General features: G+C 62.0%; 54 protein-coding genes (1 of these 54 only partly in view). 28 read left to right on the top strand and 26 right to left on the bottom strand.

Features of this window, described 5'->3' with window-relative positions; genetic code table 11:
• The 3 genes in view from glgX to ligD (ATY77_RS27760) are tightly spaced (at most 15 nt apart) and all read left to right on the top strand, a layout consistent with a single transcriptional unit that may run on beyond the window.
• Positions 1-1,973: the 3' portion of a glycogen debranching protein GlgX gene (gene glgX / locus ATY77_RS27770; RefSeq protein ID WP_088689722.1), read on the top strand. It extends 184 nt beyond the left edge of the window; 1,973 of the gene's 2,157 nt are visible here — the last part of the coding sequence; its start codon lies off the left edge, out of view; the stop codon is at positions 1,971-1,973.
• 15 nt (positions 1,974-1,988) lie between these two features.
• On the top strand, positions 1,989-2,996 hold the full coding sequence (locus tag ATY77_RS27765; RefSeq protein WP_088689721.1) for a DNA topoisomerase IB: 1,008 nt from the start codon (positions 1,989-1,991) through the stop codon (positions 2,994-2,996).
• Positions 2,993-3,871, top strand: coding sequence for a non-homologous end-joining DNA ligase (gene ligD, locus ATY77_RS27760; protein WP_088689720.1), 879 nt, complete (start codon positions 2,993-2,995; stop codon positions 3,869-3,871). The genes ATY77_RS27765 and ligD (ATY77_RS27760) overlap by 4 nt, the downstream gene beginning before the upstream one ends.
• Positions 3,872-3,880: 9 nt before the next feature.
• On the opposite strand, the gene ATY77_RS27755 is transcribed toward ligD (ATY77_RS27760), so the two are convergent.
• The 6 genes from ATY77_RS27755 to ATY77_RS27730 form a co-directional block, all read right to left on the bottom strand.
• Complete coding sequence (locus tag ATY77_RS27755; RefSeq protein ID WP_088689719.1) at positions 3,881-4,606, bottom strand: glutathione S-transferase; 726 nt, start codon at positions 4,604-4,606, stop codon at positions 3,881-3,883.
• A 7-nt stretch (positions 4,607-4,613) separates the two neighbouring features.
• A complete protein-coding gene (locus ATY77_RS27750; RefSeq protein ID WP_088689718.1) occupies positions 4,614-4,904 on the bottom strand; it encodes a DUF3175 domain-containing protein in 291 nt (96 codons plus the stop codon).
• A 28-nt stretch (positions 4,905-4,932) separates the two neighbouring features.
• Positions 4,933-5,247, bottom strand: a complete 315-nt coding sequence (locus ATY77_RS27745) for a plasmid stabilization protein (RefSeq protein WP_088689717.1) — start codon at positions 5,245-5,247, stop codon at positions 4,933-4,935.
• A 207-nt stretch (positions 5,248-5,454) separates the two neighbouring features.
• Positions 5,455-5,628, bottom strand: a complete 174-nt coding sequence (locus ATY77_RS33000; RefSeq protein ID WP_190237705.1) for a hypothetical protein — start codon at positions 5,626-5,628, stop codon at positions 5,455-5,457.
• A gap of 328 nt (positions 5,629-5,956) precedes the next feature.
• Positions 5,957-6,214 (bottom strand): DUF2934 domain-containing protein, encoded by a 258-nt coding sequence (locus ATY77_RS27735; protein WP_088689716.1) that lies wholly within the window; start codon positions 6,212-6,214, stop codon positions 5,957-5,959.
• A 142-nt stretch (positions 6,215-6,356) separates the two neighbouring features.
• Positions 6,357-6,998, bottom strand: a complete 642-nt coding sequence (locus tag ATY77_RS27730; RefSeq protein ID WP_088689715.1) for a UdgX family uracil-DNA binding protein — start codon at positions 6,996-6,998, stop codon at positions 6,357-6,359.
• Between the two features lie 160 nt (positions 6,999-7,158).
• On the opposite strand from ATY77_RS27730, the gene ATY77_RS27725 reads away from it, so the two are divergent.
• Positions 7,159-8,622, top strand: coding sequence for a phosphatidylserine/phosphatidylglycerophosphate/cardiolipin synthase family protein (locus tag ATY77_RS27725; RefSeq protein WP_088689975.1), 1,464 nt, complete (start codon positions 7,159-7,161; stop codon positions 8,620-8,622).
• Positions 8,623-8,717: 95 nt separating this feature from the next.
• The gene (locus tag ATY77_RS27720; RefSeq protein ID WP_088689714.1) at positions 8,718-9,536 is read left to right on the top strand and encodes an endonuclease/exonuclease/phosphatase family protein; all 819 of its coding nucleotides are present in this window, start codon (positions 8,718-8,720) and stop codon (positions 9,534-9,536) included.
• A gap of 105 nt (positions 9,537-9,641) precedes the next feature.
• On the opposite strand, the gene ATY77_RS27715 is transcribed toward ATY77_RS27720, so the two are convergent.
• Positions 9,642-10,217, bottom strand: a complete 576-nt coding sequence (locus ATY77_RS27715; protein ID WP_088689713.1) for a hypothetical protein — start codon at positions 10,215-10,217, stop codon at positions 9,642-9,644.
• 256 nt (positions 10,218-10,473) lie between these two features.
• On the opposite strand from ATY77_RS27715, the gene ATY77_RS27710 reads away from it, so the two are divergent.
• From ATY77_RS27710 to ligD (ATY77_RS27655), 12 genes are all read left to right on the top strand, one after another.
• Entirely contained in the window at positions 10,474-11,505 is a 1,032-nt protein-coding gene (locus ATY77_RS27710) for an ABC transporter ATP-binding protein (RefSeq protein WP_088689712.1), read from the top strand.
• Between the two features lie 163 nt (positions 11,506-11,668).
• Positions 11,669-12,664, top strand: a complete 996-nt coding sequence (locus ATY77_RS27705) for a Fe(3+) ABC transporter substrate-binding protein (protein ID WP_088689711.1) — start codon at positions 11,669-11,671, stop codon at positions 12,662-12,664.
• Between the two features lie 54 nt (positions 12,665-12,718).
• Positions 12,719-14,377, top strand: a complete 1,659-nt coding sequence (locus ATY77_RS27700; RefSeq protein WP_088689710.1) for an iron ABC transporter permease — start codon at positions 12,719-12,721, stop codon at positions 14,375-14,377.
• Positions 14,378-14,653: 276 nt separating this feature from the next.
• Positions 14,654-15,376 (top strand): FadR/GntR family transcriptional regulator, encoded by a 723-nt coding sequence (locus ATY77_RS27695; protein WP_088689709.1) that lies wholly within the window; start codon positions 14,654-14,656, stop codon positions 15,374-15,376.
• Positions 15,373-16,545, top strand: coding sequence for a PLP-dependent transferase (locus ATY77_RS27690; protein ID WP_088689708.1), 1,173 nt, complete (start codon positions 15,373-15,375; stop codon positions 16,543-16,545). The genes ATY77_RS27695 and ATY77_RS27690 overlap by 4 nt, the downstream gene beginning before the upstream one ends.
• Positions 16,546-16,578: 33 nt before the next feature.
• Complete coding sequence (locus ATY77_RS27685) at positions 16,579-17,838, top strand: sugar ABC transporter substrate-binding protein (RefSeq protein WP_088689707.1); 1,260 nt, start codon at positions 16,579-16,581, stop codon at positions 17,836-17,838.
• A gap of 173 nt (positions 17,839-18,011) precedes the next feature.
• Complete coding sequence (locus tag ATY77_RS27680) at positions 18,012-18,947, top strand: sugar ABC transporter permease (protein ID WP_088689706.1); 936 nt, start codon at positions 18,012-18,014, stop codon at positions 18,945-18,947.
• Between the two features lie 4 nt (positions 18,948-18,951).
• Positions 18,952-19,782, top strand: coding sequence for a carbohydrate ABC transporter permease (locus ATY77_RS27675; protein WP_011428101.1), 831 nt, complete (start codon positions 18,952-18,954; stop codon positions 19,780-19,782).
• Between the two features lie 5 nt (positions 19,783-19,787).
• A complete protein-coding gene (gene ugpC / locus ATY77_RS27670) occupies positions 19,788-20,846 on the top strand; it encodes a sn-glycerol-3-phosphate ABC transporter ATP-binding protein UgpC (protein WP_088689705.1) in 1,059 nt (352 codons plus the stop codon).
• 225 nt (positions 20,847-21,071) lie between these two features.
• Positions 21,072-21,971: a Ku protein gene (locus tag ATY77_RS27665; RefSeq protein WP_088674665.1), complete on the top strand. Its 900-nt coding sequence runs from the start codon at positions 21,072-21,074 to the stop codon at positions 21,969-21,971.
• A gap of 12 nt (positions 21,972-21,983) precedes the next feature.
• Positions 21,984-22,802 (top strand): Ku protein, encoded by an 819-nt coding sequence (locus ATY77_RS27660; protein ID WP_088689704.1) that lies wholly within the window; start codon positions 21,984-21,986, stop codon positions 22,800-22,802.
• 3 nt (positions 22,803-22,805) lie between these two features.
• Positions 22,806-23,867 carry a non-homologous end-joining DNA ligase gene (gene ligD / locus ATY77_RS27655; RefSeq protein WP_088689703.1) on the top strand — a complete coding sequence of 354 codons (1,062 nt, stop codon included), beginning with the start codon at positions 22,806-22,808 and terminating at the stop codon, positions 23,865-23,867.
• A 62-nt stretch (positions 23,868-23,929) separates the two neighbouring features.
• Here the strand turns inward: ligD (ATY77_RS27655) and ligD (ATY77_RS27650) are convergent, their stop codons facing one another.
• Positions 23,930-26,575, bottom strand: coding sequence for a DNA ligase D (ligD, locus tag ATY77_RS27650; RefSeq protein ID WP_088689702.1), 2,646 nt, complete (start codon positions 26,573-26,575; stop codon positions 23,930-23,932).
• Between the two features lie 245 nt (positions 26,576-26,820).
• Between ligD (ATY77_RS27650) and pepT the strand changes: the two genes are divergently transcribed.
• Positions 26,821-28,053, top strand: coding sequence for a peptidase T (gene pepT, locus ATY77_RS27645; protein WP_088689701.1), 1,233 nt, complete (start codon positions 26,821-26,823; stop codon positions 28,051-28,053).
• A gap of 28 nt (positions 28,054-28,081) precedes the next feature.
• Here pepT and ATY77_RS27640 read toward each other — a convergent pair whose 3' ends face one another.
• The 5 genes from ATY77_RS27640 to ATY77_RS27620 all read right to left on the bottom strand — a co-directional run bounded on the left by ATY77_RS27640 (position 28,082) and on the right by ATY77_RS27620 (position 32,855).
• Positions 28,082-28,900, bottom strand: a complete 819-nt coding sequence (locus ATY77_RS27640; RefSeq protein WP_088689700.1) for a cell wall hydrolase — start codon at positions 28,898-28,900, stop codon at positions 28,082-28,084.
• A gap of 150 nt (positions 28,901-29,050) precedes the next feature.
• Positions 29,051-30,091, bottom strand: coding sequence for a sulfate/molybdate ABC transporter ATP-binding protein (locus tag ATY77_RS27635; RefSeq protein WP_088674659.1), 1,041 nt, complete (start codon positions 30,089-30,091; stop codon positions 29,051-29,053).
• 10 nt (positions 30,092-30,101) lie between these two features.
• Entirely contained in the window at positions 30,102-30,974 is an 873-nt protein-coding gene (gene cysW / locus ATY77_RS27630; protein WP_088689699.1) for a sulfate ABC transporter permease subunit CysW, read from the bottom strand.
• Positions 30,964-31,821: a sulfate ABC transporter permease subunit CysT gene (gene cysT, locus ATY77_RS27625; RefSeq protein ID WP_088689698.1), complete on the bottom strand. Its 858-nt coding sequence runs from the start codon at positions 31,819-31,821 to the stop codon at positions 30,964-30,966. Before cysT ends, cysW begins: the two co-directional genes overlap by 11 nt.
• An 8-nt stretch (positions 31,822-31,829) precedes the next feature.
• Positions 31,830-32,855: a sulfate ABC transporter substrate-binding protein gene (locus ATY77_RS27620; RefSeq protein WP_088689697.1), complete on the bottom strand. Its 1,026-nt coding sequence runs from the start codon at positions 32,853-32,855 to the stop codon at positions 31,830-31,832.
• A 357-nt stretch (positions 32,856-33,212) separates the two neighbouring features.
• Between ATY77_RS27620 and ATY77_RS27615 the strand changes: the two genes are divergently transcribed.
• Positions 33,213-34,229 (top strand): porin, encoded by a 1,017-nt coding sequence (locus ATY77_RS27615; protein WP_088674655.1) that lies wholly within the window; start codon positions 33,213-33,215, stop codon positions 34,227-34,229.
• Between the two features lie 49 nt (positions 34,230-34,278).
• On the opposite strand, the gene ATY77_RS27610 is transcribed toward ATY77_RS27615, so the two are convergent.
• From ATY77_RS27610 to ATY77_RS27570, 8 genes are all read right to left on the bottom strand, one after another.
• A complete protein-coding gene (locus ATY77_RS27610; protein ID WP_088689696.1) occupies positions 34,279-34,734 on the bottom strand; it encodes a PTS sugar transporter subunit IIA in 456 nt (151 codons plus the stop codon).
• 57 nt (positions 34,735-34,791) lie between these two features.
• The gene (locus ATY77_RS27605) at positions 34,792-35,484 is read right to left on the bottom strand and encodes a response regulator transcription factor (protein WP_088689695.1); all 693 of its coding nucleotides are present in this window, start codon (positions 35,482-35,484) and stop codon (positions 34,792-34,794) included.
• Entirely contained in the window at positions 35,481-38,189 is a 2,709-nt protein-coding gene (locus ATY77_RS27600; RefSeq protein WP_088689694.1) for a sensor histidine kinase KdpD, read from the bottom strand. Before ATY77_RS27600 ends, ATY77_RS27605 begins: the two co-directional genes overlap by 4 nt.
• Positions 38,190-38,392: 203 nt before the next feature.
• A complete protein-coding gene (gene kdpC / locus ATY77_RS27595) occupies positions 38,393-38,962 on the bottom strand; it encodes a potassium-transporting ATPase subunit KdpC (RefSeq protein WP_088689693.1) in 570 nt (189 codons plus the stop codon).
• A 13-nt stretch (positions 38,963-38,975) separates the two neighbouring features.
• Positions 38,976-41,036, bottom strand: coding sequence for a potassium-transporting ATPase subunit KdpB (gene kdpB / locus ATY77_RS27590; protein ID WP_088689692.1), 2,061 nt, complete (start codon positions 41,034-41,036; stop codon positions 38,976-38,978).
• A 63-nt stretch (positions 41,037-41,099) separates the two neighbouring features.
• Entirely contained in the window at positions 41,100-42,803 is a 1,704-nt protein-coding gene (gene kdpA / locus ATY77_RS27585; RefSeq protein ID WP_088689691.1) for a potassium-transporting ATPase subunit KdpA, read from the bottom strand.
• A 34-nt stretch (positions 42,804-42,837) separates the two neighbouring features.
• Positions 42,838-42,927 carry a K(+)-transporting ATPase subunit F gene (locus tag ATY77_RS27580; protein ID WP_003547774.1) on the bottom strand — a complete coding sequence of 30 codons (90 nt, stop codon included), beginning with the start codon at positions 42,925-42,927 and terminating at the stop codon, positions 42,838-42,840.
• A gap of 297 nt (positions 42,928-43,224) precedes the next feature.
• Positions 43,225-43,587 (bottom strand): copper resistance protein CopC, encoded by a 363-nt coding sequence (locus ATY77_RS27570; protein WP_088689974.1) that lies wholly within the window; start codon positions 43,585-43,587, stop codon positions 43,225-43,227.
• Positions 43,588-44,087: 500 nt separating this feature from the next.
• On the opposite strand from ATY77_RS27570, the gene ATY77_RS27560 reads away from it, so the two are divergent.
• On the top strand, positions 44,088-45,131 hold the full coding sequence (locus tag ATY77_RS27560) for an NAD(P)-dependent alcohol dehydrogenase (RefSeq protein WP_088689689.1): 1,044 nt from the start codon (positions 44,088-44,090) through the stop codon (positions 45,129-45,131).
• A gap of 12 nt (positions 45,132-45,143) precedes the next feature.
• On the opposite strand, the gene ATY77_RS27555 is transcribed toward ATY77_RS27560, so the two are convergent.
• The 4 genes from ATY77_RS27555 to ATY77_RS27540 all read right to left on the bottom strand — a co-directional run bounded on the left by ATY77_RS27555 (position 45,144) and on the right by ATY77_RS27540 (position 48,847).
• A complete protein-coding gene (locus ATY77_RS27555) occupies positions 45,144-45,713 on the bottom strand; it encodes a DedA family protein (protein ID WP_088689688.1) in 570 nt (189 codons plus the stop codon).
• 29 nt (positions 45,714-45,742) lie between these two features.
• A complete protein-coding gene (locus ATY77_RS27550; protein WP_088689687.1) occupies positions 45,743-47,110 on the bottom strand; it encodes an FAD-containing oxidoreductase in 1,368 nt (455 codons plus the stop codon).
• Complete coding sequence (locus tag ATY77_RS27545; protein ID WP_088674644.1) at positions 47,107-47,568, bottom strand: DUF4126 family protein; 462 nt, start codon at positions 47,566-47,568, stop codon at positions 47,107-47,109. Before ATY77_RS27545 ends, ATY77_RS27550 begins: the two co-directional genes overlap by 4 nt.
• A gap of 91 nt (positions 47,569-47,659) precedes the next feature.
• Positions 47,660-48,847: an acyl-CoA dehydrogenase gene (locus ATY77_RS27540; RefSeq protein ID WP_088689686.1), complete on the bottom strand. Its 1,188-nt coding sequence runs from the start codon at positions 48,845-48,847 to the stop codon at positions 47,660-47,662.
• 173 nt (positions 48,848-49,020) lie between these two features.
• On the opposite strand from ATY77_RS27540, the gene ATY77_RS27535 reads away from it, so the two are divergent.
• Positions 49,021-49,359 carry a cupin domain-containing protein gene (locus tag ATY77_RS27535; protein WP_088689973.1) on the top strand — a complete coding sequence of 113 codons (339 nt, stop codon included), beginning with the start codon at positions 49,021-49,023 and terminating at the stop codon, positions 49,357-49,359.
• Here ATY77_RS27535 and ATY77_RS27530 read toward each other — a convergent pair.
• Entirely contained in the window at positions 49,352-50,308 is a 957-nt protein-coding gene (locus ATY77_RS27530) for a LysR family transcriptional regulator (protein WP_088689685.1), read from the bottom strand. The genes ATY77_RS27535 and ATY77_RS27530 overlap by 8 nt on opposite strands.
• Before the next feature lie 175 nt (positions 50,309-50,483).
• Here ATY77_RS27530 and ATY77_RS27525 point away from each other — a divergent pair, with 175 nt between their 5' ends.
• The 7 genes from ATY77_RS27525 to ATY77_RS27500 all read left to right on the top strand — a co-directional run.
• A complete protein-coding gene (locus ATY77_RS27525; protein WP_088689684.1) occupies positions 50,484-51,689 on the top strand; it encodes an ABC transporter substrate-binding protein in 1,206 nt (401 codons plus the stop codon).
• Between the two features lie 4 nt (positions 51,690-51,693).
• Entirely contained in the window at positions 51,694-52,476 is a 783-nt protein-coding gene (locus ATY77_RS27520) for an ABC transporter ATP-binding protein (RefSeq protein WP_088689683.1), read from the top strand.
• On the top strand, positions 52,476-53,177 hold the full coding sequence (locus ATY77_RS27515; RefSeq protein ID WP_088689682.1) for an ABC transporter ATP-binding protein: 702 nt from the start codon (positions 52,476-52,478) through the stop codon (positions 53,175-53,177). The genes ATY77_RS27520 and ATY77_RS27515 overlap by 1 nt, the downstream gene beginning before the upstream one ends.
• 2 nt (positions 53,178-53,179) lie before the next feature.
• Positions 53,180-53,407 (top strand): hypothetical protein, encoded by a 228-nt coding sequence (locus tag ATY77_RS32995; protein ID WP_190237704.1) that lies wholly within the window; start codon positions 53,180-53,182, stop codon positions 53,405-53,407.
• Positions 53,404-54,291, top strand: coding sequence for a branched-chain amino acid ABC transporter permease (locus ATY77_RS27510; protein ID WP_088689681.1), 888 nt, complete (start codon positions 53,404-53,406; stop codon positions 54,289-54,291). The genes ATY77_RS32995 and ATY77_RS27510 overlap by 4 nt, the downstream gene beginning before the upstream one ends.
• 1 nt (position 54,292) lies before the next feature.
• The gene (locus ATY77_RS27505) at positions 54,293-55,282 is read left to right on the top strand and encodes a branched-chain amino acid ABC transporter permease (RefSeq protein WP_088689680.1); all 990 of its coding nucleotides are present in this window, start codon (positions 54,293-54,295) and stop codon (positions 55,280-55,282) included.
• Positions 55,283-55,413: 131 nt separating this feature from the next.
• The coding region (locus ATY77_RS27500; protein ID WP_141103971.1) for a GMC family oxidoreductase N-terminal domain-containing protein at positions 55,414-56,220 on the top strand (807 nt) is incomplete at its 3' end.

Below are 56,220 nucleotides of genomic sequence, written 5' to 3'. Positions count from 1 at the left end.
GGTCGGGTTATATCGCCGGCGTCGGTCCTGGCACGGTCTACGGCTATCGCGCCCATGGCCCCTACGATCCGCAGGCCGGCCATCGCTTCAATCCGAACAAGCTGCTGCTCGACCCTTACGCCAAACAGGTGACGGGCGATCTGAAATGGCACGACGCGCTTTTCGGCTATCGGATCGGCGAGGACGATCTCTCTTTCGATGAGCGAGACAGCGCCCCCTTCATGGTCAAGAGCGTCGTCCAGGATCCGGATTTCGACTGGGCGGGTGAAGAGGCGATCCGCCGTCCCTGGCCTGATACCATCATTTACGAGGCGCATGTCCGCGGCCTGACGATGACGCATCCGAAAGTGCCTGACCGGCTGCGCGGCACCTTTCTCGGCATGTGCAGCGACCCTATCATCGATCATCTCCTGAAGCTCGGCATCTCGGCGATCGAGCTTCTGCCGATCCAGTATTTCCTTGACGATCGTTATCTCCTGGAAAAGAACCTGAGCAACTATTGGGGCTATCAGACGCTCGGCTTCTTCGCCCCGCAATCGCGCTACATGTCCAGCGACAAGATCACCGAGATCAAGACCATGGTGAAGCGGTTCCATGCCGCCGGCATCGAGGTCATCATGGACGTTGTCTATAATCACACCGCCGAAGGCAGCGAGAAGGGGCCGACGCTGTCGTTCCGCGGGCTCGATAATGCGAGCTATTACATTCTTTCCCCCGACGATCCCCGCCACACCTTCGATACGACGGGCACCGGCAATACGCTGAACGTCGCAAATCCCATGGTCATGCGCATGGTGCTCGACAGCCTGCGTTACTGGGTCGGCGTCATGCATATTGACGGTTTCCGCTTCGATCTCGCCAGCACGCTCGGACGGCAGGATCTCGAGTTCGACCGCCAGGGTCTGTTTTTCGGCGCCATTCGCCAGGATCCGATCCTTGCCGGCGTCAAGCTGATCGCCGAACCCTGGGATATCGGCGAGGGCGGCTATCAGGTCGGTGGTTTCCCGCATCCTTTCCGCGAGTGGAACGATAAGTTCCGGGACGACGTGCGGCGTTTCTGGAAGGGCGATGGCGGCATGGTGTCGGAGCTGGCGGCGCGCGTCACCGGCTCGGCGCTGCAATTCAACCATTCGGATCGAGGAGCGACCTCCTCGATCAATCTCCTCTCGGCCCATGACGGCTTCACGCTGATGGACACCGTGTCTTTCAACGACAAGCACAACGAAGCGAATGGCGAGGACAACAGGGACGGCCATTCGGACAATCATTCCGACAATATGGGCGCTGAAGGCGCGACGGATAATGACGATATCAATGCGGCGCGGGCACGGCGGCGGCGCAACATGATGGCGACGCTGATGCTTTCGCAGGGCGTGCCGATGATCCTTGCCGGCGACGAACTCGGCAACAGCCAGGGCGGTAACAACAATGCCTATTGCCAGGACAACGAGATCGGCTGGACGGGCTGGGAAGGGCTCGATGATCCATTCCTAGAATTCTGCCGGCAAGCCGTCGCCTTCCGCAAGGCTCATCCGGTTCTCAGGCAGGAGCGGTTCCTGACGGGCGAGACCAGCGATGACGGCCGCATCGAGATTGCCTGGTACAAGCCGGACGGCAGTTTCATGGATGACGGCGCCTGGAACGACGACGAATTGCGCGTGATCGGTGTCTACGTCTCGAAGAGCGCGCAGGCGCCGGATACCGAGGCGATGGATGACCTCTTTCTCGTCTTCAATGCCGGCGGCGACTGCGAGGTCCACCTGCCGGAGGTGAACGGCCTGACGCAGTGGTCACGGGTTCTCGACACCGGTGCGGAAACCGGCGCTTTCGACGTGCACGATCACGATAACCCCGTGATGGTCTATACCCAGAGCGTGGCGGTCTTTGCGCCGACAGGCCAGACCCAGCCGCCGGAGGGCGCGACCAAGGCCCAGCGCCGCCGGTGGTTCCAATTCGGTCGTCGCAGCAAGTAGCAGGTCGCGTAGAGCATGAATGCCGAAACCATCACCGAACTTGGTCTTGTTTACGTCAGCGATACCGAGCCTGGCATTCGAAGGCGAAGGAAGGGCAAGGGGTTCAGCTATGTGATGCCTGACGGCACGACGATCACCGACGAATTGCAGCGCGCGCGCATCCGTTCTCTTGGACTGCCGCCGGCCTATGAGAATGTCTGGATCTGCCTTTACGAAAACGGGCACCTTCAGGCGACCGGTTTCGACGCGCGCGGACGCAAGCAGTATCGCTATCACAAGGAATGGCAGTCCTTCCGCAGTGCCGGAAAATTTCACCAGCTGATCGAGTTCGGCCGGGCTTTGCCGAAGATACGCCGCACGGTGCTGCGTCACCTCGACACCGGCACGGAGGATATAAACGGCGTGCTCGCGGCGTTGACGACGCTGCTTGACGAAGCGCATTTACGCGTCGGCAACCAGGCCTATGTCAGGGAAAACGGCACCTATGGCGCGACGACGCTGCTCAAGCGGCATCTGAAGATCGTCGACGGGCAGATCGAGCTGAAATTCCGGGCCAAGGGGGGCAAGCGCGTCCAGCGCAGCCTCAGGCATCCGAGGCTGCAGAAGATCCTCGAGGAGATAGCGGATCTGCCCGGCCGCCAGCTCTTCGTCTGGAAGGATGAAAGCGGCACGCTGAAGCCGGTCGATTCCGGCCGATTGAATGCCTACCTTGCTGAGATATCGGGAATTCCCATTTCGGCAAAGACCTTCCGCACATGGGCCGGATCTCTCGCGGCCTTCGGCGTGGCGCGCGAGAGGATCATCGGCGGCGGCCGTCCGACGGTCAAGGAAATGTCGGAGGCGGCGGCTGAAGCGCTACACAACACGCCGGCGATCTCGCGATCGAGTTACATCCATCCATCGATCATTGCGCTGGCCGGCAACGATCATTCGATGCTCGAGAGCGACAATGAACCATTGCGCGGCTTGCGTGCCGAGGAAAACAGGCTACTTGATTTCCTGACACGCGAGATCGAAGGATGAGCCCGAGCAATTCGCCTAGATCAGATGTATCGCTGACCCATCCCGACCGGCTTTATTGGCCGGACGAGGGCGTGACCAAGCAGGGGCTGGCGGATTATTACGCAGCGGCCTGGCGCTTCATGGCGCCCTATGTCGTCAATCGGCCCCTGGCGCTGCTGCGCCTGCCGGACGGGATAAAGGGTCATCAGCGATTTTTTCAGAAACATGCGTGGAAGGGCATGAACCCGCATATCGAGGAGATCGCCGATCCGCAGGATGCCGACGGCGAAAAGCTGCTGCGCATTGGCGATTTCGATGGCCTTGTGGCGCTGGTGCAATCGGCCGTGCTCGAAATCCATCCCTGGGGTACGACAACAGGCAATTGGGAACAGCCGGACATGATCACCATGGACCTCGACCCCGGCGAGGACGTCGCCTGGAACGCGGTGATATCTGCGGCGCTCGAAGTGAAGGCGCGACTGGAAACTCGCGGCCTCGCAGCTTTCGTCAAGACGTCAGGCGGCAAGGGCCTGCATGTGGTGGCGCCGCTTGCGCCGAAGGCCGGCTGGAGCGAGGTGAAGGATTTCGCCCATTCGCTTGCCGAGAGCATGTCGGCCGACGCGCCGGACAAATATCTGGCGACCGCCACCAAAGCAAAACGCGGCGGGCATATCTATATCGATTATCTCCGCAACGGCCGCGGCAACACCGCCGTCGCTGCCTATTCGACGCGGGCGCGGCCCGGGGCACCAGTCTCGATGCCGCTCGATTGGGAGGAGTTGAGCGATGTGAGCGGTCCGGCCGCTTTCACGCTCGCCAACGTGCCGCAGCGATTGGAGACGCGGCCGAAGGACCCCTGGGGCGATTTCTTCGAGGCGGCCGTGCCGCTCGAATGAGGCTTCACCTCATTCCGCGCTGTCGAGTTCGGGGTAATGCCGAAAGATCCCTTGTTCGTTGAAGGCGAGGCGGCGAGGGGAGGCGAGATAGCGGGCGATGTTCGGACGCTGCGCTACCGCATCATGGAGGGCAACGAGCCCGGGATACTCCGCTTCGCGTTTTGCCATGGCTTTCGGAAAGGCATAGCGCAGACCCGCGATCACCTGAAAGAGCGAAAGATCGACATAGGTCAGCGCGCCGCCGACCATATGGTTCGAACCTTTCGGGTTCTGCTGCAGCACGCGCTCGAAATAGCCAAGGAATTTCGGAATGCGGTCGCGGATGAAGGCAGCGGAGCGGGCTTTCGCCTCCGGCTTCTGGTCTTCGTAATAAAGCGACAGATCGATCGGGTGGTGCGTGTCGTGTGCTTCGGCGACGAAATCGGTGATGGTCAGCTGCAGACCGTTGGCGACGTGGCGAAGGCCTTCATCCTCCGGCGCAAGACCAAGCTTCGGGCCGAGATAAAACAGGATGTTGGCGACATGCGGGATGATAAGGTCGCCGTCCTTGAGGAAGGGCGGCGCAAAGGGGATATGCGGCTTGCTGTCGCTTTCCATGATCTCGACCATGGCGCCTGTGCCGCGCCTCTGATCGCGGACGACGTCGATGTAGTCGGCGCCGGCTTCCTCCAGCGCAAGGCGAACGAATTCCCCACGGCCCTGGATGCCGTCCCAGTAATAAAGCTCATATGCCATCTACGCCCTAACCTTTCGGTTTCCGACCAAAATCTTTTCGCAATTCGTCCTTGGCTTTTTCAAGAGTGTCCCGGCGCTTTTTCGTCAACTGCTCCCCCGCGCGGTTGATGTAGAATGTCAGCATCGACATGGCGGCGCGGAAGGGGCTCGATTTGCGGCGATGGCTCTCCTCGGCGGAGTGCTTGACGGAACGGGCGATCTTTTTCGGATCGTCCGATTTGAAAACACCTTCCTTCAGATCCATCGCGTCGCTGTTTTCGGTAACGTCCTGCGACCATTTCTTCTTCGATTTGGCCATGGCTGAATCCTTTGCCGGATCTCCCTCGTTAATGGTGGCTGTGGTGCTCGTTGCGCTTGCGGGTCGCGGCTGCCTTCTTCGCGGAGGCCGACTTCTCCTCCTTCGAGCGGGCGGCGGATGCAGCGCCGCCGGCGCGGCCACCCTTCCTGGAGGATTCATGGGTGTCCTTCTCGCCGCGGCCGGAGCCGGATTTGTTGCCGCCGCCGCTTTCCTTATTGACGGTCGCCCAGGCGCGCCGTTCGGCCTCCTTCTCGGAAACGCCGCGGTCCTCGTAGCTCTCTTCGATGTGCTCGGCCTTGCGTTTCTGCTTGTCCGTGTAGTCGGACTTGTCACCTCTCGGCATCTTCGCCTCCTCTTGCGGGTAAAAGAGTCGAACCGGCACGTCTTCCAAAAGTTCCGGCCCCATGGCTGTCGGACGCAGGGGGCAGGAAATTCGGAACAAAAGCCGTCAACATAGAGGCTTGCAGAGAGAGGGAAAGGGCGGGGTGGAAATATCCTTAACTCAAGGCGTTCAACAGTTTAATCGGTCTGGAGACGCCGCCTTAAGCTCTTACTTCCGATAGAGCTTTTGCGATGCAGCAAAAGCGCGGGCAATATTGAACAGCGGCGGTTGTATCGGCGCGCGCGGGTCGCGGAAGATAAATCCGACAAGATTGTCGACGACCAGGATGAAGCCGAGTGCGAGACCGAAATAAAGCAGCGCGGCGATGAGGAGGAGCGACATCTCCATTCCTCACATGACCGCGGTGAAAACGCGGGCGCCGATGGAGAAGCGCGGGACGGAAAGGATGTCGATACGAGCATCATTCATGGCAGCTTCCCCTGTTTGCCCATAAACAGACATTGCCTGTTCTTGTTCCAAGGGTAGGGGTGCAGGCTCAATTTTTTTGGAAGCGTCAGAACTTGCAGCGTCATCCGGCCTCTGTTTACCCCCGTGTAGAAGCCAACCCCACAAATTTAATAAAGCGCAACTAATTCAGACATATGACAAAAGGGATCGAAGGGCGCCGCCGCGACGCCCTTTTTTGTTGATGTGGCTTGGTATTCCGGTCTCAGGATGCCGTCTTGCGGCTCGCAGTCCGTTTTGGCGCCGGCGTAACAACGCCGTTCGTCGTCTTGGTGCCGGTCACGGTGCGTTTTGCCCTGGGCTTGGCTGCCTTGCCGTCGGAAGCCGCGGTAGACCCATCGAGCGCTTCGCGCTCCTGGCGTGCCTGTTCCCAATGGATTGAATCTCGCCCTGTCGGATAACCCTCTTCTTCCCAGAGGGCGTATGCACGTTTTTTGATCCACTCTTCCCGAGTTTCTGCCATCGCTGATCTCCAGTCACATGATGCCGTCGTTCGAACGCGATACTGGTTAGATGGTTCCAGAGGAGCGGGACCGATTCAAGTGAAATCACGCTGCAACCGCAAATATTTCGCGTTGCAGCATATCAGGGTTATGAATCGGCGTTCATTGCTGCCGAAACTCCGCCGCCTTGTGCAGATCTGAGACGAAATCCCGGCGCTGCCGGTGCCGGTCCGCCTCGTCGCGGATGCGCAGGAGGTAGGAGGGGTGGATGGTGACGAGAACGGGCGGATGGTTCGCGGGATACAGGATATGCCCGCGTTCCGGCGTCAGCTTCGCCTTCGGTCCGAGCAGGGCGTAAAGCGCGGTCGCGCCGAGCGCCACGACGAGTTTCGGCCGCAGGATGTTGAGCTCGGCGCCGAGCCACCAGGCGCAACGCCTGATTTCGCCGGCATTCGGCTTTGCGTGCAGCCGCCGCTTGCCGCGCGGCGTGAACTTGAAGTGCTTGACCGCATTGGTGACGTAGCAGCGCTGGCGATCGAGACCGGCCTCTTCGAGGCAATGATCGAGCAGCCGTCCGGCGGGGCCGACGAAAGGCCTGCCGGCCAGGTCTTCCTGGTCGCCCGGCTGCTCGCCGACAAGGACGATCTCGGCCTTCCCGGGGCCTTCGCCAAAGACGATCTGCGTGGCGTTTTTGTAGAGATCGCAACGGGTACAGCCTTCGGCCTGGCGCCGGAGTTCGGCTATGCTTTCCGCATCCGCGACGTCGAGCGCCAAGGCGGGACCGACATTGGCTGCGATGTTCATGGGCGATCCTCATCTCTTCGGGGTCAATCGATCCGCGCCGCGATTGTTCCCGCCATCGAACGCGCTGCGGCCGGCAAAATGATCACGGCGAAAAATTTCGCGTCATGGGAGAAGGGCGGCGTGATTGAACGCGGCCGTTTCCCAGCTATATTTGCCGGCGATGTTCTATCTCCTGTCGACCTACTGGCCGCATATCCTCTTTGTCGTCTCGATCGCCATGGGGGCCGCGGCGGCGATCCATGCCGCCATGACCAAGGAAGAGGTGCGCGCCGCGATCGGCTGGGTCGGCGTCATCATCCTTTCCCCGATCATCGGCGCGGTGCTCTATGCGATCGCCGGCATCAACCGCATTCGCCGGAAATCGCTAAGCATTCGCCGCGACGCGCTGCTGCGCGCAGCCGAGATCGATGAACTGGAAACCTTCGACGCCGAGGCCGAGACGGTGATCAGCCAGTTCGGCCGCCGCTTTGCAGCGCTGCAGACGCTCGGCGACCGGGTGACGCGCAATCCGCTGACATCAGGCAACACGATCGATGTGCTGGAGACGGGCGACGAAGCCTATGCGGCGATGAAATCAGCCATCGACGAGGCGCAGCGCAGCATCCTGCTCGAAACCTATATTTTCGACCGCGATGTCATCGGCCTTCGCATCGCCGATGCGCTGATCGCGGCGGTCAAACGCGGCGTGGAGGTTCGGGTGCTGATCGATGCGGTCGGCGCGCGGTATTCGGTGCCGAGCATTCTCGGCCATCTCAAGGAAGGCGGCGTCACCGTCGCCGTCTTCAACGGCAATGTCATCATGGGCTTGAGGCTGCCCTATGCCAATCTTCGCACCCACCGCAAGATCCTGATCGTCGACGGACGCATTGCGCTGACAGGCGGGATGAACATCAGGGCCGGGTTCAGTGAAGAGGCGATAGGAGAGAGCTTCGCCCATGACACGCATTTCAGCGTTACCGGTCCTGTCGTCGCCGATCTCTTCGATCTTGCCGCCGAAGACTGGCGCTTCACCACCGACGAGCTGTTGAACGACGAGGCCTGGCGCATCGAACCGCCGCAGCGCAGCCCCGGCGATCCCATCCTGATGCGCGTCGTCGCCTCGGGGCCCGACCGCAGCCTGGAAACCAACCATAAGATGCTGATGGGCGCCTTTTCCGTGGCGCGCCAGTCGATCCGCATCATGTCGCCCTATTTCCTGCCGGACCGCGAACTCATCAGCGCCCTGGTGACGGCGGCACGGCGCGGCGTCGAAGTCGATATCGTCGTGCCAGCGGTCAACAACCTGCTGCTGGTCGACCGGGCGATGACGGCGCAGTTCGACCAGATCCTCAAGAATTACTGCCGCATCTGGCGCTCGACCGGCAGCTTCAGCCATTCGAAGCTGCTGACGATCGATGGCACCTGGGCCTATGTCGGCTCCTCCAATCTCGACCCGCGTTCGCTGAGGCTGAATTTCGAGGTCGACCTCGAAGTGCTGAACGAAGGCTTCGTCGCCGAGATCGACGAGCATATCGAGGAAACCCTGAAATCGGCGACACCGGTGACGCTCGAGGGCTTGCGCGCGCGACCCTTTCCGGTGCGGCTCTTGGAGAAGGTGCTGTGGCTGGGCTCGCCCTATCTCTGAGCGGATTTTTCTGCGATGGGACATGGCAAGTTCCGCCGCCTTGCCTATACTCCCCGCAAGAAGCTTTTTGATCAACGGAACAAGTGCGCCGTCCGATGCACGCCAGAAAAGACAATCTTCCCGCCAGCATTCTCGCCTCGATCAGGAACAGGAAAAAGCGGCTCGATCCGGCCTATACGGAGGCAAGGCCGCGCAGCGCGGGAACGCTGATCGCGTCCTACAACGTGCACAAATGCGTCGGCACTGACCGGCGTTTCGATCCGGAGCGCACCAGCCGGGTGATCCATGAAATCGGCGCGGACGTGATCGCGCTGCAGGAGGCCGACACGCGTTTCGGCGAACGCACGGGTATTCTCGATCTCGGCCGGCTGGAGCGCGAGACGGGGCTGATCCCGGTGCCGGTTGCCGGCATGGCCAAGGCACATGGCTGGCACGGCAATGTCGTGCTCTTCAAGAAGGGGCTGGTGCACGACGTGCACCAGGTCAAGCTGCCGGGGCTGGAGCCGCGCGGCGCCCTCGTCGCCGAGATCGAGCTGGAGCAGGGCGGGGTGCTGCGCATCATCGCCGCCCATTTCGGCCTGCTGCGCCATAACAGAGCCCAGCAGGCTCATACGCTGGTCGAGCTCATCAAGGACAGGCACGAGATGCCGACCATCCTGCTCGGCGACCTCAACGAATGGCGGCTCGGCGACCGCTCCTCGCTCAACACCTTCCAATCCGCCTTCGGAGAGTTGCCGCCCGCCGTGCCAAGCTTTCCCGCCGGCTTGCCGCTGCTCGCCCTCGACCGCATCATCGCCAACCGCAAGGGGATTATCTCGACCGTCGAGGCCCATGATACGCCGCTGGCGCGCATTGCCTCGGATCATCTGCCGATCAAGGCGTTGGTCGATCTGAAGCCTGTGGTGGGTGGGTGACCAAGAGTTCTCGTTCCTGCATGATGGAAGGTGCCGACGTCAGCGGGTACGAGATCGGCAAAGGGTCTTCTCAAGGTGCCTGATGTTGATCAGGTCGGCGAAGGTTCACTTCGAGCGAAATAAGCCGGTGAACCGGCGAAGCCGCTGAGCCCACAGGGATGGATCGGTGGCTTCGGGCGACGAAGGCGCGACCAGCCGGTCGAGGCGAGGCAGAAGAAAGGCGGCCCAATCGTCGAGATCGGATCTGCTGAAGTAAGGCAGCCAGACGTCGGCGGGGCCATCCCATTGTCTCGGATTTGCCTTCGCCAGGTCACCGAGTTTGACCAGGACGGTTTCACCGTGGTCACCGACGACTTCAACGTCCGGATCGGGATCCGGCCGGGGAAGACGCGAGATGATGAGTTCTTCCAAAGCTTTGCCGGCGGCTCGATCCGAGTCGTCGAGCTGACGCAAGATGCGTGTGTCGCTGGCGGCCCCGGCGCCCTCGGTCATGTTGATGGTAAATTTGGCGCCGGTCACGCTGTTCGAATATTGGGATATTTGTAACCAGAAAACCCTTCTGCCAAGGACAAAGCTGCATTTGCCGGTTGCTTGCGATTCCCAGCCCAATTCCTGAAATCGCGAGGCCAGCAGCGACCGCATATGGCGGTGAAAGTCTTTGCTTTTCACATAGTCGCGCATGCTTCAGAGCCTATGTTTTGGCTGCAACTTCCGGAGGATGTCATGACCTGACCAAAGGGACAATGCCTGGCCTTCTGCAAATGCCCGGGACAATATCGAGATCGGTACAGTTGATCGCGCCCACGCCCTCAAGGGTGAACGTGACCGCAGATTGGCGTCCTGAGGGGACAGATTGCGCTTGTCCCCATTCGCCTCGGTGTGTTCTAGGAGTGTTCCAGGACTTGCACTGGAACCGCTGGCGAGCATGAAAGCTGAAATGAGCGAAATCGCAGTACGACTGGAAAATGTTACCCGCCGCTTCGGCATCACGCCAGCCGTGCGCGATCTTTCTCTTCATATTCGGCGCGGAGATGCGGTTTCGCTCGTGGGCCATTCCGGTTGCGGCAAGTCTACGCTCTTGCGCATGATTGCCGGTGTCGAGGTACCGGAATCCGGTCGCATCTTTCTCGAAGGTCGCGAGGTGGCAGGTTCGGCCGCTTTTGTCGAGCCGGAGGCGCGTGGCGTCGGCTTCGTCTTCCAGGACTATGCGCTCTTTCCGCATCTGACCGTACGGGACAATATCCTCTTTGGTCTCAAGCGACATCCGAAGGGTGAAGCAACTGCGCGGGCAGAGGAGATGATCAGCAAGGTCGGGATCGAACATCTGGCTCATCGCTATCCGCACACCCTTTCCGGCGGCGAACAGCAGCGTGTCGCACTCGCCCGCGCTCTGGCGCCCCGGCCGAGCATCGTTCTGATGGACGAGCCCTTTTCCAATCTGGATCAGGGTCTGCGCGGGAAGGTACGCAGCGACACCTTGAACCTGTTGCGGGCACTTGGCACGACCGTGATCATCGTGACGCATGATCCGCAGGAGGCACTTTCCGTCGGCGACCAGGTGGTCCTGATGCGCGCAGGTGAAATCGTCCAGTCCGGCTCCGCCTATGATCTGCACGACCGTCCAGCGAATGCCTATGCGGCAGAGTTTTTTTGCGCGTCCAGCAAAGTTCCCGGCGTTTACCGTGGCGGATGGATCGAGACCGCGATCGGTAACTTCGCCCATACGCTCGATCGTCCGCCGGCAAGCGCGGTGACCGTTTATGTCAGGCCGCATGCTATCGCGCTGTCCTCCACCTCGGGGATCCCCGCTCGTATCGAGAATCGTGTTTTGCATGGCGAATTCGAGCAGATCACGGTGAAGGTCGACGGCCTCGACGCGCCGCTTAAGGCGAGAGCCTTGGAGCGTCTGCCCGCTGATGCCGAGAATATCCAGATCTCGATCCTTCCTGAGCGTCTGCTGGCTTTTTGACAGCTGACGTGTGAGCGCATTCTGCTGACCTTCTCATCAAGTTTCCGTGATATCCGGGTTCAGCTTCCCGGGAAAACTTGACTCTGACGGTCATGAACTGCTGCAAGCAATGCGCATTCATTCGCGGAGGGACATAATGAATTCGCGCTCTATCCTTACACCCATGCTGCTTGCTGCCTCGGCGCTGATGTCGCCGTGCATCGCTGCCGCCGCAGAAATCAACCTTTACACGACGAGAGAACCGGCTCTGATCGCACCTCTTCTGGAGGCGTTCACCAAATCGACCGGTACGAAGGTGAATACCATTTTCCTGAAGGATGGCCTGGCAGAGCGTGTCAGCTCCGAAGGCGCCAGCTCGCCGGCTGACATCCTGATGGCCGTCGATGCCGGCAACCTCGTCGATCTGGTCGATAAAGGCGTAACGCAACCGGTGGAATCATCTGTTCTGAACTCGGCTATCCCGGAACAGCTGCGTGATGCCAAGGGCAATTGGTTTGCACTCTCGATGCGCGCCCGCGTGCTTTACGCGGCCAAGGATCTTGATATCAGCACGTTCAATTACGAGGAGCTTGCCGATCCCAAGTGGAAGGGCAAGATCTGCATTCGCTCGGGCCAGCACCCCTATAATACGGCCCTGTTTGCTGATTACATCGCCCATTATGGCGCGGAAGAAGCCGAGAAATGGCTGAAGGGTGTCAAGGACAACCTCGGCCGCAAGGCAGCCGGCGGCGATCGCGATGCGGCCAAGGATATCCTCGGCGGCATTTGCGATATCGGTATCGCCAACTCCTATTATGTTGGCCTGATGCGATCCGGCAAGGGTGGCGAAGAGCAGGTCAAATGGGGCGATGCCATCAAGGTCGTCCTGCCGACCTTCAAGAACGGCGGGACGCAGGTGAATATCAGCGGCGCGGCAATCGCCAAGCATTCACCAAACAAGGCTGAAGCCGTGAAGCTTCTCGAATATCTCGTCTCTGACGAAGCGCAGAAGATCTATGCCGAGGCTAATTACGAATATCCTGTGAAGGCGGGTGTCGCGGCCGATCCGATCATCGCATCCTTTGGCGAACTAAAGATCGACAGCAAGCCCTTGTCCGAGATCGTCAGCCATCGCAAGCAGGCGAGCGAGCTCGTGGACAAGGTCGGCTTCGATAACTAAAGAACAGGGAAGGCGCCTCTCAGCGGCGCCTTCCTCCCGAGAATGGATCGAGTGATGTTTCCCAGCCAGGCGCCCGCCCGCTCTGCAAAGCGCACTGGCAGCGCATGGCTGGCGGTTGCCGCTGCTATCGCCCTCATTGCCATTCTGCCGATCGCGGGATTGCTTCTCGAAGCTTCGAAGGGCTCGGCCGGTCTTTGGGGGCATCTTTTCTCGACCATCCTTCCGGTCGCGCTTCTCGACACCGTCATCCTCCTTGCGGGGGTCGGGGTCATCACTGCTGTGGTCGGCACGACGACGGCATGGCTGGTGACGGCCTATGATTTTCCCGGCAGGCGTGCTCTGGAATGGATGCTGCTTCTGCCGCTTGCCGTTCCGACCTACATCGTCGCCTATGCCTATCTGGATATTCTGCATCCGATCGGTCCGGTGCAGGATGCCGTCCGCTGGCTGCTCGGCTACGAGAGCCCGCGCCAGTTTCGCCTTCCGGACGTCCGCTCCATGGCCGGCTGCATCCTGCTTCTCGGGATCGTGCTCTACCCCTATGTCTACATTCCGACCCGCGCGATGTTCCTCACCCAATCCGGTAATCTCGTCGACGCGGCACGCACGCTCGGCACATCTCGCCGCGCGGTCTTCTGGCGGGTCGCCCTGCCGCTCGCGCGGCCGGCTGTCGCCGTGGGTATCAGCCTTGCTCTAATGGAGACGTTGAACGATATCGGCGCCGCCGAATTCCTCGGTGTCCGGACGATCACCGTCTCAATCTACACGACCTGGATCACCCGCTCCGATTTATCGGGAGCGTCGCAGATCGCCCTTGCCCTTCTTCTCATCGTCGTTGCGATCGTTGCGGTGGAGCGATGGGCGCGACGCAAGCAGCGCTACTCGATCGATGTACGCCGGATGCGGCATTTCCAGCCGCGGCGGGTGTCCTTGGGAAAAGGCATGCTGCTGTTTCTCGGCGGTCTTCTGCCGGTCATCCTCGGCTTCGCCGCGCCCGCGCTCTATCTCTTGATCGAAGCGGCAAAACGCTATCGGTTCGCCGGAATATCCCCTCGCATCATCGATGAGGCCGTGAATACGCTTGTCATCGCCACCCTGGCGACAGCGGCGACCGTCATCCTTGGGCTTCTCGCTGCCTACGCGACCCGCCTGCGCCCGGGCCAGCCGTCCTCCTGGCTCCTGCGCTGTTCGACAATGGGCTATGCTGCTCCCGGAACCGTGGTCGCCATCGGTGTGCTGATCGTCCTTGCCGGACTCGATCAGTTTATCGATCGCGCCGCGCTTTCCTTGTTTGGTGTGTCGACTGGCCTGCTCCTCATGGGATCGGGTGCTGCCGTCTTATATGCGCTCATCGTGCGGTTTCTGGCGATCTCCGCCGGCGGCATAGAAGCCGGTCTCTCGCGCATTTCCCTGTCGCTTGATCATGCTTCGCGTTCGTTGGGGCAATCCACCGCCGGCACCCTGCGATACGTGCATCTGCCGCTCTCGAAAGCGGCAATCTCGGCTGCAGCCCTCCTGGTCTTCGTCGATTGCGTGAAGGAGCTGCCGGCGACGCTCCTCCTGCGGCCACTCAATGTCGAGACTTTCGCGACTCATCTCTATGGAGAGGCTGCGAGAGGCACTTACGAGGAAGCCTCGATTGCCGCGCTCGCCATCGTGTTGATCGGCATTCTACCGGCCATTCTGCTGTCGCGGATCGGGCGTATCCGCTAACCGGCCGACCTCGACCGTCAGGCAAAGCTTAGACGGACGATTGCTCACCCTGCTCCAGCGCTCATTGATGTAACGGCTGAGCTAAACGGCATTTCGGAACGACAGTCGGTTCCGGGATCGAAGATACCTGCGCGCTTTCTGAGAGACGAAAGGGACATTCTGAAGGGGCGAGATCAGAAATTGACGTCGCCGACTTGACGGCTCCCGCTGTTTGAGAAATGCTAAGATGTCAGACCAATTTTTAGGGCTGGCTGCCTGACAAGAAAATGGGGAACCATGAAGGCAAATCGCAGCGACAGGCCGGTCATCCGGCCGCTTCCCACGATCGACCGCGCGCGTCAGGTGACTGATGCGCTGGCGGATTATGTCGAGCAAGCCAGCTTGCAGGCGGGGGACCGGCTGCCGGCCGAGCGGGAGCTGATGGCCGCACTTGCCGTCGGACGTTCGACCATCCGCGAGGCGATCCGTCATTTCCAGGCGCTCGGCGTCATCGAGACGCGCAAGGGCAGCGGCACCTATCTTCTGAAGCCGGTTTCCAGGGCGACGATCCATATGCCGCTGTCGTTCGACGCGGTGCATCTGCGCGACGCGTTGCTGCAGACGCTGGAGGTTCGCCGCGGCATCGAATGCGAGGCGGGCATGGTTGCGGCGCGGCGGCGTACCGAGAAGGATCTTGTCGTCATCGAGGAAAAGCTTGATGAAATGGAGCGGGTGCACCTGGAGAAGGGCACGTCAGGGCCGGAAGATCTGGCCTTCCATCTCGCCGTCTACGACGCAGCCCACAATCCGCTGTTTCGCCAGCTTCTCGAGCAGATGCGCGAGACCTTCGAGCGCTTCTGGGAGCATCCGTTCGACCGGCAGGATTTCGCCCGGCGGTCCTTTCCCTTTCACCGAACGCTTTTCAACGCGATCGCTGCCCAGGACCCGGAGGCGGCGCGCGCGGAAACATTGAAGATTCTCGAAATCGTCGAGGAAGACATCAAGGAAATGTCCAAATGAGCAGCGGCGCAGAACCGTTCGATCTTGCTTCCCTCATCACCGCCCACGACGAAGGCAACTTCGCCGAGGCCGTCGTGCCGCCGATCTTTCAGACATCGCTTTTCACCTTTTCCGATTATGACGAGATGATTGCCTCCTATCGCGGCGAGAAGGTGCGGCCGATCTATACGCGCGGGCTGAACCCAACGGTGCGCGCCTTTGAGGAAATGCTGGCAAAGCTCGAAGGCGCCGAGGATGCGCTCGGTTTTGCGAGCGGAATGGCGGCAATCTCTTCGGCGGTCTTAAGCTTCGTCGAGCCGGGCGACCGCATCGTCGCTGTCAAGCATGTCTATCCCGATGCCTTCCGGCTGTTCGGCACCATTCTGAAGCGGATGAAGGTCGAGGTGACCTATGTCGACGGGCGCGACGAGGAGGCGGTCGCCAAGGCGCTTCCCGGCGCCAAGGTTCTGTACCTGGAAAGCCCGACGAGCTGGGTGATGGAAGCCCATGATGTCGGCGCGCTGGCAGCGCTTGCGAGACGGCACGGCGCCGTCTCGATGATCGACAACAGCTGGGCAAGCCCGTTCTTCCAGCGGCCGCTGACGCTCGGCGTCGATCTCGTCATCCATTCGGCCTCGAAATATCTGGGCGGCCACAGCGATGTCGTGGCGGGCATCGTCGCCGGTTCGAAGGACATGATCGCGCGCATCAAGGCCGAGGCCTATCCCTATCTCGGCGGCAAGCTTTCGCCCTTCGATGCATGGCTGCTGATCCGCGGCCTGCGCACGCTGCCGCTGCGCATGAAAGCACACGAAGCCTCCGCCCTGGAAATTGCCAAGCGCCTGCAGCGGCTTGAGGTGGTGGAGACGGTCTGCCATCCCGGCCTCGCGAACAGCCTGCCGGCCGGGCTCAACGGCACATCGGGCCTCTTCTCGTTCATCTTCCGCGAAGGCGTCGATATCCGCGCCTTCGCCGACCATCTCAAGCTTTTCAAACTGGGTGTAAGCTGGGGTGGGCACGAAAGCCTGATCGTACCTGGCGAGGTGGTGCTGCAGCAGAAGGCACAGCCCAATTCCGCGCATGCCTTCGGCATCCATGCGCGATCCGTACGCCTCCATGTCGGCCTCGAAGGAACCGAGGCGCTGTGGAGGGACATCGAGGAGGCGCTCGCCGCCGCCTCACAATCCTGAAACCCGAGAGAAACCTAAAAGGGGGAACTGAGCATGAAAAAACTAATAATCTCGACGCTCTTCGCTTCGATGATGGCGGGTACGGCCTTTGCCGACACCACGCTCAAGCTCGTCGAAGTCATCACCAGCCCGGAGCGCACCGAAACGCTGAAATCGATCGTCGGCAAGTTCGAGGCCGCCAATCCCGGCACCAAGGTCGACATCATCTCGCTGCCCTGGAACGAAGCCTTCCAGAAGTTCGCGACCATGGTATCGGCCGGCGACGTGCCCGACGTGATGGAAATGCCCGATACCTGGCTGTCGCTCTATGCCAATAACGGCATGCTCGAAAGCCTGGAGCCCTACCTCGAAAAGTGGGAGCACACCAAGGAGCTGACGCCGCGCGCGCTCGAACTCGGCCGCGACGTCAAGGACACCGCCTATATGCTGCCTTACGGCTTCTATTTGAGGGCGATGTTCTACAACAAGAAGCTGCTTTCGGAGGCCGGCGTCGCCGAGCCACCGAAGACGATGGAAGAGTTCACCGCCGCTTCGGAAAAGGTTTCCAAGCTGCCGGGCAAATACGGCTACTGCATGCGCGGCGGACCGGGCGGCCTCAACGGCTGGATGATCTTCGCCGCGTCCATGGCCGGCTCGAACAAATACTTCAACGAGGACGGCACCTCGACGATGAACAGCCCTGGCTGGGCCAAGGGCATCGAGTGGATGGTCGATCTCTACAAGAAGGGTTATGCGCCGAAGGACAGCGTCAACTGGGGCTTCAACGAAGTCGTCGCCGGCTTCTATTCCGGCACCTGCGCCTTCCTCGACCAGGATCCGGATGCGCTGATCGCCATCGCCGAGCGCATGAAGAAGGAAGATTTCGGCGTCGCACCGCTGCCGAAGGGTCCCGACGGCAAGTCCTTCCCGACCATCGGTTACGGCGGCTGGTCGATGTTCACGACGAGCGGAAACAAGGACCTCGCCTGGAAGCTGATCGCCACCCTCGAAGGGCCGGAAGGCAATCTCGAATGGAACAAGCGCATCGGCGCCCTGCCGGCCTATACGTCGGCCGAGAAGGATCCCTTCTATGCCGGTGATCAGTTCAAGGGCTGGTTCGAGGAACTGGCGGACCCGAACACGGTGCCGACAGTGATGCCGACCTACCTCGAGGAGTTCGCCTTCTTCAAGGATTCGCTGGCGATCAAGACCTCGCAGCAGGCCTTGCTCGGCGACATCTCGGCAAAGGACCTGGCCGACCAGTGGGCGGACTATCTGACCAAGGCGCAGCAGAAGTTCTTGAGCAAGAAGTAAGGGTCGAGGCCTTTGAGCCAGAAGCCCCCTCATCCGGCTGCCGCCACCTTCTCCCCAAGGGGAGAAGGGATTCGCGGCGGCCCCTCACTCCTCCTTCTCCCCCGCGGGGAGAAGGTGCCGGCAGGCGGATGAGGGGGCTACCTCCATACACACATGATGGAAACTGCAATCCGATGACCATTTCCGCCGACACGATCGACATGCGTCGCGACCGCAGGCCGTGGCTGCGTCGCCTTGCGGATGCTTCGGAGCCTTATCTCTACAGCGCGCCGTCGCTAATCCTGATCATCGCAGTGATGCTGGTGCCGCTGACATTGGGCGTTTCCTATGCCTTCCGCGATATCCAGCTGCTCAATCCGTTTTCCGGCGGCTTCATCGGGCTCGATCATTTCCGTGCGCTTTCGAGCGACGTGGCCTTCTATGGCGCCTTGAGGAACACGCTTTGGTGGACCGGCGCCTCCGTCGTCCTGCAGTTCATCTTCGGGCTCATTCTGGCGCTGCTGCTCGACAAGCCCTTCCGCGGCCGGGCGATCGCGCAGGCGCTGGTCTTCCTGCCCTGGGCGGTGCCCTCCTTTCTCGCCGGCCTCAACTGGGCCTGGCTGTTCAACCCCGTCATCGGGCCGATCCCGCACTGGCTCTTCGCGCTCGGGCTGATGCACGAGCCGGGCAATATCCTCTCCGATCCCAACTATGCCATGTGGGGGCCGATCGTCGCCAATGTCTGGTGGGGCATCCCCTTCTTTGCCATCACGCTGCTGGCCGCCCTGCAGGCGATCCCGCGCGATCTTTACGAAGCGGCGTCGATCGACGGCGCCGGCTGGTTCCAGCGCTTCCGCTCGATCACCCTGCCGTTTCTGGCGCCGACCATTGCGATCACTGTGCTGTTGCGTACCGTTTGGATTTCCAATTTCGCCGATCTCATCGTCGTCATGACCAATGGCGGGCCGGCGGACCGCACGCAGATCGTCGCCAGCTACATCTTCACGACCGCCTTCAAGCGGCTCGATTTCGGTTATGCCTCGGCGATCGCGCTCGTGCTGCTGGTGCTGCTGCTCGCCTATTCGATGCTGATCATCCTGCTGCGGCAGACGCTGCTGAACAAGGATTGAGACCATGAGACGATCCATCCTTCCCACGATCGCGCACCGTCTGGCGATCCTCTGCTATATCGCCTTCGCGCTCTTCCCGCTGTTCTGGCTGCTCAAGGTGTCGGTGACGCCGAACGACCTGCTCTATACCGAGGGCGTGCGCATGTGGCCGTCGCGCACGAGCTGGGATCATTACGCCTTCGTGCTGCAGCACAGCGCCTTTCCGACTTTCTTCAAGAACAGCCTGATCGTGTCGGCCTCGACGGCAGTGACGGTGACGATCTGCGCCTCGCTCTCCGGCTACGCGCTGTCGCGCTTCAATTTCCGGGCGAAATACTGGATCGTCGCCTTGATGCTGCTGACCCAGATGTTCCCGCTCGTCATGCTGGTCGCGCCGATCTTCAAGATCCTGTCGCCCTTGCATCTGACGAACAGCCTGACCGGGCTCGTCATCGTCTACACCGCCTTCAATGTGCCCTTCGCCACCTTCCTGATGCAGTCCTTCTTTGACGGCATTCCGAAGGATTTGGAAGAGGCGGCGATGATCGACGGGGCGACGCAATTCACGGCGTTTCGGCAGATCATCCTGCCGCTGACGCTGCCCGGGATCGCCGCCACCCTCGGCTTCGTCTTTACCGCCGCTTGGAGCGAGCTGCTCTTCGCGCTGATGCTGATCAACGGCAATGACGCGGCGACCTTCCCGGTCGGTCTGCTTACCTTCGTTTCGAAATTCTCGGTGGATTTCGGGCAGATGATGGCGGCAGGCGTCATGGCGCTCATTCCGGCCGGTCTCTTCTTCCTGCTCATCCAGCGTTATCTCGTCCAGGGCCTGACGGCCGGCGCGGTCAAAGGTTAAACAGAATGGCATCGATCGATATCCAGAATATCCGCAAAGCCTATGGCCATGTGCAGGTGCTGCACGGCGTGGACCTGAAGATCCGGGACGGCGAATTCGTCGTGCTGGTCGGCCCTTCCGGCTGCGGCAAGTCCACGCTCCTGCGCATGATCGCCGGACTGGAGGACGTCACCGGCGGCGAGATCCGGATTGCCGGCGCCAGGGTGAACGAGCTGCATCCCAAGGACCGCGACATCGCCATGGTGTTCCAGTCCTACGCGCTCTATCCGCATATGAACGTTGCCGGCAATATGAGCTACAGCCTAAGGCTGCGGAAGACGGCCAAGGAAAAGATCGCAAGCGCGGTGTCCGCCGCCGCTGCCAAGCTCGGCCTCGATCCGCTGCTCGAGCGCAGGCCGAAGGCGCTTTCCGGCGGCCAGCGCCAGCGCGTGGCCATGGGCCGCGCCATCGTGCGCCAGCCGAAGGCTTTCCTGTTCGACGAGCCGCTCTCCAACCTCGACGCGCGCCTGCGTGAACAGATGCGTGCTGAAATCAAGAAGCTGCATGGCGACCTCAAGGCGACCTCGATCTACGTCACCCATGACCAGATCGAGGCGATGACGCTGGCGGACCGCATCGTCGCCATGCATGGCGGCGTCGTCCAGCAGGTCGGTAGTCCGCTGGAACTCTACGACCGCCCCGCCAACCTGTTCGTCGCCGGCTTCATCGGGTCGCCGGGGATGAACTTCCTCGACGCGACCTATGACGCAGGCGGCGTGAGGCTGAAGGACGGCACGATCGTGCCGCTCGCAAAACCGCTGCCACTTGCCGACGGCGCAAAGGTCACCCTCGGCATCCGGCCGGAGCATGTGCAGATGACCAATGACGGGACCGGGCTTGCCACCGAAGTGGAGCTCGTCGAACCCACCGGCTTCGGCATCATCGTGCACCTCGCCCTTCACGGCCTGCCGTTCAAAATCTTCACGCTCGATCGCGATACCTTGAGGGCGGGGCCGAAGGTCAACGTCGCCTTCCCTCCGCAATATCTGCATGTGTTCGATGGCGAAGGACAACGCGTCGAGTGAAAAAGTCGAGGACCGCCCCCTAAGGCGGCGATATCTCTTGGTTGTCCTCACCGTAAAAAGCACGCCGGCGAGAAAAAGGTCTATCGGATTCAAGGGGATGAACAAGACTCAAAAAACGCGTGAATCATTCTGGTTAAGCCCTTGAAATTTGATTCGTTTTGACTCGGAACCAATCGTAAAGTGATTCGGTTGACTCGCACTGGTTGCGGCAGGAGCGCGTGCGAAATGGTTGCCCCGAGAGCGAATTGGAAAGGCTTTATCAAGTTCGGGGAGGTGGCTTTCCCGGTGGCGCTCTATACCGCCGCCTCCACATCCGAGCGGATCGCATTTCACACACTGAACAGAAAGACCGGCAACCGGGTGCGCCGAGAATTCGTGGACGGCCAGACCGGTGACCCGGTCGAGCGTGAGGACCAGGTCAAGGGTTTTGAGATCGAGGACGGTCGTTACGTTGTCCTCGAGCCCGAGGAGATCGCGGCCGCCATTCCCGAGAGCGACAAGACGCTGAAGGTGGAGGCGTTTATCCCTTGTGACGAGGTCGACGACGTCTATTTCGACAAGCCCTATTATCTGGCTCCCGACACGATGGGCAGTGACGCTTTCAAACTCCTGAGGGACGGCATGAAGAAGGCCAAAGTCGCGGCCATCGCCCGGACGGTGCTGTTCCGGCGCCTGCGAACGCTCCTCATCCGCCCCCATGGCAAAGGGCTGGTCGGCGCCACTTTGAATTTCGACTATGAAGTCCGCTCCTCCGACAAGGCATTCGACGAGATGCCGGATCTCAAGATCGGAGGCGAGATGCTGGAGCTTGCCAAGCACATCATCAATACCAAGAAGGGCGAGTTCGATCCGAAACAATTCGACGACCGTTACGAAGCGGCCGTCGCCGAATTGGTGAAAGCCAAGATCGAAGGTCGCACGCTTCCGAAGAAAAAGGCGGCGCCGGCTGCGAAACCAAACGATCTGTTGCAGGCACTGCGCGAAAGCGCCGGCATGACGACGCCAGCAAAGACGAAGCGCACCGCTGCAAACGCCAATGCCGGCAAGAGCAGGCAGAAGGCCGCACGCGCATCGTCGCCGAAATCACGCAGCCCAGGCCGCGCTCACCAGCGCCGCGCCGGATGATCGGAGGTTGCCATGGCGATCCGCCCATACTGGAAAGGCTACCTGAAGCTATCGCTCGTCACCTGCCCGGTGCAGATGATGCCGGCCACCTCCGAAAACGAGAAGGTGCGCTTTCACACGCTCAATCGCGCAACTCAAAACCGCGTCATCAGCCATTATGTCGACGCCGTCACCGGCAAGGACGTCAAGGATGAAGACGAAGTGAAAGCCTATCAGCGCGGTGAGAACGAATATGTCATGCTCGAAGACGATGAGCTGGAGAACGTCGCGCTCGAAAGCACCAAGACGATCGATATCGAGGTCTTTACGCCGCGCAACGGTGTCGACTGGATCTGGCTCGACACTCCCTACTATCTTTCACCTGACGATCCAGTCGGCCAGGAGGCGTTCTCGGTGATCCGCGATGCGATGGCGGCCGAGGACATGGTCGGCATCTCGCGACTGGTGATTGCGCGCCGCGAGCGCGCTGTGATGCTGGAGCCACGTGGCAAGGGCATTGTCCTTTGGACCCTGCGTTACGGTGACGAAGTGCGCGGCGCGGAGAGCTATTTTGAACGCGTGGACGATCAACCGGCGGACAGCCAGATGATGCCGCTCGTCCAGCAGCTCATCAAGAAGCAGACGCAGCACTGGAACCCGAAGATGATCTCCGACCCGGTGCAGGACAGGCTGCTCGAGCTTATAGAGGCCAAGAAGAAGCTGATGAAGAAGCCTGTCAGGGCAAAAGCAAAGGGCAGGGAGAAGGCAGAGCCGGGCCCCAGCAATGTCATCAACATCATGGAGGCGCTCCGCAAATCCGTCGATGCGGAGAACCGATCCGGCAGGCATTGAGCAATGACCAGACCACGGCGCCCCTCCGCCCCCCTCCTGCGCGACTCCAGTTCTTCGATACAATCGCGACCCGTGCGCCGGCGTGACCCCGACCAGCCAAACCTGCCGTTCGATGCAATGCCGTCCAGAGTGGAGCCCTGCCTGGCGCTGCTGAAGCAAATGGTGCCGCAGGGGCCGGATTGGCTTTATGAGGTGAAGTGGGACGGCTATCGATTGGCGATCCACATCGAACCAAAGAGCATTCGTATCCTCACTCGCGGCGGCCATGACTGGACCCATCGCTTTCCGGCTATCGCCGCAGGTGCAAGAGAACTCGGTGTGTCGACCTGCATTCTCGATGGAGAAGCCGTCGTCCTCGATGAAGAGGGCCGCTCCGACTTTGGAGCGTTGCAGCGCTCGCTCGGCGGCAGGGGCGGCAAGCGCATCTCGACCGAATCCATCTTCTGCGCCTTCGATCTATTGTACCTCGATGGTCACGACCTGACGCGGACCGAGCTCTCGGTCCGCCGCCATCTTCTGGAAGATCTGATCCTTGAGACCGATGACGCTGCCATTCGGTTCTCGCAAGAGCTCGATCTCGGCAGCGAGGAACTGCTCGAGCATGCATGCCATCTGGGCCTGGAAGGGATCATTGCAAAGCGCAGGGACAGCCCTTACCGGAGCGGTCGTCTGGGGGATTGGCAGAAGATCAAATGCGTTCAGAGCGACAGCTTCATGATCGTCGGTTACGAGGAATCGGCCAGCACCCGCGGGGGGCTCGGCAGTCTTTTGCTTGCGGGTCGGAAGGGCCAAGACTGGATCTATGTCGGCTCCGTCGGCACGGGGTTCAATCGGGAGGAGGCAGAATATTTGCGCAAGACGCTGAACCGCCTCCAAACGAAAAAGCCTGCCGTGCCTCTGAAAGGAAAGCGGCTTGTTTTTTCCCAACCGACCCTGATCGCCGAAATCGAGTTTCGCGGCTGGACGCGCGAAGGTAGCCTCCGCCACGCCTCATATAAGGGCCTTCGTGACATTCAGGATAATGCTGCCGTCTTCGATATGGCTGATGCCGCTGCGATCACATGAAGTCCTGCGGGCGATCAAGACCTCGCAGAGTCCAGCGGCGCCCTGTGCCCGTCATGGCCGTGTCAGGCGGCATGCTTGCCGGTCCGGCCGAGCTTCTTGATAGCCTGCTCCAGGGAACGCTGCCCCTCACAATAATCCTTCCATGCGGCTGACTTCGATAGCAAAGCAGGCACGGTCCGGACCGTGAACCTCTTGGGGTCAAGGTCTGATTTCACCTGCGTCCACGTCAGAGGCATTGACACCATCGCTCCTGGGCGGGCTCGAGGAGAAAGTGGCGCCACGGCAGTCGCCATGCGATCGTTGCGCAGATAATCAAGGAAAATGCGACCGCCCCTCAGGCTCTTCGTCATTTTGATAAGATAGAGATCGGGATTGTTGCGGGCCATCTGCTGGCAGACGTCATGCGCGAAGGCCTTTGCATCGGGCCAGGATAATGGCTTTCGCTTATTGACTGCCAGTGGGGTCACGACATGCAGGCCCTTGCCGCCGGTCGTCTTGCAGAAACTGATCAATCCGAGGTCTTCCAGCCGGTCGCGCATTTCGCGGGCAGCAGCAACAACGGTGGAAAAAGGAACATCGGGGCCGGGATCGAGATCGAATACAAGGCGGCCAGGCACTTCCGGTTGCCCGGGTTCACAATTCCACGGGTGGAGCTCGACCGCTCCGATCTGGGCGACGGCGGCAAGCCCTTCGATGCGATCGATCTGCAGATATGGCTTCTTGTCGCCGAATACCTTGACCAATTCCAGCAGGTTGGATTGTCCGGGCATCGCATGACGCTGGAAGAACTGCTCGCCACCAATCCCATCCGGGGCACGGATGATCGAGCAGGGCCTGCCCTTGATGTGGTCGATCATCCAGTCCCCGACCGCCTCGTAATAGCGGGCTAATTCTTCCTTTGTTACCGGCTCCCCGTCGTTATCATCCGGCCACAACGGTTTGTCCGGATTTGAAATGAGCACGCCCATGACATCAGCCTTCTGACCCTTGCGGCGCGTCGGTTTCTGTGTGGGCCTCCCAGCCGGCTCCGCAACTTCAGCTCTAGAGGGTCTCAGCGGTCGCTCCGCTTCGACTTCCCTGGCCGGCTTATCTTCGCGCAATCCTTTAAAGGCCGCCTGCCGGACGAGACCGTCCGCGGTCCAGCCCTCGAATTCGATCTCGGCGACAAGCTCGGGCTTTACCCAGGCGACCTCCGCCTGCTTCTTCGGAGCGCCGATTCCGGTGAACGGCGACTTCGCCGTCTCCAGCGCCCTCAGTTTCGGAAGCAGCGTTTCCACCTTGCTGGCGCCGTAGCCGGTGCCCACACGGCCGACATAGACAAAATGGTCGCCGCGAAAAACACCAACGAGAAGGGAGCGGAACTTGCCGTTGGTCTTGGCATAGGCGCCGATGACCACCTCATGCCCCGCTCGGCATTTCGACTTCGCCCAACTTGCCGTTCGTCCGGATTGATAGGGCGCATCTGCCTGTTTTGAGACGATGCCTTCCAGCGAGAGCTTGCATGCCGACCTGAGGACGGCGTCACCGCCGGTTTCGAAATGTTCGACGTAGCGGATGCGAGGATCGTTGCCGGCGCCGGCGAGGAGCTCCTGCAATCGCCGCTTTCGCTCGATGAGAGGCTTCGAGCGGAGATCCTCGCCGCCGTGATAGAGCAAGTCGAAGGCGAAAAAGACGAGGTTGCCGGTCTTGCCCTCCGATAGCGCAGCCTGTAGCGCGGCGAAATTCGGCGCACCGTGTTCGTCGAGCGCGCAGATTTCGCCATCGACGATACAATCAGGAAGCGTTGACGCCGCCCCGGCGATTTCGGTGTACTTGGCCGTCCAGTCGAGACCTTTCCTGGTTTTCAACGTCGCGTCGCCATCGCGCACGCGCATCTGTATGCGGTATCCATCGAACTTGATCTCGTGGATCCAGCCGTCTCCGCCGGGCGGCCGCTCCAGCTTCTCGCAAAGCTGCGGTGGGATGAAATCCGGAAGATCCACCGCCGTAGCAGTGCGGGCGCGCTTTCCGCCGCCCGCCTCCTGCCGCTCCTCGGCGGCCAATCCATGATTGCTGTCCCAGACGGCGTCCGCCTGGACCTTGCCGCCTTCCACCATGAAGGGTTTCGGCTTGCGACCCTTGCCGGCTGCGATCATTTCCATGCTGCGCCCTGAGGCCACCGAAGTGATGTTTTCTTCCAAGATGAAAGCACCGTTCTCCTCCACGGAGAAATCATCATGATGCTTGATCAGCAGCCAATTGGTACGCTTGCTGCGTTCGCGATCATTGCGCATGCGCACGAGCACGAAGCTCCCGTGCAGGCGCTCGCCTTCAAGCGTGAACTTGAAGTCGCCCTTGGAAAGCGCTTGCTCAGGGCTCTTTCTTCCCTCCGGCTCCCAATAGCCACGATCCCACAGCATGACGGTGCCGCCGCCATACTGGCCTTTCGGAATCGTGCCTTCGAAGTCGCCGTAATCGAGCGGATGGTCTTCGACCTCGACAGCCAGGCGTTTGTCGTGCGGATCGAGCGATGGACCTTTGGTGACGGCCCAGCTCTTGAACACGCCGTCGAGCTCAAGCCGCAGGTCGTAGTGCAGCCGTGTCGCATCGTGCTTCTGAATGACAAAGCGGCGGCGGTTGCTCTTTTTGATGCGCCGCTCCCCGCTCGGCTCAGCGGTCTTTTGAAAATCGCGTTTTGATCGGTAGCTCGATAGCTTGTCGCTGGCCATGGCTGTCCCCGGGCATTCGGTCCTCAAACGAAATAGCCATCATCGTTGTTCCAACGGCGAGCGATGGCCGAATCCCTGAAAAGGAAGGGGCGTCTGCCGCCAGGCTGGCACGAACCGACTGTCTCGTCACTTTATGATCGCGCATCAGCGATTGCAGCGCCAGGAGCATTCGCCGAGCGGAAAAAGCTTTTGCCGCATCGCCCGCAAGGGCTATATCGTCAGATAACCTTGCTGGACTGGATGCCATGACCGATACCGTTCTAGACCGCTTTCTCCGTTATGTCGTTATCGACACGCAATCCGACCCTTCCTCGTCGACGCAGCCGACCACCGAGAAACAGAAGAATCTCGGACGGCTTCTGGTTGACGAGCTGTTGAAGATCGGCGTTGCGGATGCGCATCTTGACGAGCACGGCTATGTCTATGCGACGATTCCCGCCAATAGCGACAAGCCGGTGCCAGTCATCTGCTTCTGCTCGCACATGGATACGGCGCCCGATTTCACCGGCACGGATGTCAAACCGCAGATCGTCAGGAATTATGCGGGCGGGGATATCCAGCTCACCGGCGACCCGAGCCGGGTGATCCGCATTTCCGAACACCCAGAGCTGAAGAACCAGATCGGCAACGACATCGTGACGACCGACGGCACGACATTGCTCGGTGCCGACGACAAGGCGGGACTGGCGGAAATCATGACGGCGGCGCAGATCCTGGTCGACAATCCCGAGATCCGGCACGGGACGATCAAGATCCTGTTCACGCCCGACGAGGAAGTCGGGCGCGGCGTCAACAAGGTCGATCTCCAGAAACTCGGCGCCGACTTCGCCTATACGATGGACGGCGAGACATCAGGCCATATCGAGGACGAGACCTTTTCGGCCGATGGTGTGGAGATCGACATTTCAGGCGTGGCGATCCATCCGGGTTTTGCCAAGAACCGCATGGAAAACGCCATCAAGATCGCAGGCGCCATCATCGACCGCTTGCCGAGGGATATTGCGCCCGAGACCACAGAGGGCAAGCAGGGCTTCATCCATCCGGTCGACTTGAACGGCTCGATGGAGAAAGCGGCCTTGAGCCTCATCATCCGCGATTTCACGGAGGAGGGGCTCGTGGAAAAGGAGGCTATGCTCGAAGCCATCGTGAAGGACGTACTATCGGCCTATCCCGGCTCGACCTACCGCTTCGAGGTGAAAGAGCAGTATCGCAACATGAAGGTGGTGCTCGATCGTCATCCCGAGATCGTCGACAACGCCATCGAAGCCGTGCGGCGGGCCGGCATGACGCCTGTGCGCGGCAGCATTCGCGGCGGCACGGATGGCTCGCGCCTCTCTTTCATGGGGCTGCCGTGCCCGAACATCTTCGCCGGCGGCCATGCCTTTCATTCGCCGCTGGAATGGGTCAGCCGTCAGGACATGGAGAAGGCCGTTCGGACGATCGTTGAGCTTGCCAAGGTCTGGGAAGAGCGCGCTTAGACGCTCTTCTTGTTCTGAATTGGTGGCGTCAGCCGCCAATCGCCGGAGTGTCGCCGCGCAGCATCACGCTGTCATAGGCGGGGCGGGGAGTAGGGATCGCGATCGGCATTCCCGGCTCGGGCTCGATCGAGGTTTCCGGCTGGGTCACTGGCGCGGTGATGTGCATCTGTGCCGTGCTTGCTGTGGACATGGGGTCGGGAGCCGGCAGCGGAACGGGTACGGCCGAAGGTATCAACGCCTCGAATTGCGGCGGCAGCATGCTCTCACCGGGAACATAATTCATTGCCACCTCATAGGCTGGCAGCGGCGCCGGCGTTTGGAGCGTGCCATTGGGATCGCGCTTCTCGTAGAAGGCGTTGCCGCCGGCAACCGTGACATAATGCATGTTGTTGTAAGGGAATTTCAGCCCGTCGGTATGGAAGAACATCGCATCCTTCACCGCAGGATGGCGCGCACCTTTCATGAGGATGGCGTCGGCCGCGGTGGCAAGCTGCGGCTCGGCCTGCGACTTGACTTCGCGCGTCATCACACCCGGCGCAAACTGCTTCTCCTGGGCGACAACGCCGCAGATCGACTGAGGATAGGCTCCTGAAGTGAGCCTGTTCATGACGACGGTGCCGACGGCCAGATAGCCGTCTTCATCCGAATGCTGCGATTCGAAATACATCGCGCGCTTCAGGCAGTCGCGATCCTTGGCCGTATAGTTGAAAGTGACTTTCGCCGGTTGAACCTGTGCTGTCTTCGCCGCCGTTGCCACCGGCTTCGTCGTTGTCGTGCAGCTCGCGGCTGCCAGTCCTACGAACAAAATCCCGCCCAGGGATTTTGCAAAGGAAATCTCCGCCCTCAACGCCAGGTGCCTCCTATCGGATTAGTCCAGCCCTTTATGATTAACGCGAAAACGTTTTACTCGGCATGTGACAAAAATACAAACAACCCAGGATCACAAAAAGCTTGAGGGACTCTCGCCGAATACGATTCCGGCGAGGATCCGTTTCCATCAGCCACGGAACAGCTTCCAGCGGGTGGGCTTGAAGGCCACCCGGTTGCGGTCGAGCCTGTCGGCCTCGCTCGGCGGCAGCTCGATTTCGATATTCGGGCGGCCGTTGCCGATATCGAGTTCGATATGGCGGGTGCCGGCGACGCGGCGGCTGGAAACCGGGTGCCCGGCGATGCAGTTTTCCGCCGATTCGCAGAGCCTGACGTCGTGCGGGCGGAAATAGAGCTGCGCCGGCCCATCGGGCTCACCCTCGGCATTGAGGCCGAGCGAGCGGCCTTCGAAGCGGATGTCGCCGTCTGAAATATCGACCTGCAGGCAATTCGACTGGCCGATGAAGCCGAAGACGAAGGGCGAGTTGGGATAGTCGTAGACCTCGTCCGGCGTGCCGACCTGTTCAATTGCGCCCTGGCTCATGACGACGACCCGGTCGGCGAGCTCCAGTGCCTCGTCCTGATCGTGGGTGACGAAGACGGTGGTGTGGCCGGTGCGGTCGTGGATCTCGCGCAGCCATTTGCGCAGATCCTTGCGCACCTGGGCATCGAGCGCGCCGAAGGGTTCGTCGAGAAGCAGGACGTTCGGCTCGACGGCCATGGCGCGGGCGAGCGCCACGCGCTGGCGCTGGCCGCCGGAAAGCTGGGCCGGGTAGCGTTTTTCAAGACCGGAAAGCTGCACCAGTTCGAGCAGTTCCAGCGCCCGCCGGCGGATATCGGCCTTCGCTGGACGTCGCGCGCCGCTTCTCACTCTCAGGCCGAAGGAGACGTTGTCGAGCACCGTCATGTAGCGGAAGAGGGCATAATGCTGGAACACGAAGCCGATATTGCGCTGCTGCACTGACTTCTTCGAAGCATCCTCGTCGCCGAAGAAGATCTGTCCCTCGGTCGGGCTTTCCAGGCCGGCGATCAGGCGCAGCAATGTCGTCTTGCCGGAGCCCGAAGGACCGAGCAGTGCGATCAGCTCGCCGGAGCGGATATCGAGCGAGACATCGTGCAGCGCCGGAAAACGATCGAATTCCTTGCGGATGTTTTGAACGCGTACTTCCATTCCAGATCCTTCAGTGCCGCCGGCTGGCGGAGATTTCAGCGCTGTAGCGCATTTCCAGCAGCGTCTTCAAAACAAGAGTTACGAGTGCCAGCAAGGCCAAAAGCGTGGCGACGGCAAAAGCGCCGGTGAAATTATACTCGTTATAGAGAATCTCGACCTGCAGCGGCATGGTGTTCGTCTGGCCGCGGATATGGCCGGAGACGACGGAGACGGCGCCGAACTCGCCCATGGCGCGGGCGTTGCAGAGCAGCACGCCGTAGAGCAGGCCCCATTTGATGTTCGGCAGCGTCACATGCCAGAAGGTCTGCCAGCCGCTGGCGCCGAGCGAAAGCGCTGCCTCTTCGTCCGCCGTTCCCTGTTCCTGCATCAGCGGGATCAATTCGCGGGCGACGAAGGGGAAGGTGACGAACATGGTCGCGAGCACCAGGCCCGGTACGGCGAACAGGATCTTGATGTTGTTGGCGCTCAGCCATTGGCCGAGATAGGTGTTCGCCCCGAACAACAGCACGAAGACCAGGCCCGATATAACGGGGGAGACCGAGAAAGGCAGGTCGATCAGCGTTGTCAGAAACGCCTTGCCCTTGAACTCGAACTTGGCGATCGCCCAGGCGGCGGCGACGCCGAAGGCAAGGTTCAGCGGCACGCTGATGCCGGCGACGATCAGCGTCAGGCGGATCGCCGAGAAGGTTTCGGCATCGCCGAGCGCCGTGATGAAGGGGCCGGCTCCCTTGCGGAAGGCTTCGACGAAGACGGCGGTCAGCGGCAACAGCAGGATCAGCAGCAGGAAGACGAGCGAGAGAGTGATCAGGCTGTAGCGCGCGATCCGGTGTTCGGTCGTCACCGAACGCAGCTTGACAGGTTGAACGGTCGCATCAAGCGCCATAGCCGTACCTCCGCCTGCTCCAGCTCTGGATGAGATTGATGACGAGCAGCATGGCGAACGAGATGATCAGCATGATCGCCGCGATGCCGGTCGCTGCCGCGTAATTATACTCTTCGAGTTTGATGACGATCAGCAGCGGCGCGATCTCCGATTTGAACGGCAGGTTGCCGGCGATGAAGATGACAGAGCCATATTCGCCGACGCCGCGGGCAAAGGCGAGCGCGAAGCCGGTGAGCACGGCAGGCGCCAGCCCCGGCAACAGCACCCGGAAAATCGTCTGGAAGCGGTTGGCGCCGAGCGTCGCCGCGGCCTCTTCCACTTCCTTGTCGATCTCCTCCATGACGGGCTGCACCGTGCGCACCACGAAGGGCAGGCCGACGAAGATCAGCGCCACGACGATACCAGCCGGCGTGAAGGCGATCTTGATGCCGAGCGGCGTCAGGAACTGGCCGATCCAGCCGTTCGGCGCATAGAGCGTCGTCAGCGCGATGCCAGCAACCGCGGTCGGCAGCGCGAAGGGCAGATCAACCATGGCATCGATGACGCGCTTGCCGGGGAAGCGGTAGCGCACCAGCACCCAGGCGAGGATGATGCCGAAGACGGCATTGACGATCGCGGCGATGAAGGCGCTGCCGAAGCTGATGCGCAGCGCGTTCAGCGTGCGCGGATCGAGCGCGATCGACCAGAATTTCTCCCAGCCGAGCGCGCTCGACCGGACGGCAAGGCCCGAGAGCGGGATGAGGATCAGAAGGGTGAGCCAGGTCAAGGTAAGGCCGAGCGCCATTCCGAAACCCGGAATGACGCTCGGCCGTCTGAACCGCCACCGTGTGGGGCTATGTGCTTTCATGAAGTCTATTATTGGGCCGGCTTGTAGATCTGGTCAAATACGCCGCCATCGCCGAAGAATTTCGGCTGGGCTTCCTTCCAGCCGCCGAAGTCGTCGATGGTGGCGAGCGTCAGCTTCGGGAAACGGGCGATGTCGGCCGGATCGGCAGCTTCCGGCTTGATCGGCCGGTAGTAATGCTTGGCGGCGATCTTCTGGCCTTCGTCCGAATAGAGATAGTTGAGATAGGCTTCGGCGACCTTGCGCGTGCCCTTCTTGTCGACATTGCCGTCGACGACGGCGACCGGCGGGTCGGCGCGGATGGAAAAGGTCGGCGTTACGATCTCGAACTGGTCGGGGCCGAGTTCCTCAAGCGAAAGATAGGCTTCGTTTTCCCAGGCGAGCAGCACGTCGCCAAGGCCGCGCTGGACGAAGGTGGTCGTGGCGCCGCGCGCGCCTGTGTCGAGAACCGGAACGTGCTGCAGCAGTTTCCCGACGTAATCCTGCGCCTTGGCGTCGTCGCCGCCATTCGCCTGCTTGGCCCATGCCCAGGCAGCCAGGAAGTTCCAGCGGGCGCCGCCCGAGGTCTTCGGGTTCGGCGTGATGACCTGCACGTCGTCCTTGATCAGGTCGCCCCAATCCTTGATGCCCTTCGGGTTGCCCTTGCGGACCAGGAAGACGATCGTCGAAGTATAGGGCGTCGAATTGTTCGGGAGCTTCGTCTTCCAGTCGGCCGGGATCTTGCCGGTCGCCTTGGCGATGGCGTCGATGTCGCCTTCGAGGGCCAGCGTCACGACATCGGCGTCGAGGCCGTCGATGACCGAGCGGGCCTGGGCGCCGGAGCCGCCGTGCGAGGCCTGGATCGTAACGGTTTCACCCGTGTCCTTCTGCCACTTGGCAGCAAAGGCGGCGTTGAAATCCTTGTACAATTCGCGGGTCGGATCATAGGAAACATTGAGCAGCGACTGGTCCGCGAAGACGGGAGCTACGCTCCCGATTGCGAAGCTGCCTGCCATGACCGCGGCCGCGAGGAGCCGGGTGAGCCGTTTTGTCTGCATGGGAACCCTCCTGTTATCTGTCTTAACTCTATCAAGTCAGTCGTATAATGAAACGAAGGTTCTTCCGGTTCCTCGGCTACTCGTAGAATGTCATTCCATTTGAGGGCGTTTATTGAAATGGACGTGCCGAAGTTGGCCGCGGCCAATTTTCGCCTGCCGCGGTCCTGCCGCAGATCCGTGTTTTTTCTGCCACAGTTCCTCCACAAGAGGCGAGCGCGCGCTGATTTTTGCCCGGTTTTCGCCGCGATGACACTTGCGGATTCCTATATGGCGGCGGTGCGGCCGTATTTGCCGACCGCTACGTGGGGGCATCCTTGAAATGCGCCTCACATTCCAAACCTGTTAAGGGCCATTAAAATGAATATCAGAACTATCCTTTTTGCTTCCGTTGCCGCCCTTGCCGCGGCATCCGGAGCCCGCGCTGCCGACGCCATCGTGGCGGCGGAACCCGAGCCCGTGGAATATGTTCGCGTTTGCGACGCCTACGGTACCGGCTATTTTTATATTCCGGGAACGGAAACATGCCTTTCGATCGGCGGTTACATCCGTACCGAAGTGCGCTTCGGCGATAACATCGCCGGCGATTCCGACGTGAATTTCTGGACGCGCGGTCAGGTCACCTTCCAGGCCAAGAACGACACCGAGTACGGCACGCTGACCGGCGTCATCACGCTGCGTTACAATGTCGACAACGCCTCCGACCAGGAAGCGCTGCTCGACGAAGGCTACATCGACATCGCCGGTTTCCGCGTCGGTAAGCTCTACAGCTGGTGGGACGACGACATGAGCGGCGAGACCGATACGCTCGCCAGCAACGAGACGACCCACAACTCGATCCGTTATCAGTACGAGAATGGTGCTTTCGCGGCCGGCCTCTCGATCGACGAGCTGGAAGACGACTACGCCACCAAGCCGGGCGAAGGCCCGAACAACTTCGGTGTCGCAGGCCAGGTCTCCTACAAGGCCGGCGCCATCAGCGCTTACCTGCTTGCCGGCTACGACACCGACACCAGCGAAGTCGCTGTCCGCGGTATCGTCTATGCCGACATCGGTCCCGGCACGCTCGGCATCGCCGGCGTATGGGCAAGCGGCGCCAACTACTACTACGAAGAGTCCGAATGGACGATCGCAGCGGAATACGCCTTGAAGATCAACGAAAAGTGGTCGGTCACCCCCGGCTTCCAGTACTTCGAGAACATTGCGCTCGAGGCTGACGGTAACGGCTTTACCGGCGGCAGCGCCTACACCACCGGCGTCACGATCGATTACCGCATCGTCGACGACCTGCGTTCGAAGCTCAGCGTGCAATATCACGATGAGGACGAAGGCGACGACGAAGTGTTCGGCTTCCTGCGCTTCCAGCGCGATTTCTAAGATCGTCTGATTGCAGACGAGCGGGCGCGGCCTTCGGGCCGCGCCTTTTTCATACCCGGGAATCGGCGATGAAATCGGAATAGAATTCGTCGACCGTTCTTGCCTTGCGCATGGCGGCAAGCACGCCGTCCGTTTGCAGCCGCCGCGCGATGGCGGACAGCACGTTCAGATATTCGCCGCGATTGTTTTCCCCGAAGAGCAGCACGAAGGCGATATCGGTCGGGATATCGTCGATCGCCTCGAAATCCAGCGGTTGGGTGAAGCGGATGAGGAGGCCGCGCGGGCTGGTCATGCCGTCGATTGCCGCATGCGGGATGGCGATGCCGTTGCCGATCCCGGTGGAGCCGAGTTTCTCGCGCGTTTCGAGCGCCTTCAGGATGGTCGGTCCGTCGACGGAAAAAGCCTTGGCGGCCTTGTCCGCTATCGTCTGCAGCGCGCGCCATTTCGTCGGCGCCGACACGCCGATGAAAGTGTGCTCCGGCCGAATGATGCTGGGAAGGTTCATGTCATTCTCAATGCTGTTCTGGCTCGATACTGTTCGGGCAGCGGGCGGGAAGGGAGGTCAATCCGGTTCCCTGAGCCGGTAGCCGACGCCGGTCTCGGTGGTGATATAGTGCGGCTGGTCCGGAATCTGCTCGACCTTTTGCCGCAGCTGCCTGATATAGACGCGTAGATACTGCACATCAGCCGCCGGCCCCCATACCTGCTTCAAAAGAAACTGGTGGGTCAGCACCTTGCCCGCATGCTGGGCGAGCACGCGCAGGATGTCGTATTCCTTCGGCGACAATTTTATTTCCTCGCCATCGACTTTGACGATGCGCTTGACGAGATCGATCGACAGCCCGCCGGTCTGGAAGATCGCCTTTTCCCCCTGCTGCTGCAGCCGGTGGCGCAGCGCCACGCGGATGCGGGCGCCGAGTTCGTTGATGCCGAAAGGCTTGGTGACATAATCATCGGCGCCGCTTTCCAGCGCCTTGACAATGCCGGCCTCGTCGGTGCGGCTGGAGAGGATGACGACGGGCATGGAAAGCCCTTCATCGCGCCATTCCTGCAAAAGGTCATGGCCTGACTTGTCGGGCAGACCGAGATCGAGCACGACGAGGTCGGGCATATCTGCGGCGACCGATTGGCGGGCGCTGGCGGCGTTCGGCGCCTCCTGCACCTCGTAGCCCTGCGCGGTCAGGCCGACGCGGAGCAGCTTGCGGATCGGAGGCTCGTCGTCGACGACGAGGATTTTGACGGCTGAACCGGTCATCTGAGTTCATCCAGTTTGGGAATGTCGTTGGGTTTCGGCAGGCAGATGGTGAAGACGGCGCCCGGGCGGCTCGTCCGGTTGCCGGCGGCGATCGTGCCGCCCATCGCCTCGATGAAGCCGCGGCAGATGGAAAGGCCAAGCCCGGTGCCGGCGCGCACCTGATCGCCCTTGCGTACGCGGTAAAAGGTGTCGAAGACACGGGTGAGGTCGGCCGGCGGGATGCCCGGGCCTTCGTCCGAGACCTGCAGGACGACGTGGTCGGCATCGGCCCAGCCGCCGATATGGATCACCGATCCCTCGGGCGCGTATTTCGCCGCATTGTCGAGCAGGTTGAAGATCACCTGCTCGAACAGCACAGGGTCGACGCGCACCATCGGCAGATCGGCGGGAATGCGCATCTCTGTCTTATGGTGTTCGAGGATCTTCGCGGCGCGGGCGAGCGCGCTGCCGACGATATCGCCGGCATAATGCAGCGCGGAGTTCGGCTCCATCGCCCCGGATTCGATCTTGGTCATGTCGAGCAGGTTGGCGATGAAGCGGTTGAGCCGCTCCGATTCGTCGACGACGGTTGCGAGCAGGTCGGCGCGATCCTCCTCGGGCATGGAGGTGAAGTAATCGCGCAACGTGCCGGCGGCGCCGAGGATGGCGGCAAGCGGCGTCTTCAGGTCATGCGAGATCGAGGTCAGCAGGGCCGAGCGCAGCCGGTCGGCTTCCGCCGCCAATCTCGCCCGGTCGACATCGGCGACGAGCTGGACGCGTTCGATGGCAAGGGCCGCCTGGTCGGCCAGCGCATCGAGCAGCCGCTGCTGCTCCGGCGTCAGCAGCGGCCCGTCGCGGCGGTCGCTGTCGAGGCCGATGACGCCGATGGCGGTGCGCCCGGTTCTGAGCGGCACGTAAAGCCGTTTGGCGCCGGGCAGGGTATCGGCGCCGCGGCCGGCGGCGTGATTGTGCTCCCAGGCCCAGCGGGCGGCGGCGATATCGGCATCGTCGAGCGTGTCGTCGGGCGGATAACCGGCCTTGACGGCGATGGTGCCTTCTTCCGGCAGCAGCAGCACGACGCGGACCTTCAGCATCGATGCGAGCTGGAAGGCGGTCGCCCAGAGCACGTCGTCGAGCGTGCCGGTGCCGGCGAGCTTCTTGGAGAAGAGGTATAGGTCTTCGGTCGTGCGCGCCCGCTGCCGGGCGGCGGCGGCCTGGCGCTGCACGGTCGCCGTCAGATTGCTGGCGATGATCGCGACGCCCAAAAAGAAGAAGAGGGCAAGCACGCTTTCCGGATCGCTGATCGTCAGCGTGTAGCGCGGCGGCAGGAAGAAGAAGTTGAAGGACAGCGCGCTGAGGATGCAGCTGTAGAGCGCCGGCCGCAGCCCGTGGATGACGGCCGACGTCAGCACCGCCATCAGGAAGACCAGGGCGAGGTTGCGCACGTCGAGCACCTGGTCGAGCACGACGCTGACGCCGAGCGCGACGGCGACATAGGCTGTCGCCAGCAGATAGGCCCAGAGATCCAGCTGCGGCGCGGTTGCGGCCGCGCTGACGCCGCGCGCCGTGGTGCCGTCCTTCTCGTTGCCTGAAATGACATGGACGCTGATCTCGCCGGTCTTGCGGATCAGTTCGTCGGTGATGGAGCGGCTCCACCAATCGCGCCATGTCGGCTTCTTCGGTGCGCCGATGACGATATGGGTGACGTTATTGGCGCTGGCGTGGCGGACGAGTTCCTCGGCCACCTCGCGGCCGGGAATGGTGATCGCCTCGCCGCCGAGCTGCTCGGCAAGGCGCAGCGTGGCCGCGACGGTATCGCGTTCCGTTTCCGTCAGATTGATCGAGCGGGCAGTCTCTATGTAGACGGCGGCCCAGGGGGCGCGCAGCCGCGATGCCATGCGCGAGGCGTAGCGCACCAGCGAAGCGGAACGCGGGTGATGGTCGATCGAGACGAGGACGCGTTCGCCCGCCGCCCAGGGGCCTGATATGGCATGGGCCTGCATATGGGTGAGCAGCTGATCGTCGACCCGTTGGGCAGTCTTGCGCAATGCCAGTTCCCTGAGCGCCGTCAGGTTGCCCGGCGTGAAGTAATTGGTCAGCGCCCGCTCCGCCGTTTTCGGCATGTAGACCTTGCCGTCATGCAGGCGCTTGATGAGATCGTCGGGCGTCAGGTCGATGATTTCGACGTCATCGGCCAGATCGATGATCGAATCCGGCACCGTCTCGCGCACGCGGATGCGGGTGATCTGCGAGACGACGTCGTTGAGGCTCTCGACATGCTGGATGTTCAGCGTCGTATAGACGTCGATGCCGCGGTCGAGCAATTCCCTCACGTCGAGATAGCGCTTCGGATGCCGGCTGCCCTCGGCATTGGTGTGGGCGAGTTCGTCGACCAGCACGAGATCGGGCCTGCGGGCAAGGATGCCGTCGAGGTCCATTTCCTCGAGCGGCCGGCCCTTATAGTCGATTTCGACGCGGGGGATGATCTCGAAGCCGGCAAGCAGCGCCTCGGTCTCCTTGCGGCCATGGGTCTCGACGACGCCGATGACGACATCGAGGCCATCGTCGAGCTTGGCGCGGCCGGAGATCAGCATCTCGTAGGTCTTGCCGACGCCGGGGGCGGCGCCGAGAAAAATCTTCAGACGGCCGCGCGTCTCGGCCCGGGCTTTTTCGAGAAGCGCATCGGGCGAGGGCCTGCCGGCCTGGTCGCGATTGTCGTCTGGCATGCGTTTGGTCTTTCTGCAGATGCCTGTGCTGGAGGATGGGCGCTACGCCTCCTTCTCCTCATTCCTGTGCTCGTCACAGGAATCCAGCCACGCGAATTCCTTCGCGTGAAAGGAGTCTCCCGCGCCGCCGACGCGGCGCTGCTGGATCCCTGTGAGAGCACAGGGATGGGGGAGAAGGAGAAGGCGTGCCCAGCCAACGAAACTCACTCAGTCATAGAAGCATCAAGGCTCTGGTTCAACGCCAGAACATTGACTCTGGGCTCACCGAGAAGGCCGAGTTCGCGAGCCTGGACGGCGCCGTCGACCAGCGCCTTGACCTTGGCCTCGTCCAGGCCTCGCGCCTCGGCGACCCGGGGCACCTGGAAGTAGGCGGCGTCGGGCGAGATGTCAGGATCGAGACCGCTGCCGGACGCCGTGACGAGGTCGGCGGGCACTTGCGTATTCGGGTTCGTCGCCTTGGCGGCCTCGTAGTCGCTCTTGACGCGGTCGATCAGTTTCTGGCTGGTCGGGCCGAGGTTGGAGCCGCTGGAGGCGGCCGCATTGTAACCGTCGCCGGCCGCCGAGGGGCGGCCGTGGAAATATTTGTCTGCCGCGAAGGCCTGGCCGATCAGCGCCGAGCCGATCACCTGACCGTTCTTCTCGATCAGGCTGCCGTTCGCCTGGCTGGGGAAGAGGGCCTGGGCTGCACCCGTCATCGCGAGGGGGTAGAGAAGGCCGGTGATGGCGGTGGTGGCGATAATCATGACGACCGCCGGGCGGAATTCTTTCAACATTATTCTTACTCCTTTAAGCGAGGCCGAGGGCCGCGACGGCCATGTCGATCGCCTTGATGCCAATGAAAGGCACGATGATGCCGCCGAGGCCGTAGATCAGCAGGTTGCGCGACAAGAGCGCGCCGGCGCCGATCGGGCGGTAGCGCACGCCCTTTAGGGACAACGGGATCAGCGCGATGATGATGAGCGCGTTGAAGATGATCGCAGAGAGGATGGCGCTCTGCGGGGTCGAAAGCCCCATGATGTTGAGCACGCCGAGCTGCGGATAGAAGGTCAGGAACATCGCCGGGATGATCGCGAAATACTTGGCGATGTCGTTGGCGATCGAAAAGGTCGTCAGCGCGCCGCGCGTCATCAGCAGCTGCTTGCCGATTTCGACGATCTCGATGAGCTTCGTCGGATCCGAGTCGAGGTCGACCATGTTGCCAGCCTCGCGGGCGGCGACCGTGCCGGTGTTCATGGCGACGCCGACATCGGCCTGGGCGAGAGCCGGCGCATCGTTGGTGCCGTCGCCGCACATGGCGACCAGCTTGCCCTTGGCCTGTTCCTCGCGCATCAGCGCCAGCTTCATCTCCGGTGTCGCCTGAGCGAGGAAATCGTCGACCCCGGCCTCGGCGGCGATGGCCGCTGCTGTCAGCGGGTTGTCGCCCGTGATCATCACGGTGCGGATGCCCATGCGGCGCAGCTCCGTGAAGCGCTCGCGGATGCCGCCCTTGACGATGTCCTTCAGCTGGACGATGCCGAGCAGCCGGCCGTCGCGGGCGACGGCGAGCGGCGTGCCGCCCGATTTGGCGACGTCGTCGGCGATCGACTGCAGTTCGCGCACGACCTCGCCGCCATTCTTCGAGGGCGCGTCGCCGGCGACATAGGCGAGCACGGTATCGACCGCGCCCTTACGGATCGAGGCGCCTTCGAGATCGACGCCGCTCATGCGGGTCTGGGCGGTGAATGGCACGAAGGTCGCCTTGAGGCTCGCCATGTCGCGGCCGCGGATCGCATATTTCTCCTTGGCGAGCACGACGATCGAGCGGCCCTCCGGCGTTTCGTCGGCGAGCGAGGCAAGCTGGGCGGCGTCGGCGAGATCCTGTTCGGAAACGCCGCGCACCGGCCGGAAGCTGGTCGCCTGGCGGTTGCCGAGCGTGATCGTGCCCGTCTTATCGAGCAGCAGCGTATCGACGTCGCCGGCGGCTTCGACCGCACGGCCCGACATGGCGAGCACGTTGAAGCGGACGAGGCGGTCCATGCCGGCAATGCCGATCGCCGACAGCAGCGCGCCGATCGTCGTCGGAATGAGCGTGACGAAGAGGGCGACCAGAATGATGATCGGGATCGAGCCGCCGGCATAGATGGCAAAGCTCGGGATCGTCGCGGTGGCGAGCACGAAGATCAGTGTCATGCCGGCGAGCAGGATGTTGAGCGCGATCTCGTTCGGGGTCTTCTGGCGCTGCGCCCCCTCGACCAGCGAGATCATCCGGTCGAGGAAGGTCGAGCCGGCGGCCGCGGTGATGCGCACGCGGATCCAGTCGGACAGCACCTGCGTGCCGCCTGTGACCGCGGAGCGGTCGCCGCCGGATTCGCGGATCACGGGGGCGGATTCGCCGGTGATTGCCGCTTCGTTGACGGAGGCGACACCTTCGATGACCTCGCCGTCCGACGGGATGATGTCGCCGGCTTCGACGAGAACGATGTCGCCGACCTTGAGGCTGGTGCCCGGCACCATGCGATAGTCCGTGCCGTTATTGCCGGTCAGCAGCTTGGCCTGGGTTTCGGTGCGCGCCTTGCGCAATGAATCCGCCTGCGCCTTGCCGCGGCCTTCGGCGACGGCCTCGGCGAAATTGGCGAAGAGCACCGTGAACCAGAGCCAGAGATTGATCTGGAAGGAAAAGCCGAGATTGCCGTTGCCGGCGATGAGGTCGCGCAGGAATAGCACGGTGGTCAGCACGGAAACCGTGGCCACGACAAACATGACCGGATTTCTGGCAAGGGCGCGCGGGTCGAGCTTTTTGAAGGCGGCGCCCACGGCCGGAATGAGGATGCGAGAATCGATGATGCTCGCGGATTTTGCCTGGCTCATAAGAGACTCCAGCTTGAAACAAGGATGGCGAAGGACCCCGGCGATGCAGGGTCGGGCATCGCCTCAGAAGGTTTGCCCGGCGACCGCGACCAGGTGCTCGACGACGGGGCCGAGCGCCAGAGCCGGGAAGAAGGTGAGGCCGCCGACGATCAGGATGGTGCCGACGAGCAGGCCGACGAAAAGCGGGCCGTCGGTCGGGAAGGTGCCTGCCGAGGCCGGAACCGTCTTCTTGGCGATCAGCGAGCCGGCGATGGCGAGCGCGGGGATGATGACTAGGAAGCGGCCGGCGAGCATGCCGATGCCGAGCGTTACATTGTACCAGGGCGTATTGCCGGTCAGGCCGCCGAAAGCCGAGCCGTTATTGGCCGCTGCCGAGGTATAGGCATAGAGGATTTCGGAGAAACCGTGCGGGCCGGCGGTGCCGATCGAGGCGACGGCAGAAGGCAGCACCGTGGCGATCGCGGTGAAGACGAGCATGGCGAGTGGCAGGCAGAGGATGGCGAGAACGGCCATCTTCATTTCCTTCGCCTCGATCTTCTTGCCGAGATATTCCGGTGTGCGGCCGACCATCAGGCCGGCCACGAAGACGGCGACGATGATGAAGAGCAGGATGCCGTAAAAGCCTGCGCCGACACCGCCGACGATGACTTCGCCGAGCTGCATGTTGATGAGCGGGACGAGACCGCCGAGCGCGGTGAACGAGCCGTGCATCGCATTGACCGCGCCGCAGGAGGCGGCCGTGGTGATGACCGCAAACAGCGAGGACAGGGCGACGCCGAAGCGGACCTCCTTGCCTTCCATGTTGCCGCCCTCAAGACCTAAGGCATGCATCAGCGGATTGCCGGCGGCTTCCGCCCAATAGGTGATGGCGACGCCGGCGACGAATAGAATGCCCATCGTGGCGAGGATCGCCCAGCCCTGGCGCTGGTTGCCGACCACGCGGCCGAAGACGTTGGTCAGGGCGGCGCCGATCGCGAAGATCGAAACCATCTGGATGAGGTTGGAGATCGCATCGGGGTTTTCGAACGGATGGGCGGAATTGGCGTTGAAGAAGCCGCCGCCATTGGTGCCGAGCATCTTGATCGCCAGCTGCGAGGCGACGGGTCCGACGGCAATCGTCTGCTGCGCGCCTTCGAGCGTCGTCGCATTGACATAGGGGCCGAGCGTCTGCGGCACGCCGAGATAGACATAGACGAGCGTCAGCATGATCGAGATCGGCAGCAGCACGTAGAGAGTCGCCCTCGTCATATCGACCCAGAAATTGCCGACGGCCTTGCCCGAAGCGCGCGAGAAGGCGCGGATGAAGGCGAGCGCGATGGCAATGCCCGTTGCCGCTGAAACGAAGTTCTGGACGGTGAGGCCGGCCATCTGGGTCAGGTACGACATGGTGCTTTCGCCGCCGTAGTTCTGCCAGTTGGTGTTGCTGACGAAGCTGACGGCGGTGTTGAAGGCTAGCTCAGGCGGGACCGCAGCCATGCCGGCCGAATTGTAGGGAAGACCGGCCTGCAGGCGCTGCAGCGCGTAAAGCGCGACGACGCCGATGAGGTTGAAGAGCAGCATGGCGAAGGCATGGGAGGTCCAATGCTGTTCCTCGCGCTCGCTGGTGCCGGCGATGCGATAGAGCCCTCGTTCGATCGGAACGAGGACCGGTGACAGGAAAGTGCGCTCGCCGCCGAAGACGCGCGTCATATAGGCGCCAAGCGGTTTGACGAGCACGAGGACGATCCCGCAGAAAAGCAGGATCTGAAGCCATCCGTTGAGGGTCATGGAGTTAAACTTTCAATACCCGGCCGCTTGGTAGTCAGAAGCGTTCTGGGCGAAGGAGAGCATAGGTCAGGTAAACGGTGAGAAACACGGTCACGGCACCGCTCAAGACATAATCGAGGGTCATCGTCGTTTCTCCGGCTAGAGCCTGTCGCAGGCTCTGGTATAGGCAAAGCACAGCGCGAAGAATATGATCGCGGTGCCCAGCAGAATGATATCCATCATGATCGTGACTCCTGTTGTTCTTCTGGGAGTCAGACAAGACAAAGGGCGTCATTCCCTTGGAAGGCCGCCTTTCATACTTTCTGGCGCGGAGATGATCTTTCGATCTCTCGGACATCAATATGGAGCCGGAAGGCATAAAGGTTCGAGACGGGCGAGCGGCCGTCAATATAAAAATCTTATAAATGCTTTCAGGAACGAATTAAGGATCGACCCGGAACTGATACTGGCCCTCGGCGCTGTGGCCGTCCATCGAGAGTACGCGCCAATCGAGGGTATAGAGGCCGGGCGCCATGGAGGGATCGAGCGGGACCTTGAAAATGGATCCCTCAGGGCCGGAGAGAAACGGCTTGCCGGTGGGAAGGACCATGCCCTGGGCATCCATGAGGACGGCCGTCGAGCGGGCAAGATCGACCGGGCCGGTGAAGCTAAGCTCGAGATTGGCCGGCACCAGCTTTTCTTCCTGCTCCTGTGGCGGCAGCGATGCTTGTTCCAGCGCCGCAGACGCTTCACTTGCCGCGAAGAGAAGGGATGCGAACAGGCAGAATGACACGATCGACTTCATGATGGTCTTCCTTATCTTGCCGATCTGCATGGTGCCCCGGAGCCTTCATGCTTCCTTAGCGCCATGCCGGCGCATGGCTAATAACGCTGTCGGGCACGATTTCGATCCCTCGCCTCTGCGACAACGCGCATCGGCTGCGGCTGGCGGCTTTGCCAGAGCGCGGCGATCGGCTCCATGAGCCGATGCCAGAGGGCACGGAACGGCCTTGATATCGCCGAGCCGTGAGGATGATTTCTGCCGGAATTCTTGCGCTCGTGCTTCATTTCTCTGGCTGTCCTCGTTGCCGCATATCTCGATTTGATAATGTACTCTCCGGCGGCCCCGGGTGAAATCATACGGAGGTCTTGGACGGTGAATCTTTCGGATTATGGAAAATGGGCATTTCATCAATCATTGAGCAAAAGCTTGATTGGCGCGATTGAATTGCCGCCCCTTCCGGTCTTATAGTCAGGCCAGCGGCGCTCGATGAATCGTGGGCGCCACAGGGAAGGAAACCGATCATGACCAAAGTCCGTGCGCTGGTACTGGAGCGCCAGCATGAGCTTGCGCTTCGCGATATCGATCTGCCTCTGGAAACGGGACCGGGGCAGGTGAAGATCAGGATTCACACCGTCGGCGTCTGCGGCTCGGATGTGCACTACTACACCCACGGCAAGATCGGCCCCTTTATCGTCAACGCGCCGATGGTCCTCGGCCACGAAGCGGCCGGCACAGTGGTCGAGGTCGGGGCTGGCGTGACACATCTGAAGGTCGGCGACCGAGTCTGCATGGAGCCCGGCATTCCCGATCCGAACTCCAAGGCAAGCCGGCTCGGCATGTATAATATCGATCCCGCCGTCACCTTCTGGGCGACGCCGCCGATCCATGGCGTGCTGACGTCGGAGGTCGTGCATCCCGCCAATTATACCTTCAAGCTGCCGGACAATGTCAGCTTTGCCGAAGGCGCGATGGTCGAGCCCTTCGCGGTCGGCATGCAGGCGGCGGCCAAGGCGAAGATCTCGCCCGGCGACACTGCCATCGTTCTCGGCGCCGGGCCGATCGGTACGATGGTGGCGATCGCTGCGCTCGCCGGCGGCTGCGCCCGCGCGATCGTTGCCGATCTCGCCCAGCCGAAGCTCGATATATCAGCGCAATATCAGGGTGTCATCCCCGTCAACATCCGCGAGAAGAACCTGATCGAGGAAGTCGGCCGGCTGACCGACGGCTGGGGCGCCGACGTGGTTTTCGAATGCTCCGGCTCGCCGAAGGCATGGGAGACAATCATGGCGCTGCCGCGCCCGGGCGGCGTCATCGTTGCCGTCGGCCTGCCGGTCAACCCTGTTGGTTTCGACGTCTCGACCGCGACCACCAAGGAGATCCGCATCGAAACCGTGTTCCGTTATGCCCACCAGTATGAGCGCTCGATCGCTCTCCTGGCGTCGGGCCGCGTCGATCTGAAGCCGCTGATATCGGAGACCTTCAAATTCGAAGATTCGATCAAGGCTTTCGATCGCGCCGTCGAGGCGCGGCCGAGCGACGTGAAGCTGCAGATCGTGATGGAGTAGGGCGCCCAGTCTTTATAAGTGGCCGGCGCTCGGTTTCATCTTGCGGAAGACAAGGACCGCAGCCGCGACGAAAGCCGCGGCCGCGACCGCGATCAGCAGATGGCGGTGAAGCGGAAGGTGGCCCAATGTCTGCTGGATGCCGTGCCCGAACAAATAGCCGAGCGCGGTGAAAAGCTGTCCCCACACCAGCGCGGCCAGGGCATTCAGAACGACGAATTTTCCGGTCGATATCCGCGTGGTGCCGATGACGACAGGGCTGATGGTCCGCAAGCCCACCAAAAAACGAAAGGCCAGGATGAAGCCGGTCGGGTATTTTTCCAGAAGCCTGGTTGCGCGGGCGAGCGCCGGCTTTTCCATCAGCCGGCGGACGAGGGGCCATCGCGCGGCGTAGCGGCCGGCGAAGAACCAGAACTGATCGCCGGCGAAGGAGCCTGCGGTGGCCGCAAGCGACGCCGACCAATAGGTCAGCAGGTCGCGGTGAGCGACCACGCCGCCGAGAAAGGCGGCCGTTTCGCCTTCGAAGGCTGCGCCCAGGAAGATTGCCAGCAGGCCGTAATTCTCGATCAGCGCTTCGATAGACATGCCCGCCTCCAGTCGTTCCCGAGATCAGGTCACGGCTGAACCGGCTTCAAATCCCCAAGCAGCGTCGGGATCAGTTCCGACACCGTCGGATGGATCGGCACCGACCATTGCAGCGTCGGATAGGTCGTTCCCGCATTCATCGCATCAATGAAGCCGTGGATCGCCTCGTCGCCCTCGATGCCCAGGATTGCCGCGCCGAGGATTTCCTTGGTCTCGGCGTCGGCGACCACCTTCATGAAGCCCTTGGTCTCGCCGCGTTCGTTGGCGCGGCCGACGCGGCTCATCGGCCGGGTCGAGACCATGATCCTTCGCCCCGAGGCGCGCGCCTGCTTCTCCGTCATGCCGACGCGGCCGAGCGGCGGATCGATATAGAGCGCATAGGCCGGGATGCGGCTCGAGACCCTGCGGTCCTCGCCGTCGATGAGGTTGGCGGCGGCGATCTCGTAATCATTGTAGGAGGTATGGGTGAAGGCGCCGTGGCCGTTGCAGTCGCCCAGCGCCCAGATGCCATCGACATTGGTGGCGAGCCGGTCGTCGACCTTGATATAGCCGCGTTCATCGGTGGCGACGCCGGCGGCATCGAGGCCGAGATCATCGGTGTTCGGTTTCCTGCCGGTGGCGATCAGCACATGGCTCGCATCGATCTTTGCAGCGCCGGCGGTGACACTGACGCCGCTGCCGTTTCTGGCGAAGGCGATGTTGCCGGCATTGGTGTGGACGGCAATGCCCTCGGCCTGCAGAATATCGGCGATCGCATCCGATACATCCTCGTCCTCGCGCGATGCCAACTTCGGCCCGTGCTCGACGACGCTGACCTCGGCGCCGAAGCGGCGATACATCTGCGCGAATTCCAGCCCGATATAGCTGCCGCCGATCACGACGAGATGCCTCGGCAGCGTGTCGAGCCCTATGATCGAGGTGCTGGTGAGGTAATCGATATCGTCGATACCAGGCAGAGCGGGGATGACAGGCCGGGCGCCGACATTGAGGAAGATGCGCGGCGCAGTCAGCGTCTCGCCATTGACGCTGACGGTCTTCGCGCCTTCGAAACGGGCATGGCCTGAGATCACGGACATGCCGTCCATGCCGCCCAGCCAGCCGATCAGACCGTTGCGGGCGTTCATGGTCACGGTCTCGGCGCGGGCCCTGACCACCTTCATGTCGATGGCGACCTCGCCCGGGATCTTCACGCCGTAGGCGGCGCCGGTCCGGGCGACATGGGCTGCCCGGGCGCTGGCGACCAGCGTTTTTGTCGGCATGCAGCCGGCATTGACGCAGGTGCCGCCGATGTACTTGCGCTCGATGAGCGCCACCTTCATGCCTTTCTCGACCATGCGGGCGGCAAGCGACGGGCCGGCCTGGCCGGCGCCGATGACAATGGCGTCGAAGCTTTTCATGCGACGGCCCCCACGATCAGCACCGCGCCGATGACGGCGACGGCATCCTCGATGAGAGCGGCCGGCAGATCCTTGCCGAAGGAGGCGGCAAGTCTGCCGCGCACGGCGGCCCCGCCATAGGTGCCGATGACGGCGCCGATCACGCCGGCAATCAGCCCGCCCGAGAGCAGGCTGCTGGCCGCGCCGATCGTCGCCCCGGAAAGCGCGCCCATGATGATGCGGGCGCCGAACTGCACCGGCACCTTGCGCGACGGCGTGGACGGCAGCTGGTCGGTGATGAATTCGACGACGGCGAGGATAGTGAAGACCCACGGCGTCCACTGATAACCCATGAAGGCAAGCGGCGTTTGCGAGACATCGAACCAGCCGAGCGCCGCACCCCAGGCGACGGCGGCCGGCGCCGTCATGGCGCGAAGGCCTGCGATGACACCGATCAGCAATGCAAGAAGCAGAAACATGCATGATCCCTCTCTTTGCCGGCTTTGTGCCGCGAGAGGGAAGGTTGCACATTGTCAGGCACGTGGCAATTCGCCTTGCCCGGCGGGCCGGTTAGTTGGCAAAGGCGGCGATGCCGGTGATGGCGCGGCCGATGATCAGCGCGTGGATGTCGTGCGTACCCTCATAGGTGTTGACCACTTCGAGGTTGACGAGATGGCGGGCGATGCCGAATTCGTCGGAGATGCCGTTGCCGCCGAGCATGTCGCGGGCCGCACGCGCGATCTCCAGCGCCTTGCCACAGCTGTTGCGTTTTAGAATAGAGGTCAGCTCCACCGGCGGATGGCCTTCCTCCTTCATGCGGCCGAGCCGCAGGCAGCCCTGCAGGCCGAGCGAGATTTCCGCCGCCATGTCGGCGAGCTTCTTCTGGATCAGCTGATTGGCGGCGAGCGGCCGGCCGAACTGCTTGCGCTCGAGCGTATATTGCCGCGCCCTGGCATAGCAATCCTCGGCAGCGCCGAGCGCGCCCCAGCCAATGCCGAAGCGGGCCGAGTTGAGGCAGGTGAAAGGCCCCTTGAGGCCGGTGACGCCGGGCAGCAGGTTTTCCTCGGGCACGAATACCCCGTCCATCACCACTTCGCCTGTGATCGAGGCGCGCAAGCCCACCTTGCCGTGGATGGCGGGAGCCGAAAGGCCCTTCCAGCCCTTTTCGAGAATGAAGCCGCGGATGACGCCGTCCTCGGTCTTTGCCCAGACGACGAAGACATCGGCGATCGGCGCGTTCGATATCCAGGTCTTCGAACCGGTGAGGCTGTAGCCGCCATCGACCTTCTTGGCGCGCGTCGCCATCGAGCCGGGGTCGGAGCCGTGGTCGGGCTCGGTCAGGCCGAAGCAGCCGATCCATTCGCCGCTCGCAAGCTTCGGCAGATATTTCAGCTTCTGCGCCTCGGACCCGAAAGCGTCGATCGGCAGCATGACGAGCGAGGACTGCACGCTCATCATCGAGCGGTAGCCGCTGTCGATCCGTTCGACTTCGCGGGCGATCAGGCCATAGGCGACATAGCCGAGGCCGGCGCCGCCGTAATCGGGCGAGATCGTCGGGCCGAGCAGGCCGAGTGCGCCCATTTCGCGGAAGATTTCAGGATCGGTCTTTTCATTGCGGAAGGCGTCGAGAACCCGGGGCGCGAGCTTCTCCTGCGCGTAGGAATGGGCGGTCGCCTGCACCATACGCTCTTCGTCGGTCAGCTGCTCCGCCAGCCGGAAGGGGTCGGTCCAGTCGAAAACCTCGCGCGTATGCTGCATGGCGGCGTCTCCTCACCCTTGCATTCAGGCTTGCCTCGTCAGGTTCGGGATAGACCTGACAGCCGATCGCGTCAACCGAGGGCGATCCGGCGAAAAGACGGCCGCTTCATCTTTTCAAACGCGGCGGCATGATCCACTTTGCGCCCGTTCGATTCTGCAAAGAGGAGGCGGAAATGTCGTCAAGCGATCTGTTCGTATCGGCCGAAGGCGCCGAGTGGGTCAATCCCGAGCCCGGCGTCACCAGGCGCATCATGACCTATCTGCCCGAGATGATGATGGTGGAAGTGGCTTTCGAAAGCGGCGCCGTCGGTGCTGCCCATTCGCATCCGCACATCCAGGCAAGTTATGTGGCGGAAGGCAGCTTTGAAGTGACGATCGACGGCCGGACCGAGGTGCTCCGCCAGGGCGGCAGCTTCATCGTGCCCCCCAATCTCATCCACGGCGTCAAGGCGCTGGAAAAGGGCCGGCTGATCGATACGTTCACGCCGCACCGGGCCGAGTTCCTCAAATAGCCGGATTTCGGCCTCCGGCCGCTGGGCCGGCGGCCGTGACATAGGGCGGCATGAAACGGGCATCCTCGCCGCGGACCGCCTCGCGCAGGAAGTCGATGACGGCGCGCACGCGCGGCGCTTGTTTCAGGTCTCGGTGGCAGGTGATCCAGTAATGCCGCTTGAGGTCGATCTCATCGGGCAGCACGCGCACCAACTCGGGATAACGGCTGGCGAAGAAATAGGGCAGGATGCAGAGGCCGAGACCGTTCCGGGTGGCGGTGAGCTGCGCGAAGATGCTGGAACTCTGGAACTGCGGCTTGATACGCGGATGCACATCGCTCAAGTAATCCAGACCCGGCGCGAAGATCATCTCCTCGATATAGCTGACGAAGGGATGGCCGAGCAGGTCCTCGCGGCAGGTGATCTCAGGCGCTTTTGCGAGATAGTCGCGCGAACCGTAGATCTGCAGGTGGTAGTCGGTCAGCTTCTCGGCGAAATAGGGTCCGCCCTTCGGTTCGTCGAGCACGACGGAAAGATCGGCCTCCTTGCGCGATAGCGACATGATCTGCTGGATCGTCACCAGCTCCAGCGACAGATGCGGATGCTGGGCAGCAAAGCGCGGCAGCACGCTCGCAAAGAAGAAGTTGGCAAAACCCTCCGGCGCGCTGAGCCGCACGAGCCCGCGCTGCGCCATCGAGCCGTCGGCAAGATCGGCGCGCAGCCGCTCGGTCTCCTGCTCCATCCGCTCGGCCGTCTCGATGAAACGCGTACCCATGGCGGTCAGCACGTAGCCGCGCGGATTGCGCTCGAAGAGCTTGACCTTGAGGGCAAATTCCAGCCGGTCGATGCGGCGCGAAACGGTGGCGTGGCTGGAGCGCAGCTGGCGGGCGGCCGTCGAAAGCTGTCCGGTGCGGGCGACGGCTAGAAAAAACTGAAGATCGTCCCAAGTAAACTGCGGTGGATTGTTCATCGCGATCCCTGTCTGTTCAAAAACGAACAGATACTGTTTGGAATTAGTTGTAAACCACCCGTTGCTTCAAGGCGGAATTTCCTTGATCGTAAGCTGAGGGTTGGCCGCTCTGAGGAGTGCGGCTGGCCAAATCTGAACAGATCCGTAAGCTGGCTCATCTCTGGGAGGAGAGAATATGCGAAAGAATCTCATTGCATCGGTTGCATTTCTGCTTGCAAGCAGCACGGCGGTGTTTGCGCAGAGCGCGACCGACGGCAAGGTCAAGATCGGCATTCTCAACGATCAGTCGGGTGTCTATGCCGACTTCGGCGGCAAGTCCTCCGTCGAAGCCGCCAAGATGGCGGTCGAGGATTTCGGCGGCAAGGTGCTCGACGTTCCGGTCGAGATCGTCGATGCCGACCACCAGAACAAGCCGGATATCGCCTCCAACATCGCCCGCCAGTGGTATGACACCGAGCAGGTCGATGCGATCATGGAACTGACGACCTCGTCGGTGGCCCTCGCCGTGCAGGCGATCGGCAAGGAAAAGAAGAAGATCGACATCGTCACCGGTGCCGCGACGACCGATCTGACCGGCAAGGCCTGCTCGCCCTACGGCTTCCATTGGGCTTACGACACACATGCTCTGGCCGTCGGCACCGGCGGGGCGCTCGTCAAGCAGGGCGGCGACAGCTGGTTCTTCCTGACCGCCGACTATGCATTCGGCTACTCCCTGGAACAGCAGACCAGCGATTACGTCAAGTCGAGCGGCGGCACGGTCGTCGGCTCGGTTCGCCATCCGCTGTCGACGCAGGATTTCTCGTCCTTCCTGCTGCAGGCGCAATCCTCGGGCGCCAAGGTGATCGGCCTTGCCAATGCCGGTCTCGACACCTCGAACGCCATCAAGCAGGCGGCCGAATTCGGCATCACCCAGGGCGGCCAGCATCTGGCAGCGCTGCTCTTCACGCTGGCCGAAGTCCATGGACTCGGCCTCGAAGCGGCTCAAGGGCTGACGCTGACGGAAGGCTATTACTGGAACCGCGACGACGAGAGCCGCGCTTTCGCCAAGAAATTCTTCGACCGCACTGGCAAGATGCCGAACATGATCCACGCCGGCACCTATTCGGCCGTGCTGCAATATCTGAAGGCGGTGCAGAAGGCCGGCACGGACGAAACGGAGGCGGTCGCCAAGCAGCTGCATGAAATGCCGGTCGACGACGTCTTCGGCCGCGGCGGCACGGTTGGCGCCAATGGCCGGATGATCCACGACATGTATCTGCTGCAGGTCAAAAAACCTTCCGACAGCAAGGAGCCGTGGGATTACTTCAATGTGCTCGCCACCATTCCCGGCAAAGAAGCCTATATCGATCCCGCCAAGAGCGGCTGCGATCTGGTGAAGTAAGCAAATGGCGGTTTCCGCGATTAAACCTCAGGTAAAGCCGCGGGTGGTCCTGTCCGCCCGCGGCCTGCGCCGCGATTTCGGCGGCTTCACGGCCGTCAAGAACGTCGATCTCGACGTGCATGATGCGAGCGTCCATGCGCTGATCGGCCCGAACGGCGCCGGCAAGACGACGGTCTTCAACCTGCTGACGAAGTTCCTGCAGCCGACGGCGGGCACGATCACCCTGATGGGAACCGACATCACCGGAACCGCACCCGACCGGGTGGCGCGCATGGGGCTGGTGCGCTCGTTCCAGATCTCGGCGGTCTTCCCGCACCTCTCCGTTCTCGACAATGTGCGCGTGGCGCTGCAGCGCCCGAACAATCTCTCCACCCAATTCTGGCGGCCGCTGTCGGCGCTCGACCGGCTGAACGAACGCGCCGAGCAGCTGCTTGCCAGCGTCGGGCTGTCCAAGGAGCGCGATCATATCGCCGCCGACCTTTCCTACGGCCGCAAGCGCGTGCTGGAGATCGCCACGACGCTGGCGCTGGACCCGAAGGTGCTGCTTCTCGACGAACCGATGGCCGGCATGGGCCATGAGGATGTCGGCGTCGTCTCGTCGATCATCCGCGACGTCGCCCGCGACCGGGCAGTTCTGATGGTCGAGCACAATCTCTCCGTCGTCGCCAATATCTGCCAGCATGTCACCGTCCTGCAGCGCGGCGAGATCCTCGCCGAGGGCGATTATGCCACCGTCAGCCAGGACGAGCGCGTGCGCGAGGCCTATATGGGCACGGAGGAGCATTGATGGCCGCCCTCCTCGAAGTTCAGGGCCTCAACGCCTGGTATGGCGAAAGCCACATATTGCATGGAGTCGACATGCATGTCGGCGAAGGTGAGACGATCACCATTCTCGGCCGCAACGGCGTCGGCAAGACGACGACGCTTCGCACCATCACCGGCATCGTGCGCGCTCGCAAGGGCAGGATCAGCTTCGCCGGCAGCGACATGCTCCAGGTGCCGCTGCACAAGACGGCGCATCGCGGCATCGGCTTCGTGCCGGAGGAGCGCGGCATCTTTTCGACGCTCACCGTGTCGGAAAACCTGCTGCTGCCGCCCGTGGTGGCGGATGGCGGCATGACGCTCGATGAGATCTACGAGCTTTTTCCCAATCTCTACGAACGCCGCGGCAGCCCCGGCACCAAGCTTTCCGGCGGCGAGCAGCAGATGCTAGCGATCGCCCGCATCCTGCGCACCGGCGTCAGGCTGCTCATTCTCGACGAACCGACGGAAGGGCTTGCCCCCGTTATCGTCCAGCGGATAGGCGATGTGCTGAAGAAACTCAAGGAGCGCGGCATGACGATCCTGCTCGTCGAGCAGAACTTCCGTTTCGCCAGCCGTATTGCCGATCGCTTCTATCTGATGGATCATGGGCAGATGGTGTCGGAATTCCCGGTCGGCGAACTGCCGCAGCGCATGGATACGCTGCACAAGGTTCTGGGAGTTTAAGTATGGTTGTGACCATCAGATATGCTTCCGGGATATCGGATCTCAACATCTCCTCCCTCATCCCTGTGCTTGTCACAGGGATCCAGCAGCGCCGCGTCTGCGGCGCGGAGGAGTCATTCCGGCCCAAGGACTTGGGCCGGCTGGATTCCTGTGACGAGCACAGGAATGAGGGTGGTAGAAATGGTGGCTCCATAGGCGGAGCCGATCTCTTCCAGAGGAGGATGCCATGACGATGATCTTCGGCATTCCCCTGCAGGCGCTGCTCGGCCAGCTCTTGATCGGCCTGATCAACGGCTCCTTCTATGCGCTGCTGAGCCTCGGCCTCGCCATCATTTTCGGCCTGCTCAGGGTGATCAACTTCGCCCATGGCGCACAATATATGCTCGGCGCTTTTGCCGCCTATCTGCTCTTGACCTATGCCGGCATCGGCTACTGGCCGTCGCTGATCCTGGCGCCCGTCATCGTCGGTCTTGCCGGCGCGGTCATCGAGCGGCTGTTTCTGCGCCAGCTCTACGATCTCGATCCGCTCTACGGCCTGCTCTTCACCTTCGGGCTGGCGCTCGCCGTCGAAGGCACCTTCCGCTATCTCTACGGCTCGTCCGGCCAGCCCTATGCAACGCCGCCCGCCCTTGCCGGCGGGGCCAATCTCGGCTTCATGTTCCTGCCGATCTACCGCGGCTGGGTGGTCATCGTCTCGCTCGTCGTCTGCCTCGGCACATGGCTGCTGATCGAGAAGACCAAGCTCGGCGCCTATCTCAGGGCCGCCACGGAGAATGCCGTGCTGGTGCAGGTCTTCGGCGTCAACGTGCCGATGCTCCTGACCTTCACCTATGCGCTCGGCGCCGGCCTCGCGGCCTTTGCCGGCGTGCTGGCCGCGCCGATCTACCAGGTCTCGCCGCTGATGGGCTCGAACATGATCATCGTCGTCTTCGCCGTGGTCGTGGTTGGCGGCATGGGGTCGATCATGGGCGCGATCGTGACCGGTTATGTGCTCGGCATCGCCGAGGGCCTGACCAAGGTCTTCTATCCCGAAGCCTCCAACACCGTGATCTTCGTCATCATGGCGATCGTGCTTCTCATCAGGCCCGCGGGCCTCTTCGGCCGGGATGCTTGACATGGCTGACATCACCGAAACCATCCGAACGGAAAAAAGCCGGACCGCCTTTTCAGTGCAGGCGGGCTTCCTGCTTGCGGGGCTGGTGTTCCTGCTGCTGGCGCCGTTCTTTTTCTATCCGATCTTCCTGATGAAGCTGCTCTGCTTCGCTCTCTTTGCCTGTGCCTTCAATCTGCTGCTCGGCTATACCGGCCTGCTTTCCTTCGGCCATGCCACCTTCTTCGGGGGTGCGGCCTATTTCACCGCCTATACGGTGAAATCATGGGGGCTGCCGCCGGAACTCGGCATCCTGGTCGGCGTGGCGGGCGCGGCATTCCTCGGGCTGGTCATGGGCTTCTTCGCCATCCGCCGCCAGGGCATCTATTTCGCGATGATCACGCTGGCCTTGTCGCAGATGTTCTTTTTCTTCTGCCTGCAGGCGAAGTTCACCGAAGGCGAGGACGGCATCCAGTCGGTGCCGCGCGGCCATCTCTTCGGCTTCATCGACCTCAGCAACTCGACCAACATGTATTATTTCGTGCTGGCGGTCTTCCTCGTCGGCATCCTAATCATCTGGCGTTTCATCAATTCGCCGTTCGGCATGATCCTGAAATCGATCCGTGAAAACGAGAACCGCGCCACCTCGCTCGGCTACTCCGTGGCGCGCTACAAGCTCGGCGCCTTCGTCATGTCGGCAGCGCTTGCGGGGTTGGCGGGCGCGATGAAATCGCTCGTCTTCCAGTTCGCGACGCTCACCGACGTCGCCTGGCAGATGTCGGGCGAGGTGATCCTGATGACGCTGCTCGGCGGCATCGGCACGCTGGTCGGGCCGCTCTTCGGCGCGGGGCTCGTCGTGGCGCTGCAAAATTATCTCGCCACGTCGGAATTCCCGGTGACGATCATCACCGGCGTCGTCTTCATGATCTGCGTGCTGATTTTCCGCCGCGGCATCATCGGCGAATTCTACGCTTCGCGGCTCGGGCGGAAACTGGGCTTCGTCTATCGCCGCTGAACGGGCGGACCTCTCTTTCCAGGGACGATTTCCTTCCCGGCAAAGAGATTGGCGGCGGCAATGCGACTCTCCCTCTCCCCGTCCCGCGGGGAGAGGGAAGCGGGAGGCATCTGGGGCTTCGTGCAGGGCACATGGATCGTTACGACTACATCATCATCGGGGCAGGCAGCGCCGGCTGCGTGCTTGCCAACCGGCTTTCCGCCGACGGCAGGAGCAGGGTGCTGCTGCTCGAAGCCGGCGGCAAAGACAATTACCACTGGATCCATATCCCGGTCGGTTATCTCTACTGCATCAACAATCCGCGCACCGACTGGTGCTTCACCACCGCGCCGGAAGCGGGATTGAACGGCCGGGCGCTGAGCTATCCGCGCGGCAAGGTGCTCGGCGGCTGCTCGTCGATCAACGGCATGATCTACATGCGCGGCCAGGCGCGCGACTATGATCTCTGGCGGCAGATGGGCTGCACCGGCTGGGGCTGGGACGATGTTCTGCCGTTCTTTCGCAAGTCCGAGGATTTCTATCGCGGCGAAGACGCGATGCATGGCGCCGGCGGCGAATGGCGCATCGAGAAGGCGCGCGTGCGCTGGGCCGTGCTCGACGCCTTCCAGCAGGCGGCGAAGGAAGCAGGCATTCCGGAGACGGCGGATTTCAACCGCGGCAGCAACGAAGGTTCCGGCTATTTCGACGTCAACCAGCGTTCGGGCATTCGCTGGAACACCTCCAAGGCCTTCCTGCGCCCGGCGATGAGACGCCGCAATCTGACGGTTCTGATCAAGGCGCAGGTCCGGCGGCTGCTGGTGGAAGAAGGAGCCGTCGCCGGCGTCGAGTTCCAGCATAATGGCGTGGCCAAACGCGCCTATGCTGCCCGGGAAACCGTCCTGTCCGCCGGTGCGATCGGTTCGCCGCACATCCTTGAGCTCTCAGGCATCGGCAAAGGC

It is taken from the genome of Rhizobium sp. R634, from assembly GCF_002211305.1.
In the GTDB taxonomy this organism is placed as follows: domain Bacteria; phylum Pseudomonadota; class Alphaproteobacteria; order Rhizobiales; family Rhizobiaceae; genus Rhizobium.
Note: the sequence above shows the minus strand (reverse complement) of the source record. Positions and strands in the feature narration are given on the sequence as shown.

Bases quoted from the DNA above. Each gene is read 5' to 3' on its own strand.
- ATY77_RS27765 (WP_088689721.1), top strand. From the start codon at position 1,989: ATGAATGCCGAAACCATCACCGAACTTGGTCTTGTTTACGTCAGCGAT.
- ligD (WP_088689720.1), top strand. From the start codon at position 2,993: ATGAGCCCGAGCAATTCGCCTAGATCAGATGTATCGCTGACCCATCCC.
- ATY77_RS27755 (WP_088689719.1), bottom strand. From the start codon at position 4,606: ATGGCATATGAGCTTTATTACTGGGACGGCATCCAGGGCCGTGGGGAA.
- ATY77_RS27750 (WP_088689718.1), bottom strand. From the start codon at position 4,904: ATGGCCAAATCGAAGAAGAAATGGTCGCAGGACGTTACCGAAAACAGC.
- ATY77_RS27745 (WP_088689717.1), bottom strand. From the start codon at position 5,247: ATGCCGAGAGGTGACAAGTCCGACTACACGGACAAGCAGAAACGCAAG.
- ATY77_RS33000 (WP_190237705.1), bottom strand. From the start codon at position 5,628: ATGTCGCTCCTCCTCATCGCCGCGCTGCTTTATTTCGGTCTCGCACTC.
- ATY77_RS27735 (WP_088689716.1), bottom strand. From the start codon at position 6,214: ATGGCAGAAACTCGGGAAGAGTGGATCAAAAAACGTGCATACGCCCTC.
- ATY77_RS27730 (WP_088689715.1), bottom strand. From the start codon at position 6,998: ATGAACATCGCAGCCAATGTCGGTCCCGCCTTGGCGCTCGACGTCGCG.
- ATY77_RS27725 (WP_088689975.1), top strand. From the start codon at position 7,159: ATGTTCTATCTCCTGTCGACCTACTGGCCGCATATCCTCTTTGTCGTC.
- ATY77_RS27720 (WP_088689714.1), top strand. From the start codon at position 8,718: ATGCACGCCAGAAAAGACAATCTTCCCGCCAGCATTCTCGCCTCGATC.
- ATY77_RS27715 (WP_088689713.1), bottom strand. From the start codon at position 10,217: ATGCGCGACTATGTGAAAAGCAAAGACTTTCACCGCCATATGCGGTCG.
- ATY77_RS27710 (WP_088689712.1), top strand. From the start codon at position 10,474: ATGAGCGAAATCGCAGTACGACTGGAAAATGTTACCCGCCGCTTCGGC.
- ATY77_RS27705 (WP_088689711.1), top strand. From the start codon at position 11,669: ATGCTGCTTGCTGCCTCGGCGCTGATGTCGCCGTGCATCGCTGCCGCC.
- ATY77_RS27700 (WP_088689710.1), top strand. From the start codon at position 12,719: ATGTTTCCCAGCCAGGCGCCCGCCCGCTCTGCAAAGCGCACTGGCAGC.
- ATY77_RS27695 (WP_088689709.1), top strand. From the start codon at position 14,654: ATGAAGGCAAATCGCAGCGACAGGCCGGTCATCCGGCCGCTTCCCACG.
- ATY77_RS27690 (WP_088689708.1), top strand. From the start codon at position 15,373: ATGAGCAGCGGCGCAGAACCGTTCGATCTTGCTTCCCTCATCACCGCC.
- ATY77_RS27685 (WP_088689707.1), top strand. From the start codon at position 16,579: ATGAAAAAACTAATAATCTCGACGCTCTTCGCTTCGATGATGGCGGGT.
- ATY77_RS27680 (WP_088689706.1), top strand. From the start codon at position 18,012: ATGACCATTTCCGCCGACACGATCGACATGCGTCGCGACCGCAGGCCG.
- ATY77_RS27675 (WP_011428101.1), top strand. From the start codon at position 18,952: ATGAGACGATCCATCCTTCCCACGATCGCGCACCGTCTGGCGATCCTC.
- ugpC (WP_088689705.1), top strand. From the start codon at position 19,788: ATGGCATCGATCGATATCCAGAATATCCGCAAAGCCTATGGCCATGTG.
- ATY77_RS27665 (WP_088674665.1), top strand. From the start codon at position 21,072: ATGGTTGCCCCGAGAGCGAATTGGAAAGGCTTTATCAAGTTCGGGGAG.
- ATY77_RS27660 (WP_088689704.1), top strand. From the start codon at position 21,984: ATGGCGATCCGCCCATACTGGAAAGGCTACCTGAAGCTATCGCTCGTC.
- ligD (WP_088689703.1), top strand. From the start codon at position 22,806: ATGACCAGACCACGGCGCCCCTCCGCCCCCCTCCTGCGCGACTCCAGT.
- ligD (WP_088689702.1), bottom strand. From the start codon at position 26,575: ATGGCCAGCGACAAGCTATCGAGCTACCGATCAAAACGCGATTTTCAA.
- pepT (WP_088689701.1), top strand. From the start codon at position 26,821: ATGACCGATACCGTTCTAGACCGCTTTCTCCGTTATGTCGTTATCGAC.
- ATY77_RS27635 (WP_088674659.1), bottom strand. From the start codon at position 30,091: ATGGAAGTACGCGTTCAAAACATCCGCAAGGAATTCGATCGTTTTCCG.
- cysW (WP_088689699.1), bottom strand. From the start codon at position 30,974: ATGGCGCTTGATGCGACCGTTCAACCTGTCAAGCTGCGTTCGGTGACG.
- cysT (WP_088689698.1), bottom strand. From the start codon at position 31,821: ATGAAAGCACATAGCCCCACACGGTGGCGGTTCAGACGGCCGAGCGTC.
- ATY77_RS27620 (WP_088689697.1), bottom strand. From the start codon at position 32,855: ATGCAGACAAAACGGCTCACCCGGCTCCTCGCGGCCGCGGTCATGGCA.
- ATY77_RS27615 (WP_088674655.1), top strand. From the start codon at position 33,213: ATGAATATCAGAACTATCCTTTTTGCTTCCGTTGCCGCCCTTGCCGCG.
- ATY77_RS27610 (WP_088689696.1), bottom strand. From the start codon at position 34,734: ATGAACCTTCCCAGCATCATTCGGCCGGAGCACACTTTCATCGGCGTG.
- ATY77_RS27605 (WP_088689695.1), bottom strand. From the start codon at position 35,484: ATGACCGGTTCAGCCGTCAAAATCCTCGTCGTCGACGACGAGCCTCCG.
- ATY77_RS27600 (WP_088689694.1), bottom strand. From the start codon at position 38,189: ATGCCAGACGACAATCGCGACCAGGCCGGCAGGCCCTCGCCCGATGCG.
- kdpC (WP_088689693.1), bottom strand. From the start codon at position 38,962: ATGTTGAAAGAATTCCGCCCGGCGGTCGTCATGATTATCGCCACCACC.
- kdpB (WP_088689692.1), bottom strand. From the start codon at position 41,036: ATGAGCCAGGCAAAATCCGCGAGCATCATCGATTCTCGCATCCTCATT.
- kdpA (WP_088689691.1), bottom strand. From the start codon at position 42,803: ATGACCCTCAACGGATGGCTTCAGATCCTGCTTTTCTGCGGGATCGTC.
- ATY77_RS27580 (WP_003547774.1), bottom strand. From the start codon at position 42,927: ATGACCCTCGATTATGTCTTGAGCGGTGCCGTGACCGTGTTTCTCACC.
- ATY77_RS27570 (WP_088689974.1), bottom strand. From the start codon at position 43,587: ATGAAGTCGATCGTGTCATTCTGCCTGTTCGCATCCCTTCTCTTCGCG.
- ATY77_RS27560 (WP_088689689.1), top strand. From the start codon at position 44,088: ATGACCAAAGTCCGTGCGCTGGTACTGGAGCGCCAGCATGAGCTTGCG.
- ATY77_RS27555 (WP_088689688.1), bottom strand. From the start codon at position 45,713: ATGTCTATCGAAGCGCTGATCGAGAATTACGGCCTGCTGGCAATCTTC.
- ATY77_RS27550 (WP_088689687.1), bottom strand. From the start codon at position 47,110: ATGAAAAGCTTCGACGCCATTGTCATCGGCGCCGGCCAGGCCGGCCCG.
- ATY77_RS27545 (WP_088674644.1), bottom strand. From the start codon at position 47,568: ATGTTTCTGCTTCTTGCATTGCTGATCGGTGTCATCGCAGGCCTTCGC.
- ATY77_RS27540 (WP_088689686.1), bottom strand. From the start codon at position 48,847: ATGCAGCATACGCGCGAGGTTTTCGACTGGACCGACCCCTTCCGGCTG.
- ATY77_RS27535 (WP_088689973.1), top strand. From the start codon at position 49,021: ATGTCGTCAAGCGATCTGTTCGTATCGGCCGAAGGCGCCGAGTGGGTC.
- ATY77_RS27530 (WP_088689685.1), bottom strand. From the start codon at position 50,308: ATGAACAATCCACCGCAGTTTACTTGGGACGATCTTCAGTTTTTTCTA.
- ATY77_RS27525 (WP_088689684.1), top strand. From the start codon at position 50,484: ATGCGAAAGAATCTCATTGCATCGGTTGCATTTCTGCTTGCAAGCAGC.
- ATY77_RS27520 (WP_088689683.1), top strand. From the start codon at position 51,694: ATGGCGGTTTCCGCGATTAAACCTCAGGTAAAGCCGCGGGTGGTCCTG.
- ATY77_RS27515 (WP_088689682.1), top strand. From the start codon at position 52,476: ATGGCCGCCCTCCTCGAAGTTCAGGGCCTCAACGCCTGGTATGGCGAA.
- ATY77_RS32995 (WP_190237704.1), top strand. From the start codon at position 53,180: ATGGTTGTGACCATCAGATATGCTTCCGGGATATCGGATCTCAACATC.
- ATY77_RS27510 (WP_088689681.1), top strand. From the start codon at position 53,404: ATGACGATGATCTTCGGCATTCCCCTGCAGGCGCTGCTCGGCCAGCTC.
- ATY77_RS27505 (WP_088689680.1), top strand. From the start codon at position 54,293: ATGGCTGACATCACCGAAACCATCCGAACGGAAAAAAGCCGGACCGCC.